The sequence below is a fragment of the Cytobacillus sp. QJM3NY_8 genome, assembly GCF_056173585.1.
On sequence record NZ_CM149681.1, the window covers coordinates 2574698 to 2631068 of the forward strand.

Sequence of the window (56371 nt, forward strand, 5' to 3'; positions counted from 1 at the left end):
GGAAAAGTCCCAACAGGTTAAATGTCCTTTATTTCAATGTATTTGCTTTTTCAATGACTTCTTTAGCCTGTTCACGCAATTTGAATTTCTGGATTTTTCCGGATGCTGTCATTGGATACTGCTTAGTAAACTCAATATAGCGGGGGATTTTATGGCGTGAAATTTTCCCTTTGCAGTATTCCCGAAGGTCGGCTGGTGTTAATTCAGCGTCTTCTTTAAGGATTATCCAGGCGACCACTTCCTCACCATATACGGCATCTGGGACTCCAACTACCTGAACGTCCAGGATCGCTGGATGCGTATAAAGAAATTCTTCAATTTCGCGGGGATATATATTCTCTCCTCCGCGAATGATCATATCCTTTAGTCTTCCAGTGATTTTACAGTACCCGTTCTCATCCATTACAGCGAGATCACCTGTATGGAGCCAGCCTTCTTCATCAATGGCTTCTTTCGTAGCATCAGGATTTTTATAATATCCCTTCATGACATGATAGCCCCTTGTACACAATTCCCCTTGTTCTCCAGTAGGTACTTCATTATTGGTGCCTGGTTCCACAATTTTTACTTCCACATTCGGCAGTGCTCTTCCCACAGATTCCACTCTCAGCTCAATCGGATCATCCGTCCGTGTCTGCGTAATAACGGGAGAGGATTCTGTTTGTCCATAAGCAATGGTTATTTCGCTTGCACCCATTCTTTCAATAACGCCTTTCATGACTTCAATAGGGCAATTGGATCCAGCCATTATGCCAGTGCGGAGAGTCGATAGATCATACTTTGAGAAGTCGGGATCATTCAGCTCTGCAATAAACATTGTCGGCACCCCATGCAGGCCTGTACATTTCTCATCCTGGACCGTCTTCAGAACGGCTTTAGGACTGAACTCCTGGACCGGCACAATGGTTGCGCCGACGGATATGCATGCCATCGTTCCCAGCACGCACCCGAAACAATGGAAAAACGGAACAGGAATACATAAGCGGTCATCTTTTGTTAAACGCATGCAATTTGCAATATTATAGCCATTATTAACAATGTTGTTATGGGTTAGCATAACCCCTTTTGGAAAGCCTGTCGTCCCTGATGTGTATTGCATATTGATGGCATCGTCCGGATCCAGGCTCTCCATACGCTCATTGAGTTCTGCGTCTGGAACTGATTCGCCCATCCTGATCATTTCTTCCCAGCTGTAAGTTCCGGGAAAACGTTTTTCTCCCATCACGATAACATTTTTTAAAAAAGGAAGTCTTTTGCTTTTCAGCTGCCCTGGCTTAGAATCCTTAAGTTCCGGGACGATACTGTATAGCATTTCTATGTAGGAGGTTTCTCTGAACTTTTCCATCAGAACAATGGTTGTACTGTCAGATTGCTTTAATAGATATTCAAGCTCAGCAGCTTGATAGTTTGTATTAACTGTTACAAGGACAGCCCCCATTTTGCCTGTTGAGAACTGGCATGTAAGCCACTCGGGCGTATTGGTTGACCATGCGGCAATATGCTCTCCTTTTTCAAGACCCAGCTTCATAAACCCTTTGGCAGCAAGCCTGCAATATTCATTAAACTCCTTATAACTCATTCGGAGCCCGCGATCTGCGTAAACTACTGCTTCGTGATTCGGGTGAAGGCCGGCTTTCTCCTCCAGGAGCTTCCCTACTGTTAGGTTCAATAATTCCGTCATCCAGAAATCCTCCTTGGTATATGATGATCTATTCATTGTGTAAAGAGTTCCCTAAGATGCTGATCTAAAACGCTTACATTTTATGTTATCATATATTGCTGAATATTCAATATTTTCATATATTGATAACTTATAAATTTTTCTGGCTCAATTCTCATAACTATAGATTCATCTAATGTGGATTCTCCATAATAAAAAAACTGCCCTTTAATATAGGAGCAGCTTCTTTTATGTTCAATCTGAAATTTTTACATAAAATGTCCTCGTCCTTGGTCCGTCAAATTCACAAAAGTAAATACCCTGCCAGGTGCCCAGAAGCAGCTGTCCTTCTGTAATGACGATATGCTGTGAGGAACCGACAGTGACCGCTTTCATATGCGCTGCGGTATTCCCTTCCATATGAAGGTCTTTTTGCTGATCCCAAGGATATATTTCATCGAATCGGCGGATCAAATCTGTCTTAACATCCGGATCTGCATTCTCATTTATGGTGATGCCGGCAGTTGTATGCGGGCAATAGACGATTGCTGCTCCTTCAGCGGTTCCGCACTGGTTAATGTATGCCTGTACTTCTGAAGTTATTTCGAGAAACTGGTCTCGTTCAGATGTGTTAACAGTGAATTTCCTTAACAATGGGCTCCCTCCTTTAAAAATAAACAGCTTCAAATAGGGTTATTTCTTTTTCAAGGCCAGGCGAAAGCTGAACAGCAAATGGCTTCTCCCCTCTTTTTTTCAGAACTTCCAAAACCCTTCCTTCATCCTGTAATGGCTGGCAAAAGGTGAGTTTTACTGATCCAATTCCAATGGATGCTCTCTTCTCTTTTCCATTGCTGCTTATGTAAACATCGGTCATGAAATTCGGCATAATCGCCTTCCATGAATCCGCAGACATTTCACAGTCACTGGAGGCTATAAATACTTCTTCGATTTTTTTATTTTCAAGGTTTTCATCAATAAAGCCAAGATGTCGCAGTTCTTCAAATCTTCTATCGTCTTCCACGCCCCAGTCAATAAAGAAAGGATATTTATAATGTGGGTTTTCTTTAAAGAACAGCATCTTCCACGAAAGCAAGCTTCCATCCTGCCTCTTTCTGCTTCCTTCAAAAATTGGAAGGGACTCAAAGCCTTTCCTCTTTAATTCAGCCTTTAGCTCTTCAATATTACTGGTTCGGAAGCAGAGCTGCCCGATGCCTTCCCCTGACGGGAGTTCATCTGTCAGCTGTTTAATGAGCGGGTTTTCAGCAGCAGCGGCAATATGATTTGATTCAATTGATAAAAATTCAATGTATGACTGCCCGATATATAAAAGGCTGTTATATGTCCCCCAGTTCTCATGGCTTCCTCCCAATACTGCTTTATATCCCACATTCCCCCATTTCTTCACTGGTTCAGATGGTTCAGCTTTAATAAAGTGTACGAGATGGTCTAGTGCCAGATTCATTAGCGGCTTCCTCCTTTCAGCAATCTATTTATATAAATCTTACCTTCGGTTTGTATTCGAGTCCACTATCAGCTGCTGAAATGCGCCGCAAAAAATGTCATCATAATGAAATAAATCATTTCTTTATAAAGGGTTCACAAAAACTTAAAAAACCTTTACAATAATTAAAAATAGAATATTCAATCCATTTAACCAGGAGGTATGCATAATGAAAATTATGAGTAATGAACAGCTGGTCGTCTCGTATCGTGATGCATTGAAGTCAGGGTCTGAAAAGGAATGGATTAGGATATTAAAAACTGAAATTCAAAAACGGGGATTGAAGCCGTTTAAAGAGTAAGTTTCAACTTAATAGTAATTTGCCAAATACTTAGTAAATATGTAGGAGCGGGAACTATTCCCGCTTTTTTTAATATTTCCGCAAGTATGCTGAAAGATTATTAGCCTTTTTAATATTTTCATATTCCTGTTCACTGAGAACACCGAGTTTCTTTAAAACCGTACTGTATTGCAGTATCTTCATTTGTCTTCGTCTCAAGCTCATCACCTGCTTTTTAATATATTATGCATAACAAGTACAATGTTTCCTTAATGCAAATAATTTTCAATAAAGAAAAAAATAAAACCAGAGCCGATTCCGCTCTGGTTTCTATTTTATTATGCTTCAAAAAGAAGGCTTTCAGGATCTTCGATCAGTTCCTTGACGCGTTTCAGGAATGTGACAGCTTCTTTACCGTCAACAATTCTGTGGTCATAGGAAAGTGCGATATACATCATTGGGCGGTTTTCCATTCTTTCAGCATCAATTGCAACCGGGCGCAATTGGATGGAATGCATTCCAAGAATACCAACCTGTGGTCCGTTCAGGATTGGAGTAGACATCATGGAGCCAAATACACCGCCATTAGTGATAGTGAAGCTTCCACCCTGCAGATCTGATAAAGCAAGTTTATTGTCTCTCGCCTTAACCGCAAGGTCCATGATATCCTTTTCGATTTCAGCAAAGTTTTTGCGGTCTGCATCACGTACAACCGGCACGACAAGACCTTCTGGTGCTGACACGGCAATACCAATGTCATAGAATTTCTTAAGGACAATTTCATTGCCTTGAATTTCAGCATTTAAATAAGGATTTTTCTTAAGGGCTGCTACTACCGCTTTTGTGAAAAATGACATGAAGCCAAGCTTAACATCATTTTCTTCAAAGAATTTATCTTTGCGGTTCTTACGAAGGTTCATCACATTTGTCATGTCCACTTCATTGAACGTTGTCAGCATCGCTGCAGTTTGCTGAACTTCTACAAGGCGGTTTGCAATGGTCTGGCGGCGGCGTGACATTTTGATTCGTTCCACTTCTTTTCCGGCGGCTGGCTGTTCAGCAGGTTTAGAAGCTGCTGCCGGTTTTGGTGCCTGAGCTTGCTGTTTTGCTTGATTTGGATTGAAGGATTCAACATCCTGGGTTCTGATTCTTCCCAGTGGATCAGCTGTCGGCACCTGGCTTAGGTCAATCCCTTTTTCTCTTGCCAGCTTGCGTGCTGCCGGAGAAGCGATCGGACGCTGTCCGCCAGCTTTTTCTTCAGCTGCTGGCTGTTCGGGCTGATCCTCTGCTTTAGGCTGTTCAGCTTTAGGAGCCTCAGGTTTTTCTTCCGTTTTTTCTGGAGCAGGTGCAGCTTGTCCGCTTTCATTAACGATAGCAATGGTTTCACCAACATTAACCGTGTCGCCTTCCTGTGCTTTAATTTCCTGTAAAACACCGCTATGTTCAGAAATGATTTCAACATTTACTTTATCTGTTTCAAGTTCTACAACATAATCCCCTTTATTTACTGTATCACCAGGCTGTTTTAGCCACTGTGCCACCGTACCTTCTGTAATGGATTCCGCCAATTCTGGAACTTTGATTTCTGCCACCTTAATTTCCTCCTTCTTGCTTCCGTGTTAGGGTCTCATCTATTATACGTGCTTGTTCTTTCTTATGAACAGTCGGGTCACCTTCAGCCGGGCTTGAACGGCGTCTTCTTCCAATGTAGCTGACATCGATATCGCTGCCTGCGATTTCTTTCAGTCTAGGTTCAACGAAATTCCATGCACCCATATTTTTTGGTTCTTCCTGAATCCAAACGATTTCTTCTACATTAGGATAGCGGGTTAAAATTTCTTTAATTTGATTCATTGGGAACGGATAGATTTCTTCCACTCGTAAAATATGGAACCAATCCTGATCCTGGTAGTTTTTCAGGTTTTCGGATAAATCAATTGTGATCTTACCTGTTCCAAGAATGATGCGTTTCACTTTTTCGTGATTTTGGCCTAAGCCAGGCTGTTCAATAACAGACTTGAATTCTCCTTCGCTCAATTCGAGTCCATTTGAAGCGACATTCGGATTGCGCAGCAGACTCTTAGGAGACATGATCACCAACGGGCGAACTTCCTCTTTTCCGAGAATGGCAGCCTGTCTTCTTAAGATATGGAAGTACTGTGCTGAAGAAGATAGATTAGCAACTGTCCAGTTGTTTTCTGCTGCAAGAGTCAGGAATCTTTCCAGGCGGGCACTTGAATGTTCAGGTCCCTGTCCTTCATAGCCATGTGGAAGAAGCATGACAAGACCTGATTTTTGGCCCCATTTCGCACGGCCAGCAGCAATAAACTGGTCAAACATTACCTGTGCCGCATTGGCAAAATCACCATACTGAGCTTCCCATAGAACAAGCGTTTCCGGAGCGAATACATTATATCCATATTCAAAGCCTACGACAGCAGCTTCAGATAATGGGCTATTATGGACAGCGAATGATGCTTTAGCCGTTGAAAGCTTGTGCAAAGGTGAATACGCTTTTCCAGTTGTATGATCGTGCAGAACAACGTTTCTTTGTGCAAATGTACCTCTCTCGGAATCCTGGCCAGTCAGTCTGACAGGGGTACCATCAGATAAAATGGTTGCAAAAGCCAGTGTTTCGGCAAGTCCCCAATCAATCTTGCCGTCTCCTTCAAGCGCTTCCAATCTGCGCTGCAGGATTTTGCCGAGTTTATCAAACACTTTGAAATCCTCTGGCCATTTTAATAATTCTTCGTTAATTTGCTTTAATTTATCGACAGACACAGCTGTTTTAATTTTTGGCAGACCCTTTTCGACTGTTTCAGGTGGATTGGTTAACTCCGCCTCTTTCTTTTCTTTTGGAACCTTTTCATAGGCAGCCTTCATTTTTTCCAGTACTTCATGATGAATGCCCTCTGCTTCCTCTTTGGAAATGATCTTTTCATTTAGAAGCTTATCAGCATACAGCGCTTTCACGGTTGGACGCTTGCGAATAATGTTATACATAAGAGGATTAGTCGTCATAGGCTCGTCCATCTCGTTGTGCCCAAATCTTCGGTATCCGATTAAGTCGATAAGGATATCCTTTTGGAATTTCGCACGATATTCACAAGCAATTCTTGCCGCTGCAACTACTGCTTCAGGTTCATCTGCATTCACATGCAGAATTGGCATTTCATAACCTTTGGCAAGATCACTTGCATATCTGGTAGAACGTGAATCATGTGATTCTGTTGTGAAACCAATTGTATTATTGGCAATGATATGGATCGAACCGCCCGTATTGTAGCCAGTCAGCTGTCCAAGGTTCAGTGTTTCTGCTACAATTCCCTGTCCTGGGAATGCTGCGTCTCCATGAATGATAATGGCTAAAGCAGCTTTTGGATCTACTTCAGGATAACCGGCCTTTGTTCTATTATCCTGTGAAGCTCTGGTATAGCCCTCAACCAGTGAACCTACAAATTCAAGATGGCTCGGATTGTTAGCTAATGTCAGTCTGGCTATGGTCGTATTCTCATCTTTGATCTGTTTATCAAGACCAAGGTGATATTTAACGTCGCCTGTCCAGCCGTAATTGATTCCGATAGATCCTTCGGAAGGAACCAGTTCTTTATTTGGCGCATGCTGGAATTCCGCGAAGATCATTTCATACGGCTTTCCAAGCACATGGGCAAGAACATTTAATCTTCCGCGGTGGGCCATGCCGATGTTAATTGTTTTGGCTCCATCAGAAACGGATTCAGAAACAATTTCATCCAGTAATGGAACCATTGTATCAAGACCCTCAATTGAGAATCTTTTCTGGCCAACGAATGTTTTATGAAGGAATTTTTCAAATTCCTCAACTTCAGTCAGTCTTCTTAAAACTTTCAGTTTTTCTGCCTTCTGCATTGACAGTTTATGGCTGTTGGCCCCTATTTTACGGCGAAGCCAGTCTTTTTCGTTTTCATCAAATATATGCTGGAATTCAAACGCAATTGGTCCCATATAAGCGCTTTTCAGGAATTCAATTGCTTCAAGTCCGTTGCGTAATGGATAGGTGGCGTCTTTAGTAATGACACCGGCAGGAATCTCTTTTAAATCATTTTCAGTTAAGCCATATTTGCTCAGTTCGAATAATGCACTTTCAGATTTATTGTTACCCAGCGGATAAATATCTGCAGCCAAGTGGCCATATGTGCGGATATTATCAGCAAGGCGAATCGCAGCAAGTGTTTTTTCAAGCTGTCCGGCATTCATTGGCTGATTTGCTGATGAAGCCATTTGCGGAGTTCCTTCACTCGCTAGAGGGGAACCATTTCTTTCAAAGTAGTCTTTCATTTCAGGATCGATAGAAGATGGATCCTCTAAGTATCTTTCATAAAGTTCAATAACGTAGCCAAGGTTGGGGCCATGAAATCCTTGTTCAAAAGGTCCCTCACCATTCGATGGCTTTTTCATGGAAAATTACCTCCATAACTGTTTTTAAGTAAATAATTCAAATACATTTTTCTCCCCTGAAAATACAATACCCGTCTATATGATGCATTAACGATTTATTTTTACGAATAATAATATTTTTCAGAGGATAAAACGTTTCCACAGTTATTCTAACACGGAAAATCTAGTTGTACAAAGATAAAAACATGAATATAGTGGAAAACTATTAAAAATTTTTTTTTAGTAATTACTTATTCTAATAAAATGTTTTGTTAAATGTTAAACAATTATAAATAAGAAATAACTGGGTGGTTTTTAGGGGTTCATTTTAGATTGTTATTATCCGTAAAATTTTGCACGCTGATTTCAGCGCGGGATCTTCTTTCCGCCGGGAGGAACAGAGGTCCTCAGCTCCGCCTGCGCGGTCTCCCGCTCCCTCTCCCTCTCCTGCCGCAGGACATTTAAAAAGGCTTCCTTGACTAATACCGCACGACGAAAATGCGGATGAATTTTCGAGAATCATGTGCCCATAGCGATGATCAGTTCAGGTTAATAACTAAGTTCAAGCAAAAATTCAAAAACATTTTGTAAAAGCACTTTCTTATATAGAAGACAAAATAAAAAAGCCGGCAGTCGTCCGGCTTTAAAAAGTCTCAACTAAGTTAATATAGATTTGTTTCACTGCATTCGCATTTTTTCTGTTTTCTTTTAGGGAAGATTCAATTGCTTCTCTCGTTTCCACAGGAAAATCAAAATGGCCGCAAGTTGTACATTTTTCGAACATGGAACCAGAAACATTTACTTCAATGCCATCCATGGTCTGGAATACTGCTGGACCCTCGGATTCCGCAAACCGGTGGCGGCAGTGGCTATGTTCACGCATATTAGCTCCCCTCCAAGAAAAATTTCATTTACGTTCATTATAAAACAAATATTCTGAACTTTAAAGTGATCCCCTTCTAACATTTTATGCCAGGTTTTTTTCAAAAGAATAATTTGTGTATTTTTAAGACACATTAAAATTATTCAAATTCAGGAGGTTTTTCCATGAATATTGGCAGAGCAAAAGAGATTGCTGAGTCTGCTGAAATGCACAGTGTTACTTTGAATGGCATCCCGATCATCATTCAGCATGTAGATGAGCAGACTAAAACAGCACGTGTTTACACAAAAGCAGATTCTGAAAAAGAAATGGATGTGCCGGTTAACGATTTGATTGAAGAATGAATACCCCAAAAAAACTTTCCAGAATCTGATGGGAAGTTTTTTTGTTCAAAATTTTCCTCATTCCCCCTTAAAAAATGGAGACTGAGGGCAAAAGGACGTAAGATACCTGGTCGGATATTTTTTATAACATAAAATATTCAAAAAAGTGTTGACGATTAGCGGTTTACTGTAGTAAAGTTTAGAGAAAATTTAATATTTGATTTCTTATCCAGAGAGGTCGAGGGTAAGGCCCGACGACGCCTCAGCAACCAGCAATCATTTTTTTGATTGAAAAGGTGCTAATTCCTGCAAGTTTCTAAAACTTGAAAGATAAGAAGAATGGCTGATCACATTAAAAAGTCTTCTTCTTATAGAAGGCTTTTTTTTATTTTTTATAAGGAGTGGTTACAAGCATGTATAATATTGACACCAGATTAGCGCAAATCGGAAACAGGAGCGAGTCAGCAACAGGTGCTGTCAACCCGCCCGTATATTTTTCCACGGCATATCGCCATGAAGGCATTGGCCAGTCAACTGGCTTTGACTATAGCAGAACAGGCAACCCTACCCGCCAGCTGCTTGAGGAGGCAATCGCCGATCTGGAAGAAGGCGACCAAGGCTATGCCTGCAGTTCTGGAATGGCCGCAATTCTTACCATTCTTTCTCTTTTTAAATCCGGAGATGAATGGATTGTATCAAAGGATTTATATGGCGGTACATATCGTCTGCTTGAACAGGGCTTCAAGAAGTGGGGACTTCAGTGCAAATATGTAAATACCAGCAATTCCGAAGATGTTGAACTATTAATCACGGAAAAGACCAAGGCAATATTTCTGGAGACTCCAACTAATCCGCTTATGGAACAGACTGACATTCAATTGATAGCAGACATTGCCCAAAAGCATAATATCCTCCTTATAGTTGATAACACGTTTTATACCCCTCTCCTTCAGCAGCCGTTAAAGCTTGGAGCTGATATTGTGATCCATAGTGCAACCAAGTATCTTGGCGGGCATAATGATGTCCTTGCCGGATTAATTGTTGCAAAAGGCAAAGAGTTATGTGAGGCACTGGCGATGAACCACAATGCCGCAGGTGCTGTCCTTAGCCCTTTTGATTCATGGCTGTTGATCAGAGGGATGAAGACACTCTCTCTCCGCATGGAACGTCATGAAGAAAATGCGAAGGAATTAGCAGAATTTTTATCGGGCCACGATGCAGTAACAGATGTCCTTTATCCCGGCAAGGGCGGCATGATATCATTCCGAATCAAGGATGAATCCTGGGTGAATCCATTTCTGCAGAGCCTCTCCCTTATCTCCTTTGCTGAAAGCCTTGGAGGAGTCGAGAGTTTCATAACTTATCCAGCAACCCAGACACATGCGGACATTCCTGAAGAAATCCGTATTGAAACCGGTGTCTGTAATAGGCTTCTGCGTTTCTCGGTTGGAATAGAAAATGCAGAAGATTTGAAGGCGGATCTTGAACATGCTTTTGCTAAGGTTGTTAAGGAGGCAGTACGATGAGTTCGAATTACACATTCCAAACGAAATTACTTCACAATAATCAAAAATTCGACCCGGAAACAGGAGCTGTCAGTGTACCGATCCAGCATGCCTCCACTTTTCATCAAAAAGATATTGATGTGTTCGGAAAATATGATTACAGCCGCAGCCTGAATCCAACAAGGGAAGCACTTGAAGAAGTCATCGCGGAGCTTGAAGAAGGTATTAGAGGGTTTGCCTTTTCTTCTGGAATGGCTGCCATTTCTACAGCATTCCTCCTCTTATCTCAGGGAGATCATGTTGTCATTACAGAAGATGTATATGGCGGAACCTATCGAATGACAACAGAAGTCCTGTCCCGCTTTGGCATTGAGCACACATTTGTTGATATGACAAATCTTGAGGAAGTAAAAGAAGCAATCCGTCCCAACACGAAAGTTTTCTATGTAGAGACTCCTTCCAACCCGCTGCTGAAAGTGACAGATATACAGGCCATCAGTTCACTTGCAAGACAGCATGGAGCCTTGACATTTGTGGATAATACCTTCCTGACCCCTGCCCTTCAAAAACCGCTTTCTTTAGGTGCAGATATAGTGCTGCACAGCGCAACCAAATTTTTATCCGGACACAGCGACGTCGTGGCTGGCCTAGCGGTTGTGAAAGATCCGGATTTAGGTGCAAGACTTGCTTTTCTCCAGAACTCCTTTGGAGCCGTTTTGGGTGTTCAGGATGCGTGGCTTGTGCTGAGAGGCATTAAAACGCTGCAGGTCAGGCTTGATCAGTCTGTGAAATCAGCTAAGAAAATTGCTGGTTTCCTTAATGATCACCCATCTGTTAAGAAGGTGCATTATCCAGGTTTTGCAGATCATCCCGGATATAAAATCCAGAAAATGCAGGCTGTGAACGCAGGTGCCGTCCTATCTTTTGAGCTTGAAGATGAGCTATCGATGAGAAGATTTGTTGAAAATGCGAAAATACCTGTTTTTGCAGTAAGTCTGGGAGCTGTTGAATCCATCCTCTCCTACCCTGCAAAAATGTCACATGCAGCCATGCCAGCATCCGAACGGGAGCAGCGCGGAATAACGGACAGTCTTCTTCGTCTATCTGTTGGCCTGGAGAGCGCAGATGATATTATAGAAGATTTCAAGGCAGCTTTATCTGCTGCCGGAAAAACAAAACATTCGATTTTACAGCGGGGGTGATATTTTGAGTTTCCTAAATAAATTAAAGAATGAAATCATCATAGCAGATGGCGCGATGGGAACTCTTCTGTACTCCTATGGTACCGACAGCTGTTTTGAGGAATTAAATTTATCACAATCTGAACAGATCCAGCACATCCATGAAGCATACATAGGCGCAGGGGCTGAATTGATCCAAACAAATACGTATGCGGCGAATTATTTGAAGCTTCAGCGATATGGACTGGAAGACTCCGTTAAGGAGATTAACAGTGCTGCAGCAAGGATTGCCAAAAAAGCTGCCAAGGAACGCGCATATGTTGCTGGTACAATCGGCGGGATCAGGGGATTCAAGCCCAACATGATTACACTTGAAGAAATAAAAAGAAGCTTCAGGGAGCAGCTTTATTGCCTGCTGCTTGAGAATGTAGATGGTATTTTGCTTGAAACCTATTATGACCTGGAAGAGCTTGAGACTGTCCTTGCCATAGCCAGGAAAGAAACTGATTTGCCGATTATCGCACAGGTGTCTCTTCAGGAAGCGGGTGTTCTTCAGAACCAGACTTCTATCGCTGATGCTTTAGCAAAGCTTGAAGGAATTGGTGCGGATGTTGTGGGAATCAATTGCAGGCTTGGTCCGCATCATATGCTGAAAACTCTCGAAAGTGTGCCTTTGCCAAAGCATGCCTATCTTTCTGCTTATCCAAATGCCAGTATTCCAGCCTATACGGATGGCAAATTTCATTATGAAGGAGATGCAGAATATTTCCGGCAGTCAGCGATTGAATTCCGAAATCAGGGTGTCCGCCTGCTTGGAGGCTGCTGTGGAACAACACCTGACCATATCAAGGCGTTTTCTGACGTTTTAAAAGGACTTCCGCCAATAGAGGAAAAAGAGACAAAGGCAATCAATAAAGTCATGGTTTCTGAAAAGCCATCATCATCAAGAGAGCTCCCTCCTCTTCAAGATATTGTCAGGGAAAGGCCTTCTGTCATTGTTGAATTGGATCCTCCAAGGAAGCTTGATACTTCACGCTTTTTCGAAGGTGCAAAAGCATTGAAAGAAGCCGGAATAGATTCTATTACACTTGCAGATAACTCCCTTGCTTCCCCCCGGGTATGCAACTCTGCGCTTGGATATCTCGTCAAGCAGCAGACAGGATTGCGCCCGCTTGTTCATGTGACCTGCAGGGATAGGAATATTATTGGACTGCAATCCCATTTAATGGGTCTGCACGCACTTGGATTAAATGATATTCTTGCCGTAACGGGTGATCCTGCACGTGTCGGTGATTTTCCAGGAGCATCTTCTGTATATGATGTCTCATCATTTGAATTGATCAGTATGATCAAGCAGTTAAATGAAGGGTTATCTTTTTCAGGGAAAGATCTCGGCCAGAAAGCTGCCTTTTCAGTTGCAGGGGCTTTTAATCCCAATGTCCGCTCATTGGAAAAAGCTGTTGGACGGCTTGAAAAGAAAATTGAACATGGTGCGGACTATTTCATCTCGCAGCCTGTTTTTTCTGAAGAGAAGCTGCTGGAAGTTCATGAGGCTGTGAAAGATTTAAAAGCACCTGTTTATATAGGCCTAATGCCTCTTACCGGCAGCCGGAATGCTGAGTTTCTGCATAATGAAGTTCCTGGAATCAAAATTTCCGACAGCATTAGAAACCGGATGGCTTCATTAAAGGATGATCCTGCACAGGCTGGAGCTGAAGGCATAGCTATTGCCAAGTCGCTGATCGATGCCGCGGCAGAGCTGTTTAATGGCATTTACCTCATCACTCCATTTATGCGCTATGAAATGACTGTTGAACTATCAAACTATGCCCGTGAGACAACCGAACGGCTTTCAAGGAGGAAACAACATGCATAAACCATCACTGCAGGAGCAGATAAAAAAGAAAATCCTGATCATGGATGGAGCAATGGGCACCATGCTGCAGAGGGCCGATCTTACCGCTGCTGACTTTGGCGGCGAAGAATATGAAGGCTGCAACGAGAATTTAAATATAACAGCTCCTTCGGTGATCGAACATATTCACCTTGAATATTTAAAAGCCGGCGCAGATATTATTGAAACCAATACCTTTGGCGCAACCAGCATTGTTCTGGCAGATTACGATCTGGAAGAAAAAGCTTATGAACTAAATAAAATTGCTGTTGAAATTGCCAGGGAAGCTGCAGACCGCATTTCAACTCCTGAATGGCCAAGATATGTGGCTGGTGCCATGGGTCCTACGACGAAGACGCTGAGTGTAACCGGCGGGTCTACATTTGAAGAAATGATTGCGGCTTATGAAGAACAAGCCAGAGGGTTAATTGACGGTGGAGCCGATCTTCTTCTCCTGGAAACCAGCCAGGACATGCTGAATGTGAAGGCTGGTTTTATCGGCATTGAAAATGCATCAAAAAAGACGGGAATAAAACTTCCGCTTATCGTTTCGGGAACGATTGAACCGATGGGCACGACTCTTGCTGGCCAATCGATTGAAGCATTTTATATTTCGCTGGAACATATGAAACCACTGGCAGTCGGACTCAACTGTGCGACAGGGCCCGAATTCATGCAGGACCATATCCGTTCTCTGTCAGGATTGGCATCTACTGCAGTCAGCTGCTATCCCAATGCAGGATTGCCTGATGAAGAAGGACAGTACCATGAAACTCCGGAATCACTGGCGAGCAAGCTTGAGGGCTTTGCCAAGGAAGGCTGGCTGAATATCGTAGGCGGCTGCTGCGGAACCACCCCTGAACATATTCAGGCGATTGCTGAATCGGTTAAAGATTATAAACCCAGAAATTATGAGGGGAATTCAGTGCATAAAGTTTCCGGAATTGAACCTCTGATTTATGATGACCCGACATTAAGGCCCATTATGGTCGGCGAGCGCACAAATGTAATTGGCTCACGCAAGTTTAAAAGACTGATTGCTGAAGGAAAGTTCGAGGAAGCTGCTGAAATAGGCCGGGCGCAAGTAAAAGGCGGAGCCCACGTAATTGATATTTGCCTTGCAGATCCTGACCGTGAAGAAATGCAGGATGTTGAAAACTTTATCAAGGAATTAGTAAAAAAAATTAAGGTTCCGCTGGTCATTGATTCAACTGATGAAACGGTTATCGAGAAGGCCCTCACCTATTCACAGGGTAAAGCCATCATAAATTCCATTAATCTGGAGGATGGCGAAGAAAGATTCGAAGCTATTGCCCCACTGATCCATCGATATGGTGCAGCTGTGGTAGTAGGTACTATAGATGAAGCCGGAATGGGTGTTACGGCTGAAAGAAAACTGGAAATTGCAAAGCGTTCGTATGATTTGCTTGTAAATAAGTATCAAATTCCGCCTGAGGATCTTATTTTTGACCCCCTCGTCTTTCCTGTCGGCACAGGGGATGAGCAATACATCGGGTCTGCAAAGGCAACGGTAGATGGGATAAGACTTATTAAAGAGGCTTTACCGGAGGTTCAAACCATATTGGGAATCAGTAATGTTTCATTTGGCCTCCCTCCTGTCGGCAGGGAGATATTAAATTCAGTATTCCTTTATCACTGTACTCAAGCAGGACTCGATTATGCGATAGTGAATACGGAAAAGCTCGAAAGATTTGCCTCCATTTCAAAGGAAGAGGTCTTAATGGCTGAAAAGCTTCTTTTCGAAACTACTGATGAATCACTTGCCATTTTCACTGATTTTTACCGGGATAAGAAGAAAGAAAGTAAAAGTGTCCTCCCGGATATGACGCTTGAGGAACGCCTCGCCTATTATATTCTGGAGGGAACAAAAGAAGGGCTGCTGCCTGATCTTGAACTGGCTCTGCAAGCATACCCTGCTCCACTTGATATCATTAATGGGCCATTAATGAATGGAATGAAGGAAGTAGGAAGATTGTTCAATGATAACCAGCTGATTGTTGCAGAAGTCCTTCAAAGTGCAGAGGTTATGAAAGCATCTGTTGCATATCTGGAGCCATATATGGAAAAGGATGCTGCACAATCTTCATCCAAGGGGAAAATCATCCTGGCAACCGTTAAAGGGGATGTCCATGATATAGGGAAAAACCTTGTGGATATTATTTTAAGCAATAATGGATATGAAGTGATAGACCTGGGAATCAAGGTCTCCCCTGCTGAATTGATTGAAAAAATCAGGCGTGAGAATCCGGATATGGTCGGCCTTTCAGGTCTGCTTGTTAAATCCGCACAGCAGATGGTCATTACGGCACATGACATGAAACAGGCAGGAATCGATATTCCGATATTAGTAGGCGGCGCTGCATTGTCGAGAAAGTTTACAGATACTAAAATTTCCAAAGAATATGATGGACTCGTGCTATATGCCAAGGATGCCATGAATGGACTTTCTCTAGCCAATCAGCTTCAGGAGCCAGAAGAAGTGGAGAAACTGCGGATTCAGCAGGCAGAAAAACAGGCAGCGGTCCTGAATGCAGTCCCTTTTGACCGCGGATCGGTTGCAGTTGCAGTAAAGCCTAAACCAACAGTCAGCACAAAAGTGCCAGTTTTTGTTCCAAAAGACTTAAAGCGGCATTTGCTGAAAACATATTCCCTCTCACATATTGAGCCGTATATAAATAAGCAAATGCTGATTGGCCATCACCTTGGCTTAAAAGGAAACTTGCAAAAGCTGCTTGCAGAAAAAGATGAAAAAGCTATTAAGATTAACACAATGGTTGATGAACTGATTGCTGAAGCAAAAGAGAAAAACTGGATTGAACCAAAAGCAGTTTATCAATTCTTCCCTGCCCAGTCAGATGGCGATAAGGTGTATATCTATGATGAAGATGAAAAAACGATCATTGAAACGTTTGAGTTCCCGCGCCAGGAAACGGAGCCATTCCTATGTCTGGCGGACTTCCTTAGATCAAAAGAAAGCGGTCAAATGGATTATGCTGCCTTCTTTACTGTGACTGCCGGAAAAGGTATACGCGGTATAGCAGACCGTTTAAAAGCCGAAGGCAGATTCCTGGAAAGCCATGCCCTGCAGTCGCTCGCTTTGGAGACAGCTGAAGGGCTTGCCGAGCTGATCCATCGTCAGATACGGGATCGCTGGGGATTCCCTGATCCAGTTGAAATGACTATGAAGGACCGTTTTGCGGCGAAGTACCAGGGACAACGCTTTTCTTATGGATATCCTGCGTGCCCTGATCTAGAGGACCAGAAGAAGCTATTTAAGCTTATACAGCCTGAGGATATCGGGGTTAAGCTAACAGAAGAATGCATGATGGAACCGGAAGCATCTGTCTCTGCAATGGTCTTTGCTCATCCGGAAGCAAGATATTTTAATGTATTAAGATAGTATTAAACCCGGCAATTAAAAGATTGCCGGGTATTTGCCTTTCCCCTTTAAATACCTATACAATGGTTACATAGCAAGGAGGTGAGATTTTTATGAATGTTCTCTGGGATTTAGATGGCACCATTCTAGATACATGGCCCACATTGGTTCAGGCTTTTATTCGCATATCCGGTAAAGAGCTGAATCCTCATGAAGTACTTATGCCTCTTAAAAACGGGACAGCCTATCAGAAATTTAATGTTTCTCCGGATAAAATTGCGGATTTCCGTCAAATGGAAGCTACTTTTAAGCATGATGAGAAGCCATTATTCCCATATGTAAGGGAAATATTAGAGCAAAATAATGTAAACGTGCTGGTAACCCATCGGAACCGGCAATCAACTGAGGAGCTGCTCGAGTATTGGAAACTCACTTCCCATTTTGAAGAAGTTATCTGCCCTGAATTTGATGGTTTCTCCTTAAAGCCGCATCCGGAATCCTATGAATATCTTCATCGGCGTTATCATATTGATCTGGCCATTGGCGACCAGGATACAGATTTAATGCCTGCCAGACAGATCGGCATCAGCACCTGTGCATTCCGCAACCCTAACCCCTATGCAGACTTCGCGATTGATTGTTATTCAAAATTTGAATTTGAGAAATAAGAAACCAGGGACTTTATAATATCATAAAGCCCCTGGTTTTATTCTGATCAAGTTAATTAGCTGATCTTCGCGTATTGATCCTGATGACTCTGTCAGTTTTTGAATCAAATTCAATATCAATGTATAGACCGAATTCTTTGCCCTCATCTTCTATCCATAGCTTGAACTTTTCGATGTCTGTTGTTTGTCTCCTTTCTCTGCCGATATGCAAGTAGTCAAGAATTTTAGCTTTAGGATATTTCTTTTTTGCTGTTTCCATAGCAAGTCTGCCCCATTTAGCATAGGCTGGTTCTGGTCTTTCAGCATGCGCTTCTACGGACAATGCCCGAATGGGAATGTATTCTGATAAAGCAATCAAAACCATAAGGCTGACAATTATTTTTTTCATTTTCCACCTCTTTCAGTAAAAGATCTTAATCGTTATTCCCGTTATTCATGGTTTCTTCCTTCATTCGTTCTTCTTCTTCCTCTACACAGATATAAGCAATTTGTTCTTCCATTAGATGATGGAGAATATCTTTATCATCTGTACAGGACATGTCTCTTCTTTTTTCCATTATCCCCTCTCCTCTCTCTCATTCATTCGGAATTTATTAAAATAATTCCTATATCCGCCAACTGCCGCCGATAATATTTTTTTATCCACAAATGCCATATGAAAAACATACATGAATATTGACTTCATCATGAAAAGCATAAATAGCTTCAGCTGTGTAAAACGGAGAAGCCTCCAAATCCCAATCTTTTTGAACCAAGTATAAAAAGGGTAGGCGAAAAAGGCATCAACAACTGAATTCAAAAGGATATACAGCAAGGGCCTGCCATAAGTTAATTTTAATATCCATATAGATCCCGCAAAAAACGGCCCTAATATCAATGGGAGTTCACCACTGAGCTTTGGAAGTAATCTTTCCTTAATAGTCCACCATTTGTTTTTTTCAGCGATAAACCCTTCTATCAGAACATAAAGGCACATAAAAATGGCTGCTGGATAAAAACGTTTAAAATCCCTTTTGCCTATGAATGGAACAGTCAGCCAGGAAAGGAGAATTATAAGCACCAAATATAGCTTCTTTTTCATCTTACCCCACCTTTTTTTAAAGGTTTTGTATTTAAAGGAAAATTATTCATTCTTTCCGCAAGAACGGCAGATATTTTTAAATTTGCTTAAAATATGTGTTTTGAACATTCCAATATGTGTAATAGATTAACAAGCATAGAAGGAGCTGATCAGCATGTTAACAATGTATAAATGCAAAAATTTCAATAAAACTGGTAAAATTCTGCTCCCAAGCAAGTGGCGCAGCCAATTTGGGCTTATGCCGGGAAAACTGGCTGATCTTCGCTTCGACCAGGATCAAATTATTATTGAGAAGGCTGATTTGGAATCAACCCATAATAAAAGACTTATATCTGAAAATGGCTCTATCCATATTCCAAAAGAACTTCAGCATCTTCTTGACATAACAGAGGAAGAAGAATATTGCCTTTTCATTGATGAGGAGGATAAGAGTTTTGTCCTTAAGATGATTTCAGAACGCTAAAAAAGCTGCAGCTATTCCTTAGCAGCAGCTTTTTAGCATATATATTTTCCTGTCAGCTTTGAAAGTGCCTTACAAAACTTTTCCCAGCCCTCAGGGAATGCCTGTATCCCCTGACTCTCAAAAATATTCTCCTTTGTAATCAGCTTTATGGACCACGTCACACTATCCAATATGATTCCAGGGTTTTGGTATTCCTTCTGCCACTTCCAAATTTTCAGCCGATATAATTCCTTCTTAAATTCTTCAATGCTGCCTGATGCTGCAGGCAGTTCAGTCCTATGTGAGAACGAGCTTACATGCCATTCAAAGTATACAAAACGTCCATTGATAAAATCCACTTCGACTTTGTACCAGGGTCCGGGATAACCGCCGAGGCTGACACTCAAAAGGATGGGCTCTTTATCAGGGTCAATCGTGACAATATTATTTTTTATATGGAAAATTTCTCTTTTTCTGCTGATGACAGATTTTACATGTGATAATTCAAGCGGTTTTCGGCTGGTATTCTGAGAGTTACTTAGTTTATTCATTTCATCAAGCAAAGAAGGGATTGATATAGCTCCCTTTTTCTCCAAAATATCCAAAATATTCTCGAAAATACTCATTGTTTCTTCCTCCATCAAAACACGGTCGTTATATCTGCCTAAGAATGTTTTCTTCCCTAATAACCTTTTTTTCCTCTATGCAAACATTCTTTAGCTTTTAAGGAACGTATGTGAATAAATTCCGCCTGCTCATTGCACGCTATTGATGGGAGGTGCAGCCATGGATCCAATAAAACCAGGAAGCAAAAAGCTGCCGGATTTCGAAGAACTGGATGATCGGATGATTGCCGGGCATACTTCGGGGCCAACACTTGTGATAAAGACAAATCTCGATCCGGAAAATTCGACTGAAGATAACCCTTACTTTAAGAATAAAGCCGAAACGGATACAGAAGAATTTCGGGATTATTTTGAGGAGTAAAAGGAAACCGGCAGGCTTTTTGCCTGCCGGTTTCCTGCATTATTTAGAAATCGAAGTTGTCAGGGTCCGGACCTACTCGTCTATTTTCATTTAAGCTGCTGATTTTGTCCATATCTTCTGAAGAAAGCTCAAAGTCAAATACATCAGCATTTTCAATGATGCGATGTTCTTTCACTGACTTGGGTATTGTTACAATTTCGTTCTGAAGATCCCATCTTAAGATCACTTGTGCCACCGATTTGCTGTACTTTTGGGCAATTTCCTTCAATGCTTCGTTTTCAAGAAGCTCTCCCTGTGCCAGCGGTGACCATGCTTCTATTTGAATGTCCTGCTTCTTGCAGAAGTCCCTAAGCTCTGCCTGGTTCAGCAAAGGATGAAGCTCAACCTGGTTAACCATAGGATTTATTTCAGCATCCTGCATCAGATCTTCGAGGTGATGGATCTGGAAGTTGCTCACACCAATTGCCTTTACTCTTTTTTCTTTATAAAGAGTTTCAAGGGCTTTCCATGTTTCTTTATATTTCCCCTTCACAGGCCAATGGATCAGGTAAAGGTCGATATAATCGAGGCCCAGCTTTTCAAGGCTGGTTTCAAATGCATTGATTGTAGAATCATAGCCCTGGTCAGAATTCCAAACTTTTGTGGTAATAAAAAGTTCTTCACGAGGTACGCCTGCTTCCTTGATTGCCTGGCCTACACCTTCTTCATTCTGATAGACTGCAGCCGTATCAATGCTTTTATATCCTGCTTTAAGGGCTGATTTCACTGACTGAACCACTTCGTCTCCGTCCTTAACTTTAAAAACACCCAGTCCCAGCCACGGCATTTTGACACCGTTATGTAATGATACAGCAGATTGTAAATTTTCCATTCTTTTTTCACCTCTTTTTATTAATTAGGGTACTGGATAATTTTCTCACATTCCATTCAGCTAACAAAATTTTTTGCCTAAAAAAGAAAAACATTGCCGCATGATGGGCAATGCATGATCCGTTACTTTTATCCGCCGAAGAAAAAATCCAGAACATTTCCTGCAGTGGAAGAGTTTTTATTATAGAATTCTGAGTATCCGCATTTTTTACAGTAAACTACCAGAAAACGGTTATGCTGAATATCAAACATTTTGGAAAGTCCTGTACCAGTCATGGCAACTTCTTTTTGGCCGGCATCACTGCTGCCGCATTTAATACAGCCTTTTTTGCCCATCTTCTCACCCTTTCGACTTCTTACTTTAATTTACGTTCACAGCTGAAAAAAGTTTCGCCAATAATCATACTGTGATTTAAATCACATTTAAGTTAGTATAACTTCTATATAATGAAATTAAAAAAATGTAATTCAGTCAGGTGAGAATCGTGAATGATTTTAAGACACTTTTTGAAGAAATAGGCGGAACTGAAACCATTGAGAAGCTAGTGGAGGCGTTTTATCCCCGGGTTTATGCAGATCCTGTATTAAGACCCCTTTTTGAAGGTGATATAGAGGAAATTAAGAGAAAGCAAAAAATGTTTCTTACGCAATTTCTTGGAGGACCGCCACTTTACAGCCAGGAGTTTGGACCGCCGGCCATGAAACAAAGGCATCTGCCATTTGATATTACACCCTTAAGAGCACAAAGATGGCTTGCCTGCATGGAAGATGCTTTCAAGGAAACGGAGCTGGATCAAAACCCTTCATCCGCTCTATTCTATGATCGGCTTTTGCAGGTGGCGGCCATTATGGTAAATAGTCCAGAATGAGAAAAGACCTTCCATCCGGAAGGTCTACTATCAGTTGGGTTAGAAATTATTATTTTGTTAGGTAAGCTCCAGCACTTTTCCAGTTACAGAGATTCAAAATATTCTTTTGCATGTTCTACTGACTGGAACATTTTAACTTCTGTCACCTCTTTTTCATCATATGCTACTCCGAGAAATCCATCCGCAAGCTGCAGGATATCAGCAGATGATGTGTTTTCATCTTCGACGGTAACTGTTTCTTCCATTTCAAGCTGCCCTTTTTCCGCCCAAGATTGAACTTCAGCCGAGTAAGTATCAATATTCATTCCCTCATCAATGCGGTCATCCAATTCAGCAACTGAGAGAGGCTTTTCTTCACCTTCTGTATTCACAGCTTCATTATATTCCTGGCTATTAGTTGAATCATTCTTTGCTCCTTCCTTATTTTCTTCCTCTGCACTGCATGCTGTCATCAGTATGCAGGCGGTAAAAACAAGCATCCATTTTCGCATAAGAGTTCATCTCCTTTTTTAATTCTTCTAAGCTAGTAATCTATTACCCCAATTTTTGGTCTGCATTCATCATAAAAAAAATAAAGCACCCGCAAAAAGGTGCTTCAGCTACTTATTTCTGAGCTTTTCTCTATCAAGTGATTGAGGCGGCTTTTCCAGCCAGCCGTTGTCAATCATAATTTTTGCTCCTTCATCTGCAAAATTTCCGACTTTGATCATCATTTTAGCATATTGAATAGCCAGGTCTTTTCGAATGCTTGCCCCGATGGCTATTCCAAAGTCCATTACGCCGACCGCAGTTATGCTGGCGATCAGAAACATCATTAATCTATCCGAAAAAGGTGAGATGGTTGAGTCTGTAATAGACCCATCCCATGTGCTTGGATATGCCACATCGTCATTTTTTAAGACATTGAGAAAATATTCCGCATGCTCCAGGCTCATATCATAGCCTCTTTTGAAATAATCGCTTATGACTTTTTGTTTAGCTACCTGGCTGAATGCCAAAAGCATAGTTTTAGCAATATTGGATAACTCGATATTCGTACCCAGATGGGCGATTTCGATGGCCAGCAGCTGCCTCTTTTTGCCTGCAATTCCGCCAAGGAAACGATGGTCTGATACATATTCTACTTTTTTAGGATAATCTATATATGGTGATCGAATGAATATTCCCTTTTCCTCCATGGCCTCAGCGGCCATATCAAAAAGTTTCTCTGTTTGCTCATAGTATTTTTTAAACATGCTGCGAATGTCTTTTCTTGCAGAAACTGATTTAGCAAGTGAATAGGCATTCAATCCGGTTCTTCCTAAATGATGCATGAATCTAATATAGGTTACGTCTGAAAATAACCTGGGTGTGTCATTGTGCAGGTCTTTTTCATTGAATCCATCAGGTATGGGAAAATCTTCTTTTTGAAAGAGTGAGGAAATGTCGTCTATGTGATCCTTGGCGATGGATAGCGCATATTTCAAAACCGGCAAGACATCCGGATCTTCATTTGTTTTTATATAGTGTTTTATGCAGCAGACTGCTGCTGTATCAGCTACATAGGTGTTCCAGAGCATGGCCATTTCAGAAGATATTAATTTAGGGGTACTCCCGCCTTTCATATTCTCACCAGCCGTTTTAGTAAAATTATATTTATATACTATCAGCTTTATATTAGCCTTTATTCGACATTTTCATTCTAATATGTGGTAATTCATTTCCATTATTGTTTTTCAGTGTGCGCATAAAAAAGAACCGGCCAGAAAATGGCTGGTTCCTCCAATTAATTTAACTCAAGTTCTCCTGCTTTTTTGAATCCATCTATATGGTAGGCATCCACTTTTTTAGGGGAAATGCTATATATGTGGTCGCCGATATAGATAAGCCTTTCAATTGTATCTTCCCATTCTTCATAAATTGCATTTTCTGTCTGATGGGTTATTTGTCTTTGAAGCTCGATTCCATTTTGGGCAGTAATTTTATATATTAACGCACCCTGGTAGTCGAAATTTGATTCAAACTGGCTTCCTTCTTTATTTTGATAGATTGAAATCGGAAATCCATATAGATTTTTCTTTTTATGGATAAACAGAGCTTTGTGATCGTGATTTAAAGGTGAATATGTTCCGCGTCCTCCTATTATTTCTGTATCTTTTTCAACTGGCTTATTGGTATTGCTTACATCGAATAAAGATATTTTTACACCGTCTGTTGTAATAACAGGCTGGCTGCCTGCTCCTTTGCCTCCTGTTATCTTCGTATCATGTCCGAAGCCAATGAGGTGGTTTTCGTCTAATGGGTGCAGGTAATTGCTGAAGCCGGGAATTTTTAACTCACCCAGAACAGAAGGTTTTTCCGGATTTGATCCATCAATGACAAAGAGCGGGTCCGTTTCCTTAAAAGTAACCATATAAATACGGTCATTCATAAACCTTGCAGAATAAATCCGTTCTCCTCTAGCCAGGTTTTCCAGCTGTCCAATCTTTTTTAAATTCTTATCCAGAATATAAAGGCTGTTGGAAGAAGGGGTTCTTTCGTCCCAGGCCTCTCCTTTGGTTGTTACCACTCTGAAGTTTTCATTATATTCATCCATTGAAAACTGGTTTAAAACGGTGCCTTTTATTTCAGTTGATGTCTGGAACTCTACTTTTCCGTCTTTTATATTGAATTTATAGATGCTCGTATCCGGATGGGGCATCTGTCTGTCTCCGATTGTTTCATTATTGTAATTGGCTGCTGATAAATATAGATTATTATGGGACATATAGAATTCATTTCCGCTGCCTAAGTAGCTTGTGACTGATAGTGGCTCTTTGTCGGCTCTTAAATTCAATACAGCTATATTAATATAATTTGCGTTTTGGGAACCTGGAAAATATTTTATCTCATTATAATCGACGATCTGCTGCTCCCTGCTCTCGGCAGTATCAAAATAACGGGGACGCATATCTGCATTTTTATTTCTTTCCAAAATCCAATATTCGGGAAAATGACTTGTAATCAAATATACCTTTCCATCCATTAGCCTGGAAGCAAGCAAACTGCCTTCGATATCTGCTTCTCTGATTTGTGCTGGATTTTGTTTATTATCGATATTGAAAACAATCGTTTTTGTGGAATGAAATGCAGGTGCAATCTTTTTTTCTGAAGCAGGTTTTCCTATGTGAACAGGAGCATCTTTATAGCTGTGGCCCATAACAATTAATTGATTGCCTTCTATAAATAGCTGATAGGGAGAGAATTCCTGATTAAATGATAATTCAGATTCCTTCTTCATTTTGTCAGCCGGGATGGCCTTAATAATCTGGACTTTATTATCAGTAATTTTGTATATATGCGTACCATCCGTTTTTATCAGATCAGCTTCATCTATACCGGCTACTTGAACATTTGTTGCGGAAAAGTCTGCACCTGCAGAATCTGCTGAGCTCTTTTCACTGCTGCTCTCCTCGCTCACTGCCATATCCCTTCCAGCAAGGAATGTCCTTTCTTCATTGAGCATTTTTGAAAAGTAATCGTTCAATTTATTTCTTGAGCCGATTGCCGGCAGAGTATCTATAACTTTGAAAGCAGTTTTTACTGATTGATTCAGGTTTTGTCCGCCCTTTGTTTTGATATCTTTAGTAAGGACCAATGTATAGTTTGGAGAATTTAGATTATATCCTTCATCAGGCGGTTGAATTTCGATGGATTTATTATTATTTTCCAGTGAGACTTTAACCTGCTCTTTTCCGCCCTCCTCATTCAAAATATAAACGGAGCTGTTGTTCACACTATCTGGATTAAGTTCTTTTGAAAACGTAACTTCCCATACCTTATTCTTTAAAACTGTCACTTCTTCATTATTTTCTGCCAGGTTACTGACAATTTTTAACCTGTTAAGAAACGAGAAGTACGCCAATAAAATAATGATCAATGTGATTCCGCCCAGAAAAAGCCATTTCTTCTTCATGAAAGACACCCCTTTTTAAGTAAGTTGACGGGTTGAATCTTCCAATAGTTACAAATTAATTTTTATAAAATTTCTGAAATTAATGAATTTTCCTGGAGGTAAAGGTAAAATTTAATTTATTACAGTGCAGGAAGAAGGTTTTCTCAAATGCTGGATGGGACAAACAAAAAGTATGGTTTTTTAATGCTGATTTTAGCGAACATGATTTGGGGAGGGAATTTTGTTATAGGGAGAATTGGTGTCGATTATTTTCCGCCGCTGCTCTTTTCCCTAATGCGATGGATCATTGCATTCTTGCTTTTAACTCCTTTTATGGTCAAGAAGCTAAAAAGAGATTGGAACATAATTTGGGAGCATAAGCGGATACTTTTGCTATTGGCGGTGACAGGTGTTGCCGGTTACAACACAATCATTTATTTTGCGCTGCAATACACCACATCAATTAATGCATCTGTGGTAAATAGTACTACACCGCTTTTTATCGCCATTCTAGCCATATTTATTTTAAGAGAAAAACTTCTAGCCCACCAGGCAGCAGGAATTCTCCTGTCAGTCTTTGGAATTTTATATATTATTTCAAAGGGATCGATTGAAATGTTTCTTTCATGGAAAATAAATGCCGGAGATCTATACGTATTGGCAGCAGTCATTATGTGGGCATCGTATTCGGTAATTGGCAAAAAATATTCAAACGTTTTGCCTGTGCTAACTTCTTTTTATGCATCAACATTTATCGGCATTTTACTATTGGTGCCTTTAAGCCTTATTGAATATCTAGTGATGGAAAAAACCCCTGTCTTCACCTTAACTTCCGCAGGAATCTTGCTGTATGTTGGTTTTCTGGCTTCAATTATGGCTTTTCTATCCTGGAATTTTGGAGTTTCCTTAATAGGAGCAGCCAAAGCAGGGGTTTTCCTGAATCTTCTCCCTATTTTCGCTATCATTTTCGCATTGTGTTTTACGGAGGAAAAATTGTATTTGTATCAGATAATCGGCGGAGGCATTGTCACCTTGGGGGTAGTTATATCTTCTAAAAAAACTTTGCGATTTAAGAACCATGTTCAAGAAAATAAGTCTTCAGCATAAAAAATCCCCTCAGTTCCTGACTGCGGGGATTTTCCATATATATTACCAATCCTGGGTTCGTTCTAATAAATGATCAATTTCTACATGTCTGATCATATAGCCAAGATCTTCTTCGGCAATTTCCGATGTGGCTTCCAATAGTTGATCAATATCCATTTGCACCAATCTCATAACCAGACCTCCTGATTTAATTAATGAATGAATGAATCTATAATCTCTTTCCTGCTATACTATTCGCTTTGTATTAGACAGGTATGGGGGCAGCTGAGAAATTTATCAGTATTAATTACCCAGATTTCTTAGGACCTAAACATTCATACAAAGAACAAGATTGAATGGCTGTTCACTATTCGTCACACCTCAGCCGGAAAATTAATAATATATAATGAGTTTTAAAAAATCTTATCAGGGAATAGAGTCATAAAATACATTGCAATTTGAAGGTGTCTATTATGAAAACTAACTTTAATGATTTTGCAAAGCTTTTGGAATCCGCTCTTGATAAAGGACAAACAGATAATGAAGTGACCATTCATGAATTGCTTGATGATATAAAAAATCAGCTTGAACCTTTAATCAACAAAAAGGAAATCGGCTAATGCGCCGATTTCCTTTTATTTTCTTATAACCATTTGTGTGCTTTTTGAGCCATCTAAGCTGAGATATGCGATTCATTTGAAACGGAAAAACGCTTGCTGCAGAAAACATGCGTTTTTATTTGCAGTTAGATCATTTGACCAGCTGTTCTGTGTATGGCTATGACTGCATCTTCAAGCTGCTTTTTAGTAACATCATAGTGAGTGACAAAACGCACATAAGAAGGTCCGAAAGTTCCTGAAAGCACTCCCTCAGCTTTTAACTTTTCAACAAATTCCGATGAGTTCATTTTAAGGTTTTTTACATCAGCCACAATGATATTTGTATCTACTTGATTTACGATTTCAATCCCTTTGATTTGTCCAAGCTGCTGTGCAAGATATTGAGCATTTTCGTGATCCTCGGCTAAACGCTCTCTCATATTCGTTAATGCAACAATTCCCGGGGCTGCTATGATCCCAGCCTGGCGGAGTCCCCCTCCCAATCTTTTGCGCCATTTTCTTGCTGCAGCAATAAATTCTCTGCTGCCTGCAAGAATGGAACCAACAGGTGCTCCGAGCCCCTTAGAGAGGCATACTTGCACAGTGTCGCAATGATTGGCCATTTCAGAAGCCGGCAGGTTTAAGGCTGCGGCTGCATTAAACAGTCTTGCCCCATCAATATGTACGGGAATATTATTCGTTTTGGCAATTCTGTATATTTCTTCCATATTATCAATAGGTATTACGGCACCGCCAGCTCTGTTATGGGTATTTTCCAGACAAATCAATCCTGTTTCCGGATAATGCTGATCTTCTCCCCTAATGGCATACTCCACTTCTGAAGGATTCATTGCACCTCTTATCCCATTTAGCGTCCTTGTCTGGACTCCGGCAAAGGCAGATGAAGCGCCGCTTTCATAATAAAAAATATGGCTTTCTGCTTCAAGAATAATTTCATTGCCCGGACGGCAATGTGTTAAGATGGCAATCTGGTTTCCCTGTGTGCCGCTCGTTACAAACAGAGCTGCCTCCTTACCAAGCACCTCAGCAGCTGTCTCTTCCAATTTATTTATTGATGGATCCTCTCCGTATACGTCATCCCCAACTTCAGCTTCATAAGCAGCTTTCCTCATTTCTTCAGTTGGCTTTGTAACCGTATCACTTCTTAAATCAGTCATTTCCTCACCCTGTCCTTCTCTATTATTAGTCCATGTTACTGTACTATTCAGTATTTTTCAACAAAGAGAGAATTCATTTAATTAATTCTTGTATGGAGAATTTTATTTGGTGGTTTTTTGCTTGAATATGGATGTAACATAAGATAATTAGGGTGTCGCATTAAAGTTCAAAATTTGTTCAAAAGTTGTTTTGATGACCAAAACCCTGTAATAATGCTATTTGAACAAAAATATAAGCTGTCCAAATAGCTTACATTTATTTCCTTCCCACTTTTGTCACAACTTTTCACATTTGCTTATGTTAATATCATTTACACAGTGATAACTAAGTTAAATAAAGGTTTTTAAGGATGCTTATGTTTACCAGCTATATATTTTTTTGGCATCTTTGTGAAAACCCGCACATTATTTGTGAATTATTTAACAATAGTTTTTGTCAAAAGGAGATGAAACATCAGATGAAGAAAATGCTGCTCTCTTTAACAGCCCTATTGCCCTTAATGGTTTTAAGCGGCTGCAATATGGTTGTATTTGAACCTCAGGGCCCCGTTGCAAGAAGCATTACCGAATTAATTAACTGGTCCCTGATCTGGATGCTTCTTGTCGTTGCAGTCGTGTTTGGATTATTCGGCTACATTGTCTGGAAATACCGTGAACGACCTGAGAATAAAGATTATGAACCCCCTGAGGAGCATGGAAGTACACTACTTGAAATTATTTGGACCGGGATTCCGATTTTAATTGTCATCGCCCTAACAATCCCGACAGTAAAAACACTTTATGCGCTGGAAGAAACACCTAAGGGCTATGAAGAAAAAGAACCTATTACAATACATGTAACATCTGCTGACTGGAAATGGATCTTCAGCTATCCTGAAGAAGGCATTGAAACAGTGAACTATGTCAATATTCCTGAAGATACGCCGGTTCTCTTTAAAATGACATCTGCCAGCACTATGCAATCTTTCTGGGTGCCTGCACTTGGCGGACAGAAATATACGATGCCCAAAATGGAAACTGAAATGTATCTTGTCGCTGATAACCCTGGATCATATGAAGGACAGAACACGAACTTTAACGGCCGCGGCTATGCGGATATGAAGTTTGAGGTTCTTGCTCAAACACAGGAAGATTTTGACCAATGGGTTGACGACGTTAAAGAAACAGCACCTAAACTGACTGAGAAAGAGTATGAAGGGCTGCTGAAGCCTACGCATTTAGGAAGACTGACATATTCCAATACTCATTTAGAATGGGTTAACCATGCTGATCCAAATTCGAAGGCTTATACAAATCCTGAGCTCTACAGAGGCCATGGATATCAAGGTAAAACATTCGAAGAAGATGACAATTATAAAAATGAGAATCCAAACGTAATTGAAGGTCATGGTGAAGAAGAGAGCCATGATAGTCAAGAAAACCATGGAGGTGGCCATCATGGGCATTAAATGGGATGAGTTTTTTATTACTGGGGACCCCCTTATACTAGGTTCACAGATTGCTATTTTATTAACGATGATTGGTGCAGTCGCTGCCATCACGTATTTAAAAAAGTGGAAATACCTCTGGACCGAATGGCTGACTACAGTTGATCATAAAAAAATCGGTATCATGTATATCATCTCCGCAGTATTGATGTTTTTCCGCGGCGGGATGGACGGCTTGCTGATGAAAGCTCAGACAGCACGCCCTGAAATGGAATTTCTGAATTCACAGCACTATAATGAAATTTTTACAACACACGGCGTTATTATGATTCTTTTCATGGCAATGCCATTCTTGATTGGATTAATGAACGTTGTCATTCCGCTTCAAATTGGTGCGCGTGACGTTGCCTTTCCGCAGCTGAATGCACTTAGCTTCTGGCTGTTCTTCAGCGGAGCTATGCTATTTAATATTTCTTTTGTTATCGGGGGATCGCCTGATGCAGGCTGGACATCTTACTTCCCTCTTGCAGGCAAGGAATTCAGCCCTGGAATCGGCAATAATTTTTACGCAGTCGCGCTGCAAATTGCTGGTATCGGGACACTGATGACAGGTATAAACTTTATCGTCACGATTTTGAAAATGAGAACAAAAGGCATGACACTAATGAAAATGCCGATGTTCACTTGGACTACCTTTGTAACATCCATTCTGATTGTGGCAGCTTTCCCTATTTTCACAGTTGCATTGGCACTGATGACATTCGACCGTCTGTATGGAACACACTTCTTTACAGTATCAGGCGGAGGAATGGATATGCTTTGGGCTAACCTGTTCTGGCTTTGGGGACATCCTGAAGTTTACATTGTTGCCCTTCCTGCATTCGGGATTTTCTCAGAAGTTATTGCCACTTTCTCAAGAAAATCATTGTTTGGATATAAATCAATGGTATTTTCCATCCTTGGAATTGCCCTTTTAAGTATGGTTGTCTGGGTCCACCATTTCTATACAATGGGATCAGGCCCTGCTGTAAACTCTTTCTTCTCCATCACGACGATGGCGATAGCCATACCGACTGGAGTCAAGATGTTTAACTGGCTGTTTACGATGCGTAAAGGCCGCATAAAAATTACTTCCGCCATGCTTTGGGCACTTGCATTCGTCCCATGCTTCGTCATAGGCGGGGTTACTGGCGTAATGCTTGCAATGGGTGCAGCGGATTATCAGTATCACAATACATTATTCCTGGTTGCCCACTTCCACTATGTATTAATTCCAGGTGTCGTATTTGCGGTATTTGCAGGTCTTTACTACTGGTGGCCAAAAATGTTCGGCTTCATGCTGAATGAAAAAATCGGTAAATGGCATTTCTGGCTATTTGTTATCGGCTTTAACGTAACATTCATGCCTATGTTCTTCCTTGGATTAAACGGAGCTGTAAGACGTGCATACACATACTCTGCCGAGTCTGGATTTGCACCACTCTTTATGCTTTCGGCAATTGGTTCCATCATTCTGGCAGCCGGATTCGCGGTGTTCTGCTACAACATTTACTGGAGCATCCGCTATGCCGACAGAAACATTTCAAGCGACCCATGGGACGCAAGAACATTGGAATGGTCTACTGCGTCACCTGTTCAATTCTATAACTTTGCAAAACTGCCGGAAGTTAAATCCCTTGATCCTTTCTGGCACATGAAAAAAAAGAATGAAGGCTTAACGTTATATGACAGTGAAATCGAAGAGATTCATATGCCAAGCAATTCCTGGCTTCCGATTTATATGGGTGTCATCTTTGGCATCGCAGGCTTCCTCCTTGTATTTGAATGGCACATCGCTGCAGCTGTAGCTGCCATCGGCATTTTTGCTGGATTGATCATTCGTTCATTCGATTACAATGAAGGCTTCCATGTTACAAAAGATGAAATCCACAGAATTGAAAATGCGTGGAGAAAAACAGAAGGAGAGGTGCACGATCATGTCAGCTAAAGTGGATACTTCTTTGCCCCTTGAATATCAAACTGAACAGGACCGGATGAATATTCTTGGCTTCTGGGTTTTCCTTGGCGCTGAAATCGTTCTATTTGCCACTCTGTTCGGAGTATATGGAGTTTTATATGAACGCTTTGCTGGAGGGCCAACACATAAAGACATTTTTGTGATCAAGGATGTCATGATTCAGACAGTCCTCCTTTTGACAAGCAGCTTTACAATGGGCATCGCCATTTTTGAAATGCGCCGCCATAACCTGAAAGGGCTAATCACCTGGCTGGTGATTACCCTTGCACTTGGCGCAGGATTCCTATTCATGGAGATTAATGAGTTTATCCATTATGCCCATGAAGGTGCAACGATGCAGACAAGTGCGTTCCTATCCAGCTTATTTGTCCTGCTGGGTACACACGGAGCCCATGTTACATTGGGAATTGGCTGGGCAACTATGGTCATTATCCAGCTTTTAAAAAGAGGCCTTACCCCTACTACAGCAAGAAAAACGTTTATTATCGGCCTTTACTGGCACTTCCTTGATGTGGTCTGGATCTTTATTTTCACATTCGTGTATTTGAAAGGACTGGTGGCTTAAATGGAACATCATCAATCAAAAAGCTTCCCTATAAGCCATGTCATTGGATTTGTTGTTTCCCTTGTGCTGACATTTGCAGCAGCAGGTATTGCCCTAAAAACGAACCTCTCTTTTAAAGTGATCATGTGGATCATCGGCTCGCTGGCTGTCATTCAGGCAGGCATGCAGCTGTTCATGTTCATGCACTTAAGAGAAGGAGAAGACGGCAAAACGAACTTAGTTAATATGATTTATGCCGTATTTATGGTTATTGTAATTGTAGTAGGTTCTATTTGGGTTCTCACTTCTGGGCACGCGGCTCATTAATTCAAGAAAAGCGGAATCGCCTTGTCCATCCCATGAGCCAGATAATAAAACCGGTCTCCCTTTTGGAGGCCGGTTTTATTTGTATTGTCTGATTCCCTTGCTGCCCTTTGTCATTTCTTCCATCACATTAATAAAAAATCCGAATCCAAAAATTAGCATGGATGATACCATAATGCTTAAACCGATTGATAAAACATACTCACCCGTGAGACCGCTTACAAAAAAGCTTGAAATAAAGACAATTAACCCTAAAAGAATACCGGCCGCAGTAACATTTCTAAAAAAATGCAGCACCTTTTGCTGTTTTAAAGTCATATTTTCATCCCCTTTTATTTAATATTCTAACTATGTTCACAAATTTGTCAAACTTTTTGTCACAAAATTGTCAAATTTATTTATGCAAAAAAAGCTTTGCAAAGGTGCAAAGCAATTTTCTACTGATATAGCTTTTTAATGTTCTCCAAATCTTTCTTTAAATTGCCTATTTCCTGCCTGGTCAGCATTAATGGCATTTGATCGTAAAGTGTAATAATCTGTCCTCCCTCATCCTCTTCATGAAGGGATAAATAGTTATACAAATTTTCACATTGATTTTTGTTAAGGACAGACTGGGTGCTGAAATTTTTAACCTTCTGGATCTCAAAGGCACTGGTTTCTGCATCATATACACCTGTAATAATATTGCCCTGCAATGTGTTTGACAAACAATCACTCCCCTTTTTGAGTAATATACCCATTTTTCAGGAGCAGTTTCCTAAAATAAGAAAAAACCTCTTTGGAAATTTCCAAAGAGGCTGATTATATTAGGAAGCGCGTTTTTGTGATTGAATAACTTCATCCGTTTTTCTTATGATCAATCTTGGAGCTGAAGATATAATTAATACTGCTAAAATCGAGCAGAGAATAGCTGCTCCGAGCATGGTTGCACCGTTTGCCAGGAAGGAAAAGAGAACCGGTGACATCCCTTCCGGCGCATAGCTCCCAAAGAAAAGGACACCTGCTATGAAATGCCAGAAATACCGGGCAAGGCTTCCGGCAAACACAGCTAAAACAACCCAGCCCAATGCCTTTTTCTTGTTTCCGCTGCGCAGCTGATTTTGAATTGGTCGGAAAAACAAACCGGCAAAACCGATACAGGCAAATGCCACAAAGTACTCAATAAATGCCTGAAGCGGAGTCGCAATCCAGGCATCACCCATGGCAATCTGCAATATTCCCCATAATAGACCGGCAATGAAGCTGACTTTAAAGCCCCATCTGAATGCCAAAATGAATATGGGAATCATCGCAGCAGAAATCGAAATGGAAGGCGACAGCTTAATAGATGGAAGGAAATCCAAAATAATAGCAAATGCTGCAAAAAATGAAGCTTCAATCATCGCCGTCAGGCTTAATTTTTTCATAAAAAAATCCCCCTATAATCGTATGACGATACCCCAAGGGAGAACAAGCAGGCAGAAAAACCCCTTCCGCCTTTTATTCCACATTCCTGCGCTAGCATTATCTAACAGGTTCAAAGGGTCAGAACAGCGAACTATTCACTCTCAGCAGAATGCTCCCCTTGTGGCACGTTATTGTATTATCCAATTTTAGTATAAATGAAATAAATGAAAGTGAAAAGGATTATTTTCCCTCTCCAAATATAGCCTGTTTATCCCACTTTCCGATACGGTAATACATAAAGGCGATGACACTGCTTATAGCAAAGCTTATCCCCATGCCTGCAGCAATTCCTTTATCACCCATAAACTTTGAAAATAGGAATGTTAAAGGATAGCGCAGGATCCAGAATGAAATGATATTCAGTATGAGCACTTGAAACATCGCACCGGAAGCTCTTACCACACCATTCAATATAAAATTAATGCCCAGGAGCGGATAAAAAAAGGCAATGATCTTTAAATAGTCAGTGCCATACTGAACTGATTCTTTATCCTGTATAAACAGGCGCACCCCGTGTTCTGCAAATAGGACCGTACCAAAAGCGATGATAAACATGATTCCAAGATTGTAAATGACTCCGTACAAGGCGATTTGATGAACCCGTTCCCATTGATTTCTCCCTATATTTTGACCGGCCATACTGTTGACTGCAGTCCCCAATGCCATCGCAGGAAGCATAATGATGCTGTCAATACGCTGAGCTGCACCAAATCCCGCAACCACGTCATCGCCAAAAGAGGTGACGACAGACATAATAGCCATAACACCAGCCGATATAACGGTCATTTGAAGTCCAGAAGGGATGCCGAGCTTGAAAATTAATGCCGCTTCCTCTTTATGCGGCCAAGAAGGAATAGTGAACGGCGCCAGCTTTTTGCGGAGTATGAATATCATTCCGATCATAAATGCGAACCCCTGTGAAAGGATCGTAGCACAAGCTGCCCCATCAATACCAAGCTGGAATACAGATATAAAAAGAGGGTCCAGGATTGCATTTAATACGACTGCTATCAGGACAAAGTACAGTGGACTCTTGCTGTCTCCGAGCGCCCTGAGTACGGTTCCTATAAAATTGTATCCAAATAAAAACAGAATACCAATGAAGTTAATCTGCAAATAGGATGCTGCACCTTCAGCCATTCCTGCAGGTGTGCCCATTATGGCCAAAATTCTTTCTGCAAACAGGAATCCGGCTATTCCAAGAGCAACTGACATAATTGTCTGAATGACGGTAAAGGCATTCAAATATTGTTTCAGCCCCTCTTCATGATCCCCACCCTTTTGCTGGGATAAAATCGTTAACGCCGCATTGTTTATTCCAATGATAAAAGAAAGAACTGTAAAGATTACAGTGCCGGACACCGCCACAGCTCCCAATGCGTCGGCCCCAAGCAGATTCCCAACCCACAGACTATCAATAAATTGATAGGAAACCTGCAGAAAATTAGTGAGCATGATTGGAGTTGAGAACACCAAGAGCTGTTTGAATATATTTCCTTTTGTAAAATCCTGCTGTGCCATCTTTACACCTTTTTCCCATATTTTTTTCACAGTTTCTATTATTCACTATTTCATATCCAGTTTCCAATTTTATAGTTTTGATTGTTATTATGTTTTATAATTTTATTTGCTTCATCTCTGTCACATTTTTATCATAAATTGATGCACCTGGAATGCTGTTATAGCACAATTCCTCTAAGGAGATATTATTTTTCCATAATTTACAACGTTTAAAAAGTGTAAAACCCTGTAATTAACAATTCTTTTTCCTTATAATGTAGGTATGTTTAATGAGGAGGGAAATAGTTGAAATCACGTCTTAAGAAGCCTTCGACGATTGTTTCTATTGCATTGGTGATCACGGTGATTTTGGCGGCGGTTATTTGGACCGTACAAGCAGGAAAAAAGGATGTGACAGTCCCGTTTTCTTCTGTGGAAAAAATTATTGCCTCCCAGTATGGGAAGACTGTTGCAGTACAGGAATATAAAAATGGGAAACTGCTGATCACAGCCCCTGATGGCGAGTACATCTCCCATGTGCCCCCCAACAGTGAGATGGTTGATAAATTAGTAGAAACCTATAATATACAATATACGTTCGCAAACACAGGACCTTATACCCCTTGGATTCTGGGCGGTGTAGTCCTTTTGTTTATAGCCATTGGCATTTACCTGTTTAAGTCAGGAAAAGGCGGAATGGGCGCTACAAATACTATGAAGCAAAGTGTATCTAAGCCAAAGGCCCTTCCTTCCATTTCACTTGAGGATGTTGGCGGAATTCAGGAAGAAATGAAAGAGGAAATCATGCAGACTCTTTCAATTTTAAAAGAACCTGAGCGCTCCCTGAAGATGGGGATTAAGCCGCCAAAGGGAATTCTGTTATACGGGCCTCCTGGAACGGGGAAAACGTTGCTGGCTCAGGCAATCGCTAAAGAGCTTGGAGCAACTTTTTTCTCAACCAGCGGTTCCGGTTTTAATGAATTGTTCGTTGGTGTGGGAGCATCCCGTGTAAGAAATCTTTTCCAAAATGCCAGAAAGCATGCCCCTGCTGTTGTCTTCATTGACGAAGTAGATGCACTGGCAGGCAGAAGAAAGCAGCATGGCGGGGAAGAAAGTGAAAAAACATTAACTGAGCTGCTAGTTCAGCTTGACGGCGGACATTCCAATGATGGAATACTATTTATTGCAGCGACAAACAGGAAGGATATGCTCGATGAAGCCTTCCTCCGTCCTGGGCGTATTGACTTCTCCTTCAATGTCCCTCTTCCGGATACAAAGGGCCGAAGAGAGATTATCAATATTCACACGAAAAATAGATTACTTGCTGAGGATGTCATGACAACACTTGGCGATCTGGCAGAAAGCACTTCTGGATTCTCGGGAGCAGATCTTCATTCCCTTTTTGAAACGGCAAGCCGCAGAGCTGTCCGTAACGGCCAGGAAATTATCTCTAAGGATGATTTGGATTATGCGCTGGATCGGACCATTTTGGGAACTACCACCCGTGCATTGCAGGATCCCGGCACGAAGCAGCGGGTGGCCATACACGAAGCTGGCCATGCTTTAGTGGCTGCTTTAACAAAACCAGGATCCGTCCGAAAAGCAACCATCATTCCCCGAGGTGAAGCTCTTGGTTACGTGGCCCCCATTCAAAAAGAACTTCACTTATCGACAACAAGTGAATTGCTTGATCAAGTTGCCATGATTCTCGCTGGCGGTGTATCAGAACGAATGATTCTTGGCGAGCATAGCATTGGAGTAAGCGGTGACGTAAAACAAGCCAAGCATATCATTGAGCAAATGGTTGATACCGGGTTACTGGATAACGGCTTTGAGCTTACTTTTAACAAAGGTCAAAAAGAAGCAAAAATGCAGGATCTTTTCCAGAAAGCACTGGAAAGATGCGAATTGATCATCGCAAATCATCAGCCTCAATTTGAAACGCTGGTAGAGGCCCTTCTTGAAAAAGAAACTCTTGAAGGCAGTGAAGTCCAGAAGATTGTTGGAGAATTGAAGACTGAAATGGTACTGGCATGATGAGAAACCGGCCCACTATGGGCCGGTTTTTTATAATGGAACTGTGGGTCATTTGTAAATAATCAAATTAACCCATAATAATGTTATGTAAACAAATGGTTCTTTCATATAACCAGAATAAATAAATGTTCCCATATAAAGGATTCTTCCTTTCTTTTGTTTAATTACTAATATTACCTACATAATGGAGGAATGGTTCTTTTGTATGATTTTACAGCTGACTTGATTTTTCACTTTCTGATTATGATCATGATCCCTTTTATCCATAAAATCTCTTCTTATCGGGGGGATTACTGGAAGACTTCTGCCCCGCTTTTATCTGTTCTTTTTTTAGCACTTTTCCTCACTATGACTTTTCCTGTGGAAATTGCAGGCGGTCAGTTTTTTGACTTGAAATTTATTCCTGTTTTTGTCGCCTATTTTTACATTAAGCCCCTTGCAGGCTTCCTGACTATTTTTGCATTGATTTCTTTTAAGGTCTTTTTTTCACCAGGAGATATTTGGATTGCGCTTGTAAATTACACAATAATTTCTGTGCTCTTTTTCTATGCGTCAAAATTCTATAAAAAATGTACATTTAGGCAAAAACTCAGTATAGCAGTTGTATTTTATCTTCCCATTACGATAACCAGGTATGTTTTTTTCCTCCAAAAGGATATAAACGAAGACGCTGTATACTTACTATTGTTTTCAGCAGTTTCCATTATGACGCTTTCTATAATCATCTATTTGATTGAAATGAATCTGCTTCAGGAAAATATGATGGAAAAACTGAGAAATGCCGAAAAAATCAATGCGATCAGTCAGCTGGCTGCGTCAGTCGCCCATGAAATTAGGAATCCAATGACTACTGTAAGAGGTTTTCTGCAAATGCTTAAAAATGAAAAAAACCTGACTGCAGATCAAAAGACATTTATTAAAGTTTCTTTGGAAGAGCTGGACAGAACCAATCATATTATTAGTGATTTCCTCTCACTTGCACGCCCGGAAACTTCTGTTGCCAGTAAAGTTTCACTTTCCGGATTATTATTGGAGGTGGCTGATTTTATGCGGCCATATGGACTGATGACAAAGGTTGAAATAAGGACAAGTATTTTTGAAGGCATTTTTATCATGGGTAATCCGAATGAAATAAAGCAATTATTTATAAACTTAATGAAAAATAGTATAGAAGCCATGCCTGATGGCGGTATTCTAGAGGTTTCAGCATTCAAAAGAAATACTACAGCAGATATACAAATTAAAGATGAAGGTGTCGGAATGTCGAAAGAAAAGCTTCAAATGCTCGGTCAGCCCTATTACTCAACGAAAACAAAAGGAACCGGCTTAGGGTTAATGATATCTTTTGACATCATCAATCGTTTGAAAGGAAAATATTTAATAGAGAGCACACAGAATAAAGGAACCAGCTTTACTATTTCGCTGCCTCTATATTACTCGCCTGAAGAGATACGGCAGCCTTCTTTCCAGAACATGTCTGAAGGTCAGCATATGAATGAGCGTTAACTCCATATTCCCTGAATGGGAATCTTTCCGAAAATAAATGATCGCCAGCACAGGGTAGCTTAATCGTGATGGATCAAATACATTAACTTTAAAAAAAGCCTCCAAAATCTGAAGGCTTTTTTCATTTATCCTCTGCCGGATGCACGGCCTCTTATAAAGTTTACAACAAAGATGATCGCTGCTATTACCAGCAGTATATGAATGATGCCTCCTGCTACTTTAAATATTAATCCGAGTATCCATAATACAAGCAAAATACCTGCTATAGTCCAAAGCATGCAATTCACCCCTTCCTGTTGATTTAATATTTACATACCCCTAACAACCGGGACAAAATCATGAGTAAATGAAAAAAAACATTGCCGCACTTTTTACAGTTCTGACAATGTTATGTTTTGCAGTGGATGGATATTTTTATTCAGAGAGTATTGCATTTTCCAATTCTTTTGCAGCAGACCCGATTGGCAATTTCTTTTAATGAGGATGCTTCACCTTTTTTCAATTCCTTAAGCTTGTGATAAAACGTTTTCCATGCCTGCTCCCTTTTCTCAAAAGAAATAAATGCACCTTCTCTGTCCATTTCAACAGCAAAATCCATTAACATCTCAGGCATCTTTTTTCTCGGTCATTCTAACCCTTATCATTGTTACAATGATGTATCTCTTTTAAAAAGGTGCCGGACACCCATGCCACACAAGTTCAGTAAGATCATACAAAACCTTCCTGTATTCAGTGAAGTTTTGCTGCATCCTTTTTGCATCACTGCATATACTATATTCACGGTCGCCCACCTCTTCTAACATCGCTTCGTTGCGGGACTAACCAGACCGGAATGTGGGCGGCCACCTTTTAGGATTTAAGCCGTATTTAACCATTACACCGTTTTATTACACACCATGAACAAAGCTGCAAACCACACCAGGCTTGCAGCTTTTATTTATAGTAAATTATAAAATGGAACTGTGTGAATCACTCTGTGGAAAGATTGCATCTACCTCCAGCGCCTAGCCCCTCGGGTCATAAGCCAAATCACTCCAGAAATCAGGACAAGGAACGCTTCGTCATCGAATACATCGCCCGACCAAAGCTGCTTTGGAAGGTTTCCTGCGTGATTCGTCATATGCCTGTCGGACTTGCACAGGATGTGCCGGCTTCAACGTTCGCCACAGGACGTGGCGGTTTTTAGTTGACGTTTATCCTGATCAAGGAGCTTCCGCTTTAGTTCAAGGACCTTCGTCAATAAGTTCATAGCCTGGAATCAGTTCTGAGAGCGGCACTATTTCTGCTTTCTCTTTATAAACAGGTATATACTCTTTAAGCACATTAACCATCTTTGTACCTGTGATGCCGACATGGCCAATTGCGATAATGCGTTCATTTTTCACCAGTTTTTCTGCAAGTCTGTCAGCCTGTTTTGTAATATGGGCAGTAGTGTATATGTCATCGAAGAAAATATTGTTTTCTACGTATGGTACACCGATTTCTTTTGCCAGTTTGCCGACGACGCTTTTGCCGGTTGTTTTGCTGTCAAGATAAAATAATCCGTGTTCTTTGCATACTTTAAGGACAATTCTCATGACCCGCTCATTCTCAGTGGCTCTTGAACCCATATGGTGATTCATCCCGACCGCATGCGGCACTTCTTTGATGGCACTCTCTACCCTGCTGCGGATTTCTTCATCAGTTAAATCTGTTGTGATTGCCCCCGGACCAAGCCAGCTCCTCTTTCCTCTTTTCGGCTCCATTGGCATATGAACGATCACTTCATGTCCATTTTCACTTGCCAGTTCTGCATCTTCTTTTGTCGTTGGCATGAAAGGCATGATGGCAACTGTTAAGGTCACCGGAAGCTCCATCATTTCTGCTGTTCCCTTCATGTTGTTTCCCAGATCGTCAATGACAATCGCCAATTCAGGTTTTAGCGGGGCAGCACTTATGGAATTCCCTATACTTGCGAATGAAAAAATCAATAAAAATATACTGATGAATATTTTCATTTTCCATCCTCCTTTGGGCTAGCATTCCCTGATTATTTAAAACAGTTCCAATGCAAAAACTGCCAGGAATTGATCCTGGCAGAACTTTATTTTTTATGCATTTTAAATTCAAGGAAAAGCTCGTTATAATAAGCAAGCATTCTTTTTCCCAGGTTCTCATAAACCTCCAGCCGAGCTGTCATTTCTTCATCCGGATAGAATCGTTCATCTGAAATTGTTTCTTCGTCCATATATTTCAGCGCTTCTTTATTCGGCGTTGAATATCCAACGTATTCTGTATTTTGTGCCGCATTTTCCGGGTCAAGGATGAAATTCATAAACTGGTGGGCTGCTTCCGGGTTTTTGGCAGTCTTAGGGATGACCATATTATCAAACCAAAGATTGGAGCCTTCTTCCGGAAGTACATATTCCAGATTATCCTTCTCCCACATGAGTTCCTGAGCCGTGCCGGACCAGACCACCCCAATGCCGGCTTCATCATTTTCCATCAGCATTCTGATTTCATCACCGACAATGGCTTTAATGTTAGGAGTAAGACTATCGAGCATTTGTTTAGCTTCGACCAAATGGTCTCTATTTTTGTCATTCAGCGAATAATGGAGACTGTTGAGACCCATGCCCATTACTTCCCTTGCCCCATCTATCAGCAGGATCTGGTTCTTTAATTCAGGGTCCCATAAATCATTCCAGCTTGTGATTTTTTTATCTCCTAAAATATCGGTGTTATAAAGAATTCCGACAGTACCCCAGAAATAGGGAATTGAATATTCATTCCCGGGATCAAAAGGCAGGTCCATAAAACGCTGATCGATATATTTCAGGTTCGGAATTTTTGAATGATCAACCGGCAAAAGCAGGTCTTCCTCATTCATTTTTTCAATCGCATATTCAGATGGAACAGCAATATCATAAGCTGTGCCGCCCTGTTCAATTTTCGTCATCATCGCTTCATTGGAATCGAATGTCTCATAGATGACTTTTATGCCTGTTTCCTGTTCGAATTTGTCCACCAAGTCTGCATCTATATAGTCGCCCCAATTAAAAATGGTCAAAGTATTTCCGCTTGTGTAGCCCTGGGAGGAATTCAGCCCTGAAGCGATGTACAATAAGGCAAATGAAACAATTAATACGGCGGCGAGTGCCTGAACAAGCTTCTTCATTGCCTTACCCCCATTCCATTCGGCTTATCATTTCGTTTCGTAATAAAGTAATAGCCTATTACCAGAATGATTGTAAATAGGAAAAGCAAAGCAGATAAAGCATTAATATTTAAAGAAACTCCCCGTCTTGCCAGTGAATAAATCTCAACAGACAAAGTGGTAAAGCCGTTGCCTGTAACAAAGAAAGTTACCGCAAAATCATCCAGGGAATACGTCAGGGCCATAAAAAAGCCAGCGAAAATTCCAGGAGTAATATAAGGGAGAATGACTTTGGTCAGCACATCGAATCTGCTTGCCCCAAGATCCATGGCTGCATAAATCATGGACGTGCTCATTTCTTCTATTTTAGGCAAAACCATCAGCACAACAATCGGTACACTAAAGGCTATGTGAGCAAGCAAAACAGATACAAATCCAAGCTTAAGTCCGATCATTGTAAACAGAATCAAAAACGAGGCGCCTATAATGACATCCGGACTGACAATCAGCACATTATTCAGTGACAGGAGCGTATTTTTCACTCTGCGTTTTCTAGCATAGGCAATGGCTAGTCCTCCAGCCACTCCAATAATGGTCGAAATCGCTGCAGATAAAAGGGCAATAATAATGGTGTTAAGGACAATGATGAGTAATCGGGCATCAGCAAACAGCTCCCGATACCAATCCAGGGTGAAACCTTCGAATTGATACATGGTCCCTCCGCTGTTGAATGAATAAAATATCAAGTAAAAGATCGGGGCGTACAGGATGATAAAGATAAGTGCCAAATAAATCGCCGGCCATTTCCTGTTCTTTTTCATTATAGGATCCCCCGCTTTCTTCTGCCTGTCAGCACCATAATGAACACCATTGCGATAATCAGAAATACGGCAATGGTCGAGCCCATTCCCCAGTCCTGTGTCACAAGGAAATGCTGTTCAATAGCTGTTCCAAGAGTGATGACACGGTTTCCTGCAATCAGCCTTGTCAGCATGAATAATGACAGTGCAGGGATAAAGACGATCTGGCATCCCGATTTCACGCCATCAAGTGTCAAAGGAAAAATTACGCGTTTAAATGTTACCCAGGAAGACCCGCCTAAATCATTGCTGGCATCAAGAAGGGTTGGATTCAGTTCATTCAGAGAATTAAATATCGGCAAAATCATGAAAGGAAGAAAGATGTATACTGACACAAAGATAAAGCTGAAATCAGTGAACAGAATTTGCCTGCCCCCTATTCCCATTGCATCCAAAAAGCTATTCGCTGCACCATATGTTCCAAAGATACCCAGGAATGCATAGGCTTTTAAAAGCAAATTAATCCACGATGGCAGTATAATTAATAAGAGCCACAGCTGCTTATGTTTCGTCTTAGTAAGCAAATAAGCTGTCGGATAAGCGATCAGCAATGAAAATAACGTTATTAAAAAGGCATACCAAAAGGAGCTTAAAGTCATTTTTAAATAAACGGGTGTAAAGAACTTTCTATAATTCTCCAAAGTGAAGTGCCCTTCAATATCAAAAAACGAATAATACAGAACAAGAAGCAATGGCGCTACTACAAAGAGAGCAATCCAAAGGACATAAGGAATTAAATAAAAGTTGCGGGAATTAGTTCTCATGGCTTTCCTCTTCATAAGCTTCAAGACGCTTATCAAATTCCTCTTCTGTTTCCCCGTGCCTCATGACGTGTATTGCTTCGGGATCGAAATGAAGGCCAATTTGATCCCCGACTGTCGCCTTTTTCGTTGAATGGACCAGCCACTCATTGCCATCGCTGTCATAGCAGCTGATTTCATAATGGACTCCCCTAAAGAGCTGCGAGTCAACTTGTACCTTCAGTTTCCCATCTTCCGGTGCGGTAATAGCCAGGTCTTCAGGGCGGATGACGATCTCAACATCTTCGTTTGGCTCAAAGCCCCCATCAACACACTCAAATAATTTGCCGGCAAACTTCACCAGATAGTCTTGGATCATCGTTCCAGCAACGATATTTGATTCCCCAATAAAATCTGCTACAAAACGATTGATCGGCTCATCATAAATATCAGTAGGAGTTCCGCTTTGCTCGATGCTTCCGCTGTTAAGTACGAAAATTTCATCTGACATGGCTAATGCTTCTTCCTGGTCATGTGTGACGAAAATAAACGTAATGCCCAGATTTCTCTGCAGTTCCCTCAGCTCATATTGCATTTCGGTCCGCAGCTTTAAATCAAGTGCGGATAAAGGTTCATCAAGGAGAATAACCTCTGGTTCATTGACAATGGCACGCGCGATGGCAACACGCTGGCGCTGTCCACCTGACATTTCTTTGATTTCACGATTTTCGTAGCCTTCAAGGTTTACAAATCTTAGCGCTTCCTTTACTTTCCTCTCAATATCGGCATTCTTCATTTTTTTGATTTTTAAACCGAATGCAATATTTTCATACACATTCAAATGCGGAAATAGAGCGTAATCCTGAAAAACGGTGTTTACTTGCCTTTTGTTGGCTGGAACATTATTTATTATTCGCCCATTAAAATAAATGTCCCCTTCGGAAGGTTCAGTAAATCCGGCAATCAATCGCAATATGGTCGTTTTCCCGCAGCCCGATGGCCCTAAAAGGGTATAGAACTTCCCGCGCTCAATTTCAAAGCTGACATTTTTTAAAACTGGCGGATCATTATCATATCTTTTTGTAACGGAATTAAATCGAATAATGGTGTTATCTGTCATCTAACTCTCCCTATCTATAGAAATTTACAGCACTTATGTATTGTTAAGTTCAAACGTATAATATCATAAATTTCTCGGAATCTGTCATAAATTGTTGAACATCCTTTACAAAAAAAACCGCACCAATTGGTGCGGGATTAGCAGATACTACACTCCCCGCTTATTGCCCCATACATATGTATGCAGCTGCGGAAGTACTTTAACATCTGTCAAATCATTGTCATGTATCGTTTTTTCAATGAGCCAATCATATTTGTCAAGCAGTTTCTGCAATAAATTTCGGTCGTCAGCTGTAACAGTGTCATCATTTCCCACCTGCAGATTAAACGGAACACCGGGATAGCGCTTATGAATGTTTTTAGCATATTCATAATCCTTATCATCAAAAACAACAATCTTCAGTGAGACCTGCTGCTCTGCCTTTCTTTTGGTCTGAAGATTATTCACAATATAACCGAGCACATCGAAGTCTGTTTTCATGCCTGAGCTCGGCGGTTTTGGGGATAGGGTCAGTTCATCAATTTCATAAAACCAATCCTGCCAGCGGCTCCCCTGTGTTTCCAGGCAGATCTTAATTTTTTCTGCTTTGAGCAAAGAAATGAGTTCACTCAAATTTTTTAAAAGTGCAGGATTACCCCCGGATATGGTCACAAAGGAAAATCCATCCCCACCCAGCTCTTTAAGCTCTTTCCAAATTTCATCCGGTTCCATTTGGCGGATGCTGTCTTTCGCACTTCCATCCCAGGTAAAGGATGAATCACACCAGCTGCATGAATAATCACAGCCTGCTGTACGGACGAACATCGTTTTCTGGCCGATCACCATTCCTTCACCCTGAATGGTTGGTCCGAATATTTCGAGAACAGGAATCTTACTCAACCTCCATCCACTCCCTTCTTGCTTCCGCATAGCTTGTAGGAGTTTCAAAAAGGCGCACAAATTCTACTCTTGCACCAACATATTGCTCTTTTCTGTTTTGGAGGCTTTGTGCCATTTTTTCATAAATCCAGACAACCATATTCTCTGCTGTCGTATTCATTGGCGGCAGCGTTTCATTCAGATACTTGTGGTCAAGGAATATTTCAATTTCGTTTTTCCAAATTTTTTTAATGTCGCCGAAATCAATCATTAATCCTCTGTCATCCACGAATCCGCTTATGCCAAAAATCACCTTGTAGGTGTGCCCATGCAGGTTTTTGCATTTGCCTTCATAGCAATGCAGATGATGGGCTGAATCAAAAGTGAATTCCTTGCTGACCATTACACGCTTATGGTGGTATTTCAGCTGATCGGGTTTGATATCCTCATTTATCTTCTGCAGTTTATCAACAATCCTGAAACCGTACATGGCTTAAAGCTCCTCCTTTTCCTTGAGGTATTCTTCAAGGCCATTTTTCCTTAAATGGCATGCTGGACACTCACCGCAGCCATCAGCCGGAATTCCGTTATAGCATGTCAGTGTTTTCTCACGCACATAATCAAGGGCATTTAATTCATCTGCCAGCTTCCATGTCTCTGCTTTGTTGAGCCACATTAATGGTGTATGGATCACAAACTGTTCATCCATTGATAGATTAAGGGTGACATTCAATGATTTTATAAAAATATCCCTGCAGTCTGGGTAGCCGCTGAAATCTGTTTCACACACCCCGGTTATAATATGCTTTGCATTAATCTGACTGGCCAGCACACCAGCAAATGACAGGAATAAAAGGTTTCTCCCAGGCACAAATGTGGATGGAAGCCCGCCTTCCTCCCCATCCTTTACTTTAATCTCATCACGGGTTAGTGCATTTGGTGCCAGCTGATTCAATAGGGACATATCTAGAATGTGGTGCCTGATCCCCAGTTCTTTTGCTATTTGCTGTGCACATTCGATCTCCAGCTTATGACGCTGATTATAATTAAAAGTGACGGCTTCCACTTCTTCAAAACGTTCCTTTGCCCAGAATAAGCAAGTTGTACTATCCTGACCGCCACTGAACACAACGAGTGCTTTATCATTTTTCATATAAAAATTCTCCTTTAAATAGAAAAACAGGACCACTAAGAAAGCAGACCTGTTTTCCTTAGTTTTTTAAAGAGGGTAGCTAGAACCTCTACCGTGTACACGGATTTAGCTATTGAACTATCAGTTTATATTATCATCTTTATTGGCTTTTTAGAAGGCTTAAATTTATACAGTAAAAAAGTTTTATTATTCAAAATCGCGGGAAAGTAATAATGCAGCGCCAATTTCATAAGGAGGGACTGAAGCCATGATCAGGTTTACATCGACTTCACGCTATTCCTTTGGCATTGCAAAAAAAGGGACATTTATAAGAAGGTCTGCAGGAATGAATATTCAGGATAGGTCTACTCTGATGCGTCTGGGACTGCTGCAATAATCGGAACCGGCAAAAAAGGTGCAGCTATTGCTTGCACCTTTTTTGCGTTTTAATTTTCTGAATCGGCTTCCAGGAGGTCCCACGCTGTTATGATGCCTTTTGGTTTTTCAGTCGGCTTTCCGTTCTCGGTAACTATGATCCCTTCAAGCTTTTCATTTTTATTTCGGCAGTCCTCAAACATATCCTCTAATTCAAAGATAGATGTATGTTTGCCTGCAAACGAGATTTGATTCTTTGATTTCTTGCTGAAAAGCTCTTTAATTCTCACCTTTTTCAACTGGATTGTTTCTTCTGTAAAGTGCTCTGCCATCCATTTCACGATATCTGCCGAAGTTAATAGCCATGAGTATTCCTCTTTTCTCGAGTAAATGGGGAATTGGGAGTGTGAAAATTTATTAATTATGGCCAGTACATCCGTTAGCTTGCCATCTTCATAAAAATAAAATACCGGAGTTGCAGCTATGGAAAGTGCGGTTTTTGGCTTTTCAAAATGGCCGGCAATCCTTTCAATCTTTTCTACCGTCTCGAGATGAGGCTCCGCAATATAATAATCAAGGTCTATTTTTTCATGGACAATGGCATTTCGCAGCTTGGCAAACTGATGCAAATCATCTTCATATAATCGAATCAGCGAATGATTTTTCTGTATTTCTATAAGTTTATAAAATCTATCTGTTCTGGCGTTTTTAGCAGATTGTTTTAAGGCTTTGTGAATACGGTTAAAGGCAGCCTCAAATCTTTCTGATAAGTTCATTTCTAAATCTGCTTCCAATATGATCTCTCCCTAAATGGTGATGTACCTCCTCTATTCCCAAAATGATGGACAAACTAAACTTTGAAGATATTGGTACGCCTTCTAGCAGAATAATTTGCACAAATAGAATTTTCAGTCTATTATATAATATTATATTCTTCTGCTAAGGACATTGCATAAATATATAACATTACTAATAAATGTTTTTCATTCAAGCATTAGAAGACATGATTTTCCCTTTTTTCAGAAAGAATAATGAATGAAATTCTTTTGAATAAAAATGAAGATTTATTATTACCAAATAATATTTTATTCCTCAGTACAAACAAATTTACTGCGAAAGCTGGTGAAATGATGAGATACACCCTTCACCCATTAGGGGATGATGCTGTTCTTGTTGAGCTTGGGAAAGAAATCAGCAAGGAAACTCATCAGAAAGTTCAGTCGCTGACTGCCTTTCTTGAAAAGTACCCTCCCGAATGGATGATTGAATACATACCTGCTTACACAACTGTAACCATTTTTTATAATCCATTTAAGGCCTATCAGCTTTCAAATGGCCAGCTCCCGTTTAATTTCGTGTGTTCACTGATTAAACCGCTTATTGAAGAGATGACGGAAAATAATATGCCGGAACCTGAAATTGTTGAAATCCCGGTATGCTATGGAGGAGAATTTGGGCCGGATCTTGATTTTGTGGCAGAGCATAATGGGATTACCCCCGAAGAAGTTATTGAAATTCACTCCTCAGGCAGCTACCTGGTCTATATGATTGGATTTGCACCAGGATTCCCTTTTATTGGCGGAATGTCAGAACAAATTGCCGCACCAAGACGGGATACGCCGCGTCTAAAGATTCCTGAGAGAACAGTGGGGATTGCCGGGATGCAGACGGGTATTTACCCCATCGAGACGCCAGGCGGCTGGCAGCTGATTGGGCGTACTCCTGTTAAATTGTTTCGGCCGACGGATGACTCCCCTACCCTACTTAAAGCAGGCGACCAAATCAAATTCAAGCCAATCAGTCTGGAAGAATACCATCATTGGGAGGAGACGGAACAATGATTAACGTTTTAAAGCCTGGACTCCTTTCTAGCATTCAGGACCTGGGGAGAACCGGCTATCAAAAGTTTGGCGTGATTTCCAGCGGGGCCATGGACCCATTTTCACACCGGATGGCCAATCTGCTGGCTGGAAACGAAGAAAATGATCCTGTTTTAGAAATAACGATGATGGGTCCAATTTTAACATTTGAAAAAGATACCCTCATTTCGATTTGCGGCGGTGACCTTTCCCCTTCCATCAATGGCCAGCCTGTTCGGACATGGAGATCCGTTTTTGTGAAAAAAGGCAGTGAACTTAAATTCGGCCGGTGCCGTAAAGGGTGCCGAGCCTATCTGGCTGCTGCGGGCGGATTTGCCGTACCTGATGTAATGAACAGCAAATCCACCTACCTGCGTGCAGGAATTGGCGGTTATAAAGGCAGAGCATTAAAGTCAGGAGACCTGCTGGAAACCGGCAAACCTTCTCTCCAATCATTGAAAATAACGGAGTATTTGACAAAACAGATTCTTGATAGGACTTTTGTTGAAAACGACTGGGGTATTGCATCAGAACTCATACCGGACACAGCGGCAAATCCAGAAATCAGAATAACAAGGGGCCGCCAATTTGATTTATTTTCCGAAGCAAGCCAGGTTCAGCTTTTCAAACATGCCTTTGAAGTTACCTCACAATCGGACAGGATGGGATATAGACTGAAAGGCCCTGCTCTTTCGCTGTCAGAACATGCTGAGCAAATATCTGAAGCCGTAAATTTTGGTTCCATTCAAGTTCCTCCGGATGGAAATCCGATTGTATTGCTGGCTGACCGGCAAACAACTGGAGGTTATCCAAAAATTGGACAGGTTGCTGCTGTCGACCTCCCCCTTCTGGCGCAGGCCAAACCCGGAGACTCCTTAAGTTTTGCAGAAATATCAAATGAACAGGCGCAGCAGTTATTAATTAATAGAGAAATGAAATTAAGGGAATTAAAGCAAGGCATATTTTTAAAAACAAGAGGAGGAAATTAAGATGCACATTGTAGACATTAATTGTGATATGGGAGAAAGCTTTGGTTCATACAAGATGGGGAGCGATGAGGAAATACTTGATTATATTACTTCTGCCAATATTGCATGCGGCTTTCATGCCGGCGACCCTGCGACCATGCGAAAAACAGTTAAGATGGCACTTGAGAAGAATGTTGGCCTGGGTGTCCATCCGGGACTCCAGGATCTGCATGGATTCGGCCGGAGGGATATAAACATAACCCCTCAGGAAGCTTATGACTTAGTGGTCTATCAAATTGGTGCTTTGTATGCCTTTGTTAAATCTGAAGGCGGAAAGCTTCAGCATGTAAAACCGCACGGTGCATTATTCAACATGGCCTCAAAAAGCGCACCATTATCAGAAGCAATCGCAGAAGCGGTTTATAAAGTGGATCCTGAACTGATTCTTTTCGGGCTCTCAGGAAGCGAATTAGTAAAAGCCGGCAGGAAAATTGGACTCCGCTCTGCAAATGAGGTGTTCTCAGACCGCACGTACCAGGAGGATGGAACTCTTACTTCAAGAAGGGAACACAATGCACTTATTACAGATCATAGCGAAGCTGTAAATCAGGTAATCCGCATGGTCAAGGAAGGAAAGGTTCATTCTGTCCAGGGTACTGACGTTTCCATTGAGGCCAATACGATATGCATCCATGGTGACGGGGAAAGCGCACTTGAATTTGCCCAATATATTCCGAAGGCACTGAATGAAGCAGGAATCCAGGTAGCGAAAATCAGCGAGTTTTTGAAATAAAACCGATATTCGTGGAAGTAGTGAAAAGTTGGTGCCCCTTTAAGGAGACTTATTTATCTTGCGGGGATTCCGATGTTCTCATCGGGTTGAAATAGTGCATATGAGGTTTTAAAAAATAGCGTGCAGGCTTTTAGGGGCGATTGTCGGGAATAGTTCTGTTGAAGAAGAATACTCTAGCGCGAATGGAACTCAATCATTACAAATAGTGCTGATGCAAGGTAAAAGAAGCACGAAAGATAACCACAAATAGAATTATTGGGGGAAAATGAATGAAAAAGCAATCTAATGCCAGTCTTTTGCTGGGTGCCGCATTCCTTATGGCCACTTCTGCCATTGGACCAGGCTTTCTGACACAAACGACAGTATTTACAGAAACCCTGCTTGCGAGTTTTGGATTTGTAATTTTAATTTCTATTATTATCGATATTGGGGCACAGATGAATATCTGGCGAATCATAGCCGTTTCTGAAAAGCGCGCACAGGATATTGCCAACGATGTCCTTCCGGGACTGGGATATTTCCTTGCTGCCCTGATTGTCATGGGCGGTCTTGCTTTTAATATTGGGAATATTGCCGGTGCCGGGTTAGGTACAAATGTTATTTTCGGTATATCCCCTGAATTGGGCGCCCTTCTAAGCGGAATTTTGGCAATCGGCATCTTTCTTGTAAAAGAAGCGGGCAGATTAATGGACCGTTTCACACAGATTTTAGGATTTGTCATGATTGGATTAACTCTTTATGTAATGTTTACTGCACAGCCTCCTGTTGGTGAAGCTGTTGTCAAAACGTTCGTGCCGGATAAAATTGATATTCTGGCCATTATTACACTAGTCGGCGGAACGGTTGGCGGTTATATTACCTTCGCTGGCGGGCATCGTTTAATTGATGCTGGAGTCAAAGGAAAAGAAGCTCTGCCGGAAGTCACAAAGAGCTCTGTCAGTGCAATCGGGATTGCTTCCATTATGCGTATCTTCCTGTTCCTTGCCGCACTGGGTGTGGTTTCACAGGGCCTTGCACTCGATCCATCCAACCCTCCTGCTTCTGTCTTCCAGCTGGCAGCGGGGAATATTGGATATAAGATGTTTGGAGTAGTTATGTGGGCAGCTGCCATAACTTCTGTTGTCGGTGCAGCTTATACATCGGTCTCATTCATTCGGACATTGAGCCCTGCTGTCGAGAAATATCATAAATGGGTCATTGTCGGTTTTATCGCCATTTCTACATTTGTTTTTGTTTTGATTGGAAAACCGGTAAAAATATTGGTTTTAGTTGGTTCATTAAACGGGCTTATCCTGCCGATTGCACTAGGTGTAATGCTGATTGCTGCCTATAAAACCAAAATTGTCGGTGATTATAAACATCCCCTTTGGATGACGATTTTCGGAGTCATTATCGTGATAGCCATGTCTTACATGGGGGTTTATTCATTAATCAATGGTATCCCCGAGCTATTTAAATAAGCATGAAAGGAGATTTTCATATGATCACCCCTTCTCAATTGAATCCCGAAGAGGCGCGCAAATTAATCCGTGTAAAGGATTGGGATGATCCAACTGCAGGAATGGCTAATGGCTTTATTCAAGCTAATCTGGCTATATTGCCAAAGGAGCTGGCCTTTGAATTTCTGCTCTTCTGCCAGCGTAATCCTAAATCATGTCCAATCATTGATGTGACTGAACCAGGTTCACCAGTGCCAATGCTGTCAGCTCCAAATGCTGATATTAGAACCGACCTGCCAAAATACAGGGTATATAAAAACGGAGAGCTCGCTGAGGAACTTTCAGATATAACATCTTATTGGAATGATGATATGGTAGCATTTCTGCTCGGATGCAGTTTTACATTCGAAGACGCATTGCTCAAAAATAATATCCCTATCCGCCATATTGAGGAAAATCGGAATGTCCCGATGTATAAAACCAATATTGGCTGTGTGGGTGCAGGCCGGTTTGAAGGCCCGATGGTAGTGAGTATGCGTCCGATGACAGAAAAGGAAGCCATTAGGGCTGTACAGGTGACAAGCCGCTTCCCATCTGTCCATGGGGCCCCTGTCCATATTGGAAATCCAGAAGCAATCGGCATTAGCAATATCCAACGCCCAGATTTTGGGGACCCTGTGACCATTAAAGATGGAGAGGTACCGGTTTTCTGGGCCTGCGGGGTAACACCCCAGGCAGTTGCCATGCATGTGAAGCCGGAAATTATGATTACACATGCTCCGGGACATATGTTTATTACTGATTTGAAAAATGAGGAGTTTTCGGTTTTATAGGAAAAAGGCGTCCCATGGGCGCCTTTTACTTTTTATTTTTCAAATAATTCAGGGCATCATGATGATCTTTTTTCATAATCTGCTCAATTATTGGGTCTGCGGGTATTACTTCCCTGCTTTTTTTATTGATTGTCCGGTAAACGGGCCTGATCGACGAAAGACTGCTTTTAACTTTCCATTCGCTATCCTGGAAAACAATTTTCAAATCGATGAGACCAAGATGATTGCCCCAATATCCAGCTTGGACTGCAGCAGTTCCGTTAATGGTGCCAGTCTTTAAGTCGATTCCAGGCAGCTTTTGCAGTTCATCTTTGACAGGAAAAACAGAATGGCTGTGCCCGAATAGAATGGCATCTAATCCTTTAACCTTGCTGAGGGCATGAACTGAGTTGCCCTTTTTTTCATCCAGTCCTTTATCGGACTCTAGACCTGTATGGGCAAGAGCCACAATAATATCTGCCCCTTTGCTTTTCATAATAGGGATAAAATGCTCGGCAGTTTCCTTTATATTTTTCACTTTAAGGTTTCCGTGAAAATACTCCTTATTCCATTCCGCAACAATCGGTGTGATAAAGCCGATGACTCCAACTTTCAGCTTATGCTTCTCCCCGGCTGTATCTGTCACTTCTTTCTCTATAATGGTATAGGGATTAAAATAATTCAAATCATCCTCATCGAGCTGATTGCTGTCTTCAACATATATATTGGCATTGACATAAGGAAAGTTAGCCCCCCTGAGGCTTTCTTCCATAAAATCAATTCCGTAATTAAATTCATGATTTCCCACCGTAGCAGCATCATAAAGCAGAGTATTCATGGCTTTAAAAACAGGATGGACATTAGCCATGTCAAGCGGATGGCTTCTATAGGCATACTCATCGAGTCCGTTGCCTTCAAGAATGTCCCCATTATCAAATAGAAGGGAATTAGGAGACTCATTTCTTGCCTGTTTAATTAAGCTGGCCGTTCTTGAAAGCCCAAACTCCACTGTTTTCTTGCGGTCTTCGTAATCATAACCAATCATATTTCCATGCAAATCCGTTGTTTCCATCAGGCGCAGATGGATGGTTGGCGGTCCGGAGACTTCAGCTTCCGTCTGGTTCCAGACAATCAGCAGGGCTATGAATAATAACAGCGTGATTAAGTATTTTTTCATTCCCTTTTTCATTCCATCTCCCCCAGATGATCTAAGATAAGTTTTCTTATTTTCTCTCGATACATGAAAATTAATCAGAGATTGGGGGCTTAAGAAAAAAGAAGAAAAAAAGGAAAATTTTGAAACTTTTTATCATCCTATTCGTTATAAAAGAAAACAAAAATAGGAGGTCCTGCATGGTTAGACAAAAAAAATTCTGGGTTTGGGCATTGTTGTTCTTTATTTTAGAATCAATTTTAGCAGCGGGTATTTCGTTTTTTCTTCACTTCCCTCTGCTTGATACCATTGCCTACAGCAGCTTTATTCTTTTTGCATTAAGCCTATTTGCTTTTTCACAGGATGATGCCTGGACAAATAATGTGATTGCTGATTAAGCTAAATATGATGACTCATATGAATGAAGAAGAAAGAGCTGAATTTTTCATTCATATCAATCCGTTTCTTTCAGGGACATTTGCTTTTTTTATCGTTGGGATAATAATTACGGTGTATTTGTTTATAAGTTAATTTGTTGTTGTTTTAGTGTTTAATGATGTCCGTTGCTTTCCGCGGGGAGGCATGAGAGCCTCCTTTGCTTCGCTTGTGGGGTCTCTTACTCCCTCTCCTCCCGAAGGACTTTGAATTGTCTTCCTTGAATCATCACCGCACGAAGAAAATGCGTATGCATTTTCAAGGATCAAGTGCCCACAGCGAAGATCAACTCAGCAGATTAAATAAAATTTGGAGTAAAAAAAACAACAAACTTTGAAAAAAACTTCTATTTTTTGTAAAGAGTTTTTATTATGATTTTCTCCCAGCTTTTCCAGTTCAGTACGTTTTTCAGGCGTATTCTTGTGCGTACACCCTTTCCTACCGGGTACCTGAGTGAAGGTTCTTTTTCCCTGAGAATGCTCACTGCTTTTTTCGCTACGATTAGCGGATCTTCATAAAAGGGCTCGCCTTGTTCAAGGTAATTTTGAATTTTTGTCATATATGGATAATAAGGTGAATCTTTTTTCAAGGATGGTTCCGCTATCTTTTTCCCTGTTGTCCAGATGCCAGTCCTGAAAGATCCTGGCTCAATCAGGACAACATTTACGCCAAACGGTTTCATTTCAAGTCTAAGTGATTCACTCCACCCTTCTACAGCAAATTTTGATGCGGCATATGGCGATAAGCCTGGAAACCCGATTCTTCCGCTGATGGAACTTACATTTAAGATGGTTCCTGTTCTTTGTTTTCGCATAAATGGCAGAACCGCTTGTGTTACTGCAAACGTTCCAAAAACGTTTGTCTCAAATTGATTTCTATACTCCTCCAGCGGTATTTCTTCCGCAAATCCTGCTCCTGCATAGCCTGCATTATTGATTAAAACATCAATTGAAGGCAATTGAAGGAGCAGGTTTTTAAAAACTTCTATGGATGAGGACGAGGTGACATCCAATTCGTGAATGGATATCTGTTCATGAACTCCCTCTCGTCTAGCTTTCTCCATTAATAATTTGCTTTTATTCGTATTTCTCATTGTTGCAATAACTTGAAAATCATTCTTAGCCAGCTCAATGGCCATCAAGGTTCCAAACCCG

At 41.1% G+C, this 56371-nt stretch carries 59 protein-coding genes and 3 riboswitches (1 of these 62 only partly in view); of the genes, 25 read left to right on the top strand and 34 right to left on the bottom strand.

Translation table 11 applies throughout. The annotated features are described in order from the left end of the window. Positions 1 to 28: 28 nt before the first annotated feature. The 3 genes from AC0VZ9_RS13395 to AC0VZ9_RS13405 form a co-directional block, all read right to left on the bottom strand. Entirely contained in the window at positions 29 to 1681 is a 1653-nt protein-coding gene (locus AC0VZ9_RS13395) for an AMP-binding protein (protein ID WP_475397482.1), read from the bottom strand. 234 nt (positions 1682 to 1915) lie between these two features. Continuing rightward, positions 1916 to 2314, bottom strand: a complete 399-nt coding sequence (locus AC0VZ9_RS13400; RefSeq protein WP_217024887.1) for a secondary thiamine-phosphate synthase enzyme YjbQ — start codon at positions 2312 to 2314, stop codon at positions 1916 to 1918. 13 nt (positions 2315 to 2327) lie between these two features. Continuing rightward, entirely contained in the window at positions 2328 to 3122 is a 795-nt protein-coding gene (locus tag AC0VZ9_RS13405) for a VOC family protein (protein ID WP_217024879.1), read from the bottom strand. 208 nt (positions 3123 to 3330) lie between these two features. On the opposite strand from AC0VZ9_RS13405, the gene sda reads away from it, so the two are divergent. Further along, positions 3331 to 3462, top strand: a complete 132-nt coding sequence (gene sda, locus AC0VZ9_RS13410; RefSeq protein WP_009334545.1) for a sporulation histidine kinase inhibitor Sda — start codon at positions 3331 to 3333, stop codon at positions 3460 to 3462. A 317-nt stretch (positions 3463 to 3779) separates the two neighbouring features. Here sda and odhB read toward each other — a convergent pair whose 3' ends face one another. The 3 genes from odhB to AC0VZ9_RS13425 form a co-directional block, all read right to left on the bottom strand. Next, positions 3780 to 5033, bottom strand: a complete 1254-nt coding sequence (gene odhB / locus AC0VZ9_RS13415) for a 2-oxoglutarate dehydrogenase complex dihydrolipoyllysine-residue succinyltransferase (RefSeq protein WP_009334544.1) — start codon at positions 5031 to 5033, stop codon at positions 3780 to 3782. A gap of 1 nt (position 5034) precedes the next feature. Next, the gene (sucA, locus tag AC0VZ9_RS13420) at positions 5035 to 7878 is read right to left on the bottom strand and encodes a 2-oxoglutarate dehydrogenase E1 component (RefSeq protein ID WP_217024875.1); all 2844 of its coding nucleotides are present in this window, start codon (positions 7876 to 7878) and stop codon (positions 5035 to 5037) included. A 622-nt stretch (positions 7879 to 8500) separates the two neighbouring features. After that, positions 8501 to 8740: a hypothetical protein gene (locus AC0VZ9_RS13425; RefSeq protein ID WP_009334542.1), complete on the bottom strand. Its 240-nt coding sequence runs from the start codon at positions 8738 to 8740 to the stop codon at positions 8501 to 8503. Between the two features lie 164 nt (positions 8741 to 8904). Here AC0VZ9_RS13425 and AC0VZ9_RS13430 point away from each other — a divergent pair, with 164 nt between their 5' ends. The 6 genes from AC0VZ9_RS13430 to AC0VZ9_RS13455 all read left to right on the top strand — a co-directional run bounded on the left by AC0VZ9_RS13430 (position 8905) and on the right by AC0VZ9_RS13455 (position 17711). Further along, entirely contained in the window at positions 8905 to 9084 is a 180-nt protein-coding gene (locus AC0VZ9_RS13430) for an H-type small acid-soluble spore protein (protein WP_009334541.1), read from the top strand. A gap of 201 nt (positions 9085 to 9285) precedes the next feature. Beyond that, a riboswitch (SAM riboswitch) is annotated at positions 9286 to 9400 on the top strand. Between the two features lie 76 nt (positions 9401 to 9476). Next, positions 9477 to 10589: a methionine biosynthesis PLP-dependent protein gene (locus tag AC0VZ9_RS13435; RefSeq protein ID WP_192908609.1), complete on the top strand. Its 1113-nt coding sequence runs from the start codon at positions 9477 to 9479 to the stop codon at positions 10587 to 10589. Then, complete coding sequence (gene metC, locus AC0VZ9_RS13440; protein WP_251267233.1) at positions 10586 to 11770, top strand: cystathionine beta-lyase; 1185 nt, start codon at positions 10586 to 10588, stop codon at positions 11768 to 11770. The genes AC0VZ9_RS13435 and metC overlap by 4 nt, the downstream gene beginning before the upstream one ends. Positions 11771 to 11774: 4 nt before the next feature. Then, a complete protein-coding gene (locus tag AC0VZ9_RS13445; protein ID WP_009334538.1) occupies positions 11775 to 13625 on the top strand; it encodes a bifunctional homocysteine S-methyltransferase/methylenetetrahydrofolate reductase in 1851 nt (616 codons plus the stop codon). Further along, positions 13618 to 17064: a methionine synthase gene (gene metH / locus AC0VZ9_RS13450; protein ID WP_251156374.1), complete on the top strand. Its 3447-nt coding sequence runs from the start codon at positions 13618 to 13620 to the stop codon at positions 17062 to 17064. The genes AC0VZ9_RS13445 and metH overlap by 8 nt, the downstream gene beginning before the upstream one ends. 92 nt (positions 17065 to 17156) lie before the next feature. Then, positions 17157 to 17711: an HAD hydrolase-like protein gene (locus AC0VZ9_RS13455; protein ID WP_009334535.1), complete on the top strand. Its 555-nt coding sequence runs from the start codon at positions 17157 to 17159 to the stop codon at positions 17709 to 17711. A 52-nt stretch (positions 17712 to 17763) separates the two neighbouring features. Here AC0VZ9_RS13455 and AC0VZ9_RS13460 read toward each other — a convergent pair whose 3' ends face one another. The 3 genes from AC0VZ9_RS13460 to AC0VZ9_RS13470 are packed head-to-tail and all read right to left on the bottom strand — an operon-like array spanning position 17764 to position 18792. Next, positions 17764 to 18099: a DUF3889 domain-containing protein gene (locus tag AC0VZ9_RS13460; RefSeq protein WP_009334534.1), complete on the bottom strand. Its 336-nt coding sequence runs from the start codon at positions 18097 to 18099 to the stop codon at positions 17764 to 17766. A 25-nt stretch (positions 18100 to 18124) separates the two neighbouring features. Beyond that, on the bottom strand, positions 18125 to 18268 hold the full coding sequence (locus tag AC0VZ9_RS13465; RefSeq protein ID WP_019379830.1) for a hypothetical protein: 144 nt from the start codon (positions 18266 to 18268) through the stop codon (positions 18125 to 18127). Continuing rightward, positions 18268 to 18792: a hypothetical protein gene (locus AC0VZ9_RS13470; RefSeq protein ID WP_009334533.1), complete on the bottom strand. Its 525-nt coding sequence runs from the start codon at positions 18790 to 18792 to the stop codon at positions 18268 to 18270. The genes AC0VZ9_RS13465 and AC0VZ9_RS13470 overlap by 1 nt, the downstream gene beginning before the upstream one ends. 154 nt (positions 18793 to 18946) lie before the next feature. Here AC0VZ9_RS13470 and AC0VZ9_RS13475 point away from each other — a divergent pair, with 154 nt between their 5' ends. Next, positions 18947 to 19255 (top strand): hypothetical protein, encoded by a 309-nt coding sequence (locus tag AC0VZ9_RS13475; protein WP_009334532.1) that lies wholly within the window; start codon positions 18947 to 18949, stop codon positions 19253 to 19255. A 32-nt stretch (positions 19256 to 19287) separates the two neighbouring features. Here the strand turns inward: AC0VZ9_RS13475 and AC0VZ9_RS13480 are convergent, their stop codons facing one another. Further along, positions 19288 to 19860, bottom strand: a complete 573-nt coding sequence (locus AC0VZ9_RS13480; RefSeq protein WP_475397483.1) for a hypothetical protein — start codon at positions 19858 to 19860, stop codon at positions 19288 to 19290. A 160-nt stretch (positions 19861 to 20020) separates the two neighbouring features. On the opposite strand from AC0VZ9_RS13480, the gene AC0VZ9_RS13485 reads away from it, so the two are divergent. Beyond that, the gene (locus AC0VZ9_RS13485; protein ID WP_009334530.1) at positions 20021 to 20221 is read left to right on the top strand and encodes a hypothetical protein; all 201 of its coding nucleotides are present in this window, start codon (positions 20021 to 20023) and stop codon (positions 20219 to 20221) included. Positions 20222 to 20264: 43 nt separating this feature from the next. On the opposite strand, the gene AC0VZ9_RS13490 is transcribed toward AC0VZ9_RS13485, so the two are convergent. Both AC0VZ9_RS13490 and AC0VZ9_RS13495 read right to left on the bottom strand, forming a co-directional pair. After that, complete coding sequence (locus AC0VZ9_RS13490; RefSeq protein WP_251156375.1) at positions 20265 to 21092, bottom strand: aldo/keto reductase; 828 nt, start codon at positions 21090 to 21092, stop codon at positions 20265 to 20267. Between the two features lie 128 nt (positions 21093 to 21220). Continuing rightward, positions 21221 to 21427 (bottom strand): zinc ribbon domain-containing protein, encoded by a 207-nt coding sequence (locus tag AC0VZ9_RS13495; RefSeq protein ID WP_251156376.1) that lies wholly within the window; start codon positions 21425 to 21427, stop codon positions 21221 to 21223. 146 nt (positions 21428 to 21573) lie between these two features. Here AC0VZ9_RS13495 and AC0VZ9_RS13500 point away from each other — a divergent pair, with 146 nt between their 5' ends. Then, on the top strand, positions 21574 to 21960 hold the full coding sequence (locus AC0VZ9_RS13500) for a globin domain-containing protein (protein WP_251267247.1): 387 nt from the start codon (positions 21574 to 21576) through the stop codon (positions 21958 to 21960). An 83-nt stretch (positions 21961 to 22043) separates the two neighbouring features. Here the strand turns inward: AC0VZ9_RS13500 and AC0VZ9_RS13505 are convergent, their stop codons facing one another. The 3 genes from AC0VZ9_RS13505 to AC0VZ9_RS13515 all read right to left on the bottom strand — a co-directional run bounded on the left by AC0VZ9_RS13505 (position 22044) and on the right by AC0VZ9_RS13515 (position 25894). Beyond that, positions 22044 to 22451 carry a hypothetical protein gene (locus AC0VZ9_RS13505; protein ID WP_019379826.1) on the bottom strand — a complete coding sequence of 136 codons (408 nt, stop codon included), beginning with the start codon at positions 22449 to 22451 and terminating at the stop codon, positions 22044 to 22046. 108 nt (positions 22452 to 22559) lie between these two features. Continuing rightward, the gene (locus tag AC0VZ9_RS13510) at positions 22560 to 23564 is read right to left on the bottom strand and encodes a DUF3231 family protein (protein ID WP_217024863.1); all 1005 of its coding nucleotides are present in this window, start codon (positions 23562 to 23564) and stop codon (positions 22560 to 22562) included. A gap of 161 nt (positions 23565 to 23725) precedes the next feature. Next, positions 23726 to 25894, bottom strand: coding sequence for a beta-propeller domain-containing protein (locus AC0VZ9_RS13515; RefSeq protein WP_251267232.1), 2169 nt, complete (start codon positions 25892 to 25894; stop codon positions 23726 to 23728). A 147-nt stretch (positions 25895 to 26041) separates the two neighbouring features. Between AC0VZ9_RS13515 and AC0VZ9_RS13520 the strand changes: the two genes are divergently transcribed. Continuing rightward, positions 26042 to 26980, top strand: a complete 939-nt coding sequence (locus AC0VZ9_RS13520) for a DMT family transporter (RefSeq protein ID WP_251267231.1) — start codon at positions 26042 to 26044, stop codon at positions 26978 to 26980. A 42-nt stretch (positions 26981 to 27022) separates the two neighbouring features. On the opposite strand, the gene AC0VZ9_RS13525 is transcribed toward AC0VZ9_RS13520, so the two are convergent. Beyond that, on the bottom strand, positions 27023 to 27151 hold the full coding sequence (locus tag AC0VZ9_RS13525) for a hypothetical protein (RefSeq protein WP_019379822.1): 129 nt from the start codon (positions 27149 to 27151) through the stop codon (positions 27023 to 27025). A 281-nt stretch (positions 27152 to 27432) separates the two neighbouring features. Here AC0VZ9_RS13525 and AC0VZ9_RS13530 point away from each other — a divergent pair, with 281 nt between their 5' ends. Beyond that, positions 27433 to 27579: a YwzD family small protein gene (locus AC0VZ9_RS13530; protein ID WP_019379821.1), complete on the top strand. Its 147-nt coding sequence runs from the start codon at positions 27433 to 27435 to the stop codon at positions 27577 to 27579. Between the two features lie 125 nt (positions 27580 to 27704). Here the strand turns inward: AC0VZ9_RS13530 and ltaE are convergent, their stop codons facing one another. After that, positions 27705 to 28736, bottom strand: a complete 1032-nt coding sequence (gene ltaE / locus AC0VZ9_RS13535; RefSeq protein ID WP_019379820.1) for a low-specificity L-threonine aldolase — start codon at positions 28734 to 28736, stop codon at positions 27705 to 27707. Between the two features lie 458 nt (positions 28737 to 29194). On the opposite strand from ltaE, the gene qoxA reads away from it, so the two are divergent. From qoxA to qoxD, 4 genes are read left to right on the top strand one after another with little or no spacing between them, the layout of a single operon-like run. After that, positions 29195 to 30184, top strand: a complete 990-nt coding sequence (gene qoxA, locus AC0VZ9_RS13540) for a cytochrome aa3 quinol oxidase subunit II (protein ID WP_009334520.1) — start codon at positions 29195 to 29197, stop codon at positions 30182 to 30184. Continuing rightward, complete coding sequence (gene qoxB / locus AC0VZ9_RS13545) at positions 30174 to 32150, top strand: cytochrome aa3 quinol oxidase subunit I (protein WP_009334519.1); 1977 nt, start codon at positions 30174 to 30176, stop codon at positions 32148 to 32150. Before qoxA ends, qoxB begins: the two co-directional genes overlap by 11 nt. Beyond that, a complete protein-coding gene (gene qoxC, locus AC0VZ9_RS13550) occupies positions 32140 to 32745 on the top strand; it encodes a cytochrome aa3 quinol oxidase subunit III (protein ID WP_009334518.1) in 606 nt (201 codons plus the stop codon). The genes qoxB and qoxC overlap by 11 nt, the downstream gene beginning before the upstream one ends. Continuing rightward, positions 32746 to 33051: a cytochrome aa3 quinol oxidase subunit IV gene (gene qoxD, locus AC0VZ9_RS13555; protein WP_019379818.1), complete on the top strand. Its 306-nt coding sequence runs from the start codon at positions 32746 to 32748 to the stop codon at positions 33049 to 33051. 75 nt (positions 33052 to 33126) lie between these two features. Here the strand turns inward: qoxD and AC0VZ9_RS13560 are convergent, their stop codons facing one another. The 4 genes from AC0VZ9_RS13560 to AC0VZ9_RS13575 form a co-directional block, all read right to left on the bottom strand. Continuing rightward, complete coding sequence (locus AC0VZ9_RS13560; protein WP_009334516.1) at positions 33127 to 33366, bottom strand: hypothetical protein; 240 nt, start codon at positions 33364 to 33366, stop codon at positions 33127 to 33129. A 119-nt stretch (positions 33367 to 33485) separates the two neighbouring features. Next, positions 33486 to 33755 (bottom strand): hypothetical protein, encoded by a 270-nt coding sequence (locus AC0VZ9_RS13565; RefSeq protein WP_009334515.1) that lies wholly within the window; start codon positions 33753 to 33755, stop codon positions 33486 to 33488. 99 nt (positions 33756 to 33854) lie between these two features. Further along, positions 33855 to 34454, bottom strand: a complete 600-nt coding sequence (gene thiT / locus AC0VZ9_RS13570; RefSeq protein ID WP_019379816.1) for an energy-coupled thiamine transporter ThiT — start codon at positions 34452 to 34454, stop codon at positions 33855 to 33857. A 66-nt stretch (positions 34455 to 34520) separates the two neighbouring features. After that, positions 34521 to 34623, bottom strand: a riboswitch (TPP riboswitch). Positions 34624 to 34674: 51 nt separating this feature from the next. Next, complete coding sequence (locus AC0VZ9_RS13575; RefSeq protein ID WP_034297042.1) at positions 34675 to 36015, bottom strand: MATE family efflux transporter; 1341 nt, start codon at positions 36013 to 36015, stop codon at positions 34675 to 34677. A 285-nt stretch (positions 36016 to 36300) separates the two neighbouring features. Between AC0VZ9_RS13575 and AC0VZ9_RS13580 the strand changes: the two genes are divergently transcribed. Both AC0VZ9_RS13580 and AC0VZ9_RS13585 read left to right on the top strand, forming a co-directional pair. Beyond that, complete coding sequence (locus AC0VZ9_RS13580) at positions 36301 to 38031, top strand: AAA family ATPase (protein ID WP_251264473.1); 1731 nt, start codon at positions 36301 to 36303, stop codon at positions 38029 to 38031. 201 nt (positions 38032 to 38232) lie between these two features. Then, positions 38233 to 39537, top strand: coding sequence for an ATP-binding protein (locus tag AC0VZ9_RS13585; RefSeq protein ID WP_251267230.1), 1305 nt, complete (start codon positions 38233 to 38235; stop codon positions 39535 to 39537). Positions 39538 to 39662: 125 nt separating this feature from the next. Here AC0VZ9_RS13585 and AC0VZ9_RS13590 read toward each other — a convergent pair whose 3' ends face one another. The 10 genes from AC0VZ9_RS13590 to queC all read right to left on the bottom strand — a co-directional run bounded on the left by AC0VZ9_RS13590 (position 39663) and on the right by queC (position 47404). Next, positions 39663 to 39815, bottom strand: a complete 153-nt coding sequence (locus tag AC0VZ9_RS13590; RefSeq protein ID WP_019379812.1) for a lmo0937 family membrane protein — start codon at positions 39813 to 39815, stop codon at positions 39663 to 39665. 140 nt (positions 39816 to 39955) lie between these two features. Beyond that, positions 39956 to 40150, bottom strand: a complete 195-nt coding sequence (locus AC0VZ9_RS13595) for a hypothetical protein (RefSeq protein ID WP_251267229.1) — start codon at positions 40148 to 40150, stop codon at positions 39956 to 39958. 610 nt (positions 40151 to 40760) lie between these two features. After that, entirely contained in the window at positions 40761 to 41534 is a 774-nt protein-coding gene (locus AC0VZ9_RS13600; protein WP_009334509.1) for a divergent polysaccharide deacetylase family protein, read from the bottom strand. An 86-nt stretch (positions 41535 to 41620) separates the two neighbouring features. Then, positions 41621 to 42694 carry an ABC transporter substrate-binding protein gene (locus tag AC0VZ9_RS13605; RefSeq protein ID WP_251267228.1) on the bottom strand — a complete coding sequence of 358 codons (1074 nt, stop codon included), beginning with the start codon at positions 42692 to 42694 and terminating at the stop codon, positions 41621 to 41623. Next, the gene (locus tag AC0VZ9_RS13610; RefSeq protein WP_019379810.1) at positions 42691 to 43494 is read right to left on the bottom strand and encodes an ABC transporter permease; all 804 of its coding nucleotides are present in this window, start codon (positions 43492 to 43494) and stop codon (positions 42691 to 42693) included. The genes AC0VZ9_RS13605 and AC0VZ9_RS13610 overlap by 4 nt, the downstream gene beginning before the upstream one ends. Then, complete coding sequence (locus AC0VZ9_RS13615; RefSeq protein ID WP_009334506.1) at positions 43494 to 44297, bottom strand: ABC transporter permease; 804 nt, start codon at positions 44295 to 44297, stop codon at positions 43494 to 43496. Before AC0VZ9_RS13615 ends, AC0VZ9_RS13610 begins: the two co-directional genes overlap by 1 nt. Next, positions 44287 to 45393 (bottom strand): ABC transporter ATP-binding protein, encoded by a 1107-nt coding sequence (locus tag AC0VZ9_RS13620; RefSeq protein WP_009334505.1) that lies wholly within the window; start codon positions 45391 to 45393, stop codon positions 44287 to 44289. The genes AC0VZ9_RS13615 and AC0VZ9_RS13620 overlap by 11 nt, the downstream gene beginning before the upstream one ends. 147 nt (positions 45394 to 45540) lie before the next feature. Beyond that, positions 45541 to 46272 (bottom strand): 7-carboxy-7-deazaguanine synthase QueE, encoded by a 732-nt coding sequence (gene queE / locus AC0VZ9_RS13625; protein WP_475397484.1) that lies wholly within the window; start codon positions 46270 to 46272, stop codon positions 45541 to 45543. Beyond that, positions 46265 to 46741, bottom strand: a complete 477-nt coding sequence (queD, locus tag AC0VZ9_RS13630; RefSeq protein ID WP_009334503.1) for a 6-carboxytetrahydropterin synthase QueD — start codon at positions 46739 to 46741, stop codon at positions 46265 to 46267. The genes queE and queD overlap by 8 nt, the downstream gene beginning before the upstream one ends. 3 nt (positions 46742 to 46744) lie before the next feature. Then, positions 46745 to 47404: a 7-cyano-7-deazaguanine synthase QueC gene (queC, locus tag AC0VZ9_RS13635; RefSeq protein ID WP_009334502.1), complete on the bottom strand. Its 660-nt coding sequence runs from the start codon at positions 47402 to 47404 to the stop codon at positions 46745 to 46747. Between the two features lie 52 nt (positions 47405 to 47456). Then, a riboswitch (PreQ1 riboswitch) is annotated at positions 47457 to 47499 on the bottom strand. 152 nt (positions 47500 to 47651) lie between these two features. On the opposite strand from queC, the gene AC0VZ9_RS13640 reads away from it, so the two are divergent. Continuing rightward, positions 47652 to 47780, top strand: a complete 129-nt coding sequence (locus AC0VZ9_RS13640; RefSeq protein ID WP_019379809.1) for a hypothetical protein — start codon at positions 47652 to 47654, stop codon at positions 47778 to 47780. A gap of 49 nt (positions 47781 to 47829) precedes the next feature. Here AC0VZ9_RS13640 and AC0VZ9_RS13645 read toward each other — a convergent pair whose 3' ends face one another. Further along, positions 47830 to 48552, bottom strand: coding sequence for a CBS domain-containing protein (locus tag AC0VZ9_RS13645; RefSeq protein WP_475397485.1), 723 nt, complete (start codon positions 48550 to 48552; stop codon positions 47830 to 47832). A gap of 336 nt (positions 48553 to 48888) precedes the next feature. On the opposite strand from AC0VZ9_RS13645, the gene pxpB reads away from it, so the two are divergent. The 5 genes from pxpB to AC0VZ9_RS13670 all read left to right on the top strand — a co-directional run bounded on the left by pxpB (position 48889) and on the right by AC0VZ9_RS13670 (position 53650). Continuing rightward, positions 48889 to 49599, top strand: a complete 711-nt coding sequence (gene pxpB, locus AC0VZ9_RS13650; RefSeq protein ID WP_026041557.1) for a 5-oxoprolinase subunit PxpB — start codon at positions 48889 to 48891, stop codon at positions 49597 to 49599. Further along, a complete protein-coding gene (locus tag AC0VZ9_RS13655) occupies positions 49596 to 50606 on the top strand; it encodes a 5-oxoprolinase subunit C family protein (protein ID WP_009334499.1) in 1011 nt (336 codons plus the stop codon). Before pxpB ends, AC0VZ9_RS13655 begins: the two co-directional genes overlap by 4 nt. Before the next feature lies 1 nt (position 50607). Continuing rightward, positions 50608 to 51378 (top strand): LamB/YcsF family protein, encoded by a 771-nt coding sequence (locus tag AC0VZ9_RS13660; RefSeq protein ID WP_019379805.1) that lies wholly within the window; start codon positions 50608 to 50610, stop codon positions 51376 to 51378. Positions 51379 to 51647: 269 nt separating this feature from the next. Beyond that, a complete protein-coding gene (locus AC0VZ9_RS13665) occupies positions 51648 to 52838 on the top strand; it encodes an NRAMP family divalent metal transporter (protein WP_009334497.1) in 1191 nt (396 codons plus the stop codon). Between the two features lie 20 nt (positions 52839 to 52858). After that, a complete protein-coding gene (locus tag AC0VZ9_RS13670) occupies positions 52859 to 53650 on the top strand; it encodes a putative hydro-lyase (RefSeq protein ID WP_009334496.1) in 792 nt (263 codons plus the stop codon). A gap of 25 nt (positions 53651 to 53675) precedes the next feature. Here the strand turns inward: AC0VZ9_RS13670 and AC0VZ9_RS13675 are convergent, their stop codons facing one another. Further along, positions 53676 to 54818: a metallophosphoesterase gene (locus AC0VZ9_RS13675; protein ID WP_009334495.1), complete on the bottom strand. Its 1143-nt coding sequence runs from the start codon at positions 54816 to 54818 to the stop codon at positions 53676 to 53678. 164 nt (positions 54819 to 54982) lie between these two features. Here AC0VZ9_RS13675 and AC0VZ9_RS13680 point away from each other — a divergent pair, with 164 nt between their 5' ends. Further along, positions 54983 to 55180 (top strand): hypothetical protein, encoded by a 198-nt coding sequence (locus tag AC0VZ9_RS13680; protein ID WP_009334494.1) that lies wholly within the window; start codon positions 54983 to 54985, stop codon positions 55178 to 55180. Between the two features lie 383 nt (positions 55181 to 55563). On the opposite strand, the gene AC0VZ9_RS13685 is transcribed toward AC0VZ9_RS13680, so the two are convergent. Further along, positions 55564 to 56371, bottom strand: partial view of an SDR family oxidoreductase gene (locus tag AC0VZ9_RS13685; RefSeq protein WP_475397486.1) — the 3' portion only. The gene runs 38 nt beyond the window's last position; the window shows 808 of its 846 coding nt (coding positions 39-846); the start codon falls outside the window, past its right edge; the stop codon is at positions 55564 to 55566.

Excerpts from the sequence above, each read along its gene's own strand:
- AC0VZ9_RS13395 (WP_475397482.1), bottom strand. The coding sequence starts at position 1,681 with ATGACGGAATTATTGAACCTAACAGTAGGGAAGCTCCTGGAGGAGAAA.
- AC0VZ9_RS13405 (WP_217024879.1), bottom strand. The coding sequence starts at position 3,122 with ATGAATCTGGCACTAGACCATCTCGTACACTTTATTAAAGCTGAACCA.
- sda (WP_009334545.1), top strand. The coding sequence starts at position 3,331 with ATGAAAATTATGAGTAATGAACAGCTGGTCGTCTCGTATCGTGATGCA.
- sucA (WP_217024875.1), bottom strand. The coding sequence starts at position 7,878 with ATGAAAAAGCCATCGAATGGTGAGGGACCTTTTGAACAAGGATTTCAT.
- AC0VZ9_RS13425 (WP_009334542.1), bottom strand. The coding sequence starts at position 8,740 with ATGCGTGAACATAGCCACTGCCGCCACCGGTTTGCGGAATCCGAGGGT.
- AC0VZ9_RS13430 (WP_009334541.1), top strand. The coding sequence starts at position 8,905 with ATGAATATTGGCAGAGCAAAAGAGATTGCTGAGTCTGCTGAAATGCAC.
- AC0VZ9_RS13435 (WP_192908609.1), top strand. The coding sequence starts at position 9,477 with ATGTATAATATTGACACCAGATTAGCGCAAATCGGAAACAGGAGCGAG.
- metC (WP_251267233.1), top strand. The coding sequence starts at position 10,586 with ATGAGTTCGAATTACACATTCCAAACGAAATTACTTCACAATAATCAA.
- metH (WP_251156374.1), top strand. The coding sequence starts at position 13,618 with ATGCATAAACCATCACTGCAGGAGCAGATAAAAAAGAAAATCCTGATC.
- AC0VZ9_RS13455 (WP_009334535.1), top strand. The coding sequence starts at position 17,157 with ATGAATGTTCTCTGGGATTTAGATGGCACCATTCTAGATACATGGCCC.
- AC0VZ9_RS13460 (WP_009334534.1), bottom strand. The coding sequence starts at position 18,099 with ATGAAAAAAATAATTGTCAGCCTTATGGTTTTGATTGCTTTATCAGAA.
- AC0VZ9_RS13465 (WP_019379830.1), bottom strand. The coding sequence starts at position 18,268 with ATGGAAAAAAGAAGAGACATGTCCTGTACAGATGATAAAGATATTCTC.
- AC0VZ9_RS13470 (WP_009334533.1), bottom strand. The coding sequence starts at position 18,792 with ATGAAAAAGAAGCTATATTTGGTGCTTATAATTCTCCTTTCCTGGCTG.
- AC0VZ9_RS13475 (WP_009334532.1), top strand. The coding sequence starts at position 18,947 with ATGTTAACAATGTATAAATGCAAAAATTTCAATAAAACTGGTAAAATT.
- AC0VZ9_RS13480 (WP_475397483.1), bottom strand. The coding sequence starts at position 19,860 with ATGAGTATTTTCGAGAATATTTTGGATATTTTGGAGAAAAAGGGAGCT.
- AC0VZ9_RS13485 (WP_009334530.1), top strand. The coding sequence starts at position 20,021 with ATGGATCCAATAAAACCAGGAAGCAAAAAGCTGCCGGATTTCGAAGAA.
- AC0VZ9_RS13490 (WP_251156375.1), bottom strand. The coding sequence starts at position 21,092 with ATGGAAAATTTACAATCTGCTGTATCATTACATAACGGTGTCAAAATG.
- AC0VZ9_RS13495 (WP_251156376.1), bottom strand. The coding sequence starts at position 21,427 with ATGGGCAAAAAAGGCTGTATTAAATGCGGCAGCAGTGATGCCGGCCAA.
- AC0VZ9_RS13505 (WP_019379826.1), bottom strand. The coding sequence starts at position 22,451 with ATGCGAAAATGGATGCTTGTTTTTACCGCCTGCATACTGATGACAGCA.
- AC0VZ9_RS13510 (WP_217024863.1), bottom strand. The coding sequence starts at position 23,564 with ATGAAAGGCGGGAGTACCCCTAAATTAATATCTTCTGAAATGGCCATG.
- AC0VZ9_RS13515 (WP_251267232.1), bottom strand. The coding sequence starts at position 25,894 with ATGAAGAAGAAATGGCTTTTTCTGGGCGGAATCACATTGATCATTATT.
- AC0VZ9_RS13520 (WP_251267231.1), top strand. The coding sequence starts at position 26,042 with ATGCTGGATGGGACAAACAAAAAGTATGGTTTTTTAATGCTGATTTTA.
- AC0VZ9_RS13525 (WP_019379822.1), bottom strand. The coding sequence starts at position 27,151 with ATGAGATTGGTGCAAATGGATATTGATCAACTATTGGAAGCCACATCG.
- AC0VZ9_RS13530 (WP_019379821.1), top strand. The coding sequence starts at position 27,433 with ATGAAAACTAACTTTAATGATTTTGCAAAGCTTTTGGAATCCGCTCTT.
- ltaE (WP_019379820.1), bottom strand. The coding sequence starts at position 28,736 with ATGACTGATTTAAGAAGTGATACGGTTACAAAGCCAACTGAAGAAATG.
- qoxA (WP_009334520.1), top strand. The coding sequence starts at position 29,195 with ATGAAGAAAATGCTGCTCTCTTTAACAGCCCTATTGCCCTTAATGGTT.
- qoxB (WP_009334519.1), top strand. The coding sequence starts at position 30,174 with ATGGGCATTAAATGGGATGAGTTTTTTATTACTGGGGACCCCCTTATA.
- qoxC (WP_009334518.1), top strand. The coding sequence starts at position 32,140 with ATGTCAGCTAAAGTGGATACTTCTTTGCCCCTTGAATATCAAACTGAA.
- qoxD (WP_019379818.1), top strand. The coding sequence starts at position 32,746 with ATGGAACATCATCAATCAAAAAGCTTCCCTATAAGCCATGTCATTGGA.
- AC0VZ9_RS13560 (WP_009334516.1), bottom strand. The coding sequence starts at position 33,366 with ATGACTTTAAAACAGCAAAAGGTGCTGCATTTTTTTAGAAATGTTACT.
- thiT (WP_019379816.1), bottom strand. The coding sequence starts at position 34,454 with ATGAAAAAATTAAGCCTGACGGCGATGATTGAAGCTTCATTTTTTGCA.
- AC0VZ9_RS13575 (WP_034297042.1), bottom strand. The coding sequence starts at position 36,015 with ATGGCACAGCAGGATTTTACAAAAGGAAATATATTCAAACAGCTCTTG.
- AC0VZ9_RS13590 (WP_019379812.1), bottom strand. The coding sequence starts at position 39,815 with ATGCTTTGGACTATAGCAGGTATTTTGCTTGTATTATGGATACTCGGA.
- AC0VZ9_RS13595 (WP_251267229.1), bottom strand. The coding sequence starts at position 40,150 with ATGCCTGAGATGTTAATGGATTTTGCTGTTGAAATGGACAGAGAAGGT.
- AC0VZ9_RS13600 (WP_009334509.1), bottom strand. The coding sequence starts at position 41,534 with ATGAAAATATTCATCAGTATATTTTTATTGATTTTTTCATTCGCAAGT.
- AC0VZ9_RS13605 (WP_251267228.1), bottom strand. The coding sequence starts at position 42,694 with ATGAAGAAGCTTGTTCAGGCACTCGCCGCCGTATTAATTGTTTCATTT.
- AC0VZ9_RS13610 (WP_019379810.1), bottom strand. The coding sequence starts at position 43,494 with ATGAAAAAGAACAGGAAATGGCCGGCGATTTATTTGGCACTTATCTTT.
- AC0VZ9_RS13615 (WP_009334506.1), bottom strand. The coding sequence starts at position 44,297 with ATGAGAACTAATTCCCGCAACTTTTATTTAATTCCTTATGTCCTTTGG.
- AC0VZ9_RS13620 (WP_009334505.1), bottom strand. The coding sequence starts at position 45,393 with ATGACAGATAACACCATTATTCGATTTAATTCCGTTACAAAAAGATAT.
- queD (WP_009334503.1), bottom strand. The coding sequence starts at position 46,741 with ATGTACGGTTTCAGGATTGTTGATAAACTGCAGAAGATAAATGAGGAT.
- queC (WP_009334502.1), bottom strand. The coding sequence starts at position 47,404 with ATGAAAAATGATAAAGCACTCGTTGTGTTCAGTGGCGGTCAGGATAGT.
- AC0VZ9_RS13640 (WP_019379809.1), top strand. The coding sequence starts at position 47,652 with ATGATCAGGTTTACATCGACTTCACGCTATTCCTTTGGCATTGCAAAA.
- pxpB (WP_026041557.1), top strand. The coding sequence starts at position 48,889 with ATGAGATACACCCTTCACCCATTAGGGGATGATGCTGTTCTTGTTGAG.
- AC0VZ9_RS13655 (WP_009334499.1), top strand. The coding sequence starts at position 49,596 with ATGATTAACGTTTTAAAGCCTGGACTCCTTTCTAGCATTCAGGACCTG.
- AC0VZ9_RS13660 (WP_019379805.1), top strand. The coding sequence starts at position 50,608 with ATGCACATTGTAGACATTAATTGTGATATGGGAGAAAGCTTTGGTTCA.
- AC0VZ9_RS13665 (WP_009334497.1), top strand. The coding sequence starts at position 51,648 with ATGAAAAAGCAATCTAATGCCAGTCTTTTGCTGGGTGCCGCATTCCTT.
- AC0VZ9_RS13670 (WP_009334496.1), top strand. The coding sequence starts at position 52,859 with ATGATCACCCCTTCTCAATTGAATCCCGAAGAGGCGCGCAAATTAATC.
- AC0VZ9_RS13675 (WP_009334495.1), bottom strand. The coding sequence starts at position 54,818 with ATGAAAAAGGGAATGAAAAAATACTTAATCACGCTGTTATTATTCATA.
- AC0VZ9_RS13680 (WP_009334494.1), top strand. The coding sequence starts at position 54,983 with ATGGTTAGACAAAAAAAATTCTGGGTTTGGGCATTGTTGTTCTTTATT.